General features: G+C 42.0%; 47 protein-coding genes and 1 other annotated feature (1 of these 48 only partly in view). Of the genes, 44 read left to right on the top strand and 3 right to left on the bottom strand.

The features are described from left to right. Positions 1-246: 246 nt before the first annotated feature. The 11 genes from T356_RS0117825 to prfB all read left to right on the top strand — a co-directional run bounded on the left by T356_RS0117825 (position 247) and on the right by prfB (position 12958). Complete coding sequence (locus tag T356_RS0117825; RefSeq protein WP_026515679.1) at positions 247-1974, top strand: carbohydrate-binding protein; 1728 nt, start codon at positions 247-249, stop codon at positions 1972-1974. A gap of 215 nt (positions 1975-2189) precedes the next feature. Further along, positions 2190-3143: an ABC transporter permease gene (locus T356_RS0117820; RefSeq protein WP_242846643.1), complete on the top strand. Its 954-nt coding sequence runs from the start codon at positions 2190-2192 to the stop codon at positions 3141-3143. Continuing rightward, positions 3137-3916, top strand: a complete 780-nt coding sequence (locus tag T356_RS0117815; RefSeq protein ID WP_026515677.1) for an ABC transporter ATP-binding protein — start codon at positions 3137-3139, stop codon at positions 3914-3916. Before T356_RS0117820 ends, T356_RS0117815 begins: the two co-directional genes overlap by 7 nt. A gap of 18 nt (positions 3917-3934) precedes the next feature. Beyond that, positions 3935-5005 (top strand): ABC transporter substrate-binding protein, encoded by a 1071-nt coding sequence (locus tag T356_RS0117810; protein WP_026515676.1) that lies wholly within the window; start codon positions 3935-3937, stop codon positions 5003-5005. Between the two features lie 65 nt (positions 5006-5070). Further along, positions 5071-5484: a DUF4418 family protein gene (locus T356_RS0117805; protein WP_026515675.1), complete on the top strand. Its 414-nt coding sequence runs from the start codon at positions 5071-5073 to the stop codon at positions 5482-5484. Beyond that, positions 5468-6640 carry an ABC transporter permease gene (locus T356_RS0117800; protein WP_026515674.1) on the top strand — a complete coding sequence of 391 codons (1173 nt, stop codon included), beginning with the start codon at positions 5468-5470 and terminating at the stop codon, positions 6638-6640. The genes T356_RS0117805 and T356_RS0117800 overlap by 17 nt, the downstream gene beginning before the upstream one ends. Before the next feature lie 29 nt (positions 6641-6669). Beyond that, on the top strand, positions 6670-7335 hold the full coding sequence (locus T356_RS0117795) for an ABC transporter ATP-binding protein (RefSeq protein WP_035781572.1): 666 nt from the start codon (positions 6670-6672) through the stop codon (positions 7333-7335). A gap of 139 nt (positions 7336-7474) precedes the next feature. After that, positions 7475-8110 (top strand): hypothetical protein, encoded by a 636-nt coding sequence (locus T356_RS0117790; protein WP_155839066.1) that lies wholly within the window; start codon positions 7475-7477, stop codon positions 8108-8110. 144 nt (positions 8111-8254) lie between these two features. Then, entirely contained in the window at positions 8255-8782 is a 528-nt protein-coding gene (locus tag T356_RS0117785; RefSeq protein WP_026515671.1) for a hypothetical protein, read from the top strand. A gap of 382 nt (positions 8783-9164) precedes the next feature. Beyond that, a complete protein-coding gene (gene secA, locus T356_RS0117780) occupies positions 9165-11729 on the top strand; it encodes a preprotein translocase subunit SecA (protein ID WP_026515670.1) in 2565 nt (854 codons plus the stop codon). A gap of 86 nt (positions 11730-11815) precedes the next feature. Then, positions 11816-12958, top strand: a complete 1143-nt coding sequence (gene prfB, locus T356_RS0117775) for a peptide chain release factor 2 (protein ID WP_026515669.1) — start codon at positions 11816-11818, stop codon at positions 12956-12958. A gap of 525 nt (positions 12959-13483) precedes the next feature. Here prfB and T356_RS0117770 read toward each other — a convergent pair. Beyond that, positions 13484-14566: a GGDEF domain-containing protein gene (locus T356_RS0117770; protein WP_026515668.1), complete on the bottom strand. Its 1083-nt coding sequence runs from the start codon at positions 14564-14566 to the stop codon at positions 13484-13486. An 85-nt stretch (positions 14567-14651) separates the two neighbouring features. Next, the gene (locus T356_RS19995; protein WP_051563540.1) at positions 14652-15746 is read right to left on the bottom strand and encodes a hypothetical protein; all 1095 of its coding nucleotides are present in this window, start codon (positions 15744-15746) and stop codon (positions 14652-14654) included. 151 nt (positions 15747-15897) lie between these two features. Between T356_RS19995 and T356_RS0117760 the strand changes: the two genes are divergently transcribed. The 8 genes from T356_RS0117760 to glf all read left to right on the top strand — a co-directional run bounded on the left by T356_RS0117760 (position 15898) and on the right by glf (position 24917). Beyond that, positions 15898-16920, top strand: coding sequence for a tetratricopeptide repeat-containing glycosyltransferase family 2 protein (locus tag T356_RS0117760; RefSeq protein WP_026515667.1), 1023 nt, complete (start codon positions 15898-15900; stop codon positions 16918-16920). After that, positions 16920-18011, top strand: a complete 1092-nt coding sequence (gene rfbG / locus T356_RS0117755) for a CDP-glucose 4,6-dehydratase (protein ID WP_026515666.1) — start codon at positions 16920-16922, stop codon at positions 18009-18011. Before T356_RS0117760 ends, rfbG begins: the two co-directional genes overlap by 1 nt. A gap of 16 nt (positions 18012-18027) precedes the next feature. Next, positions 18028-19407, top strand: coding sequence for a lipopolysaccharide biosynthesis protein RfbH (rfbH, locus tag T356_RS0117750; protein WP_026515665.1), 1380 nt, complete (start codon positions 18028-18030; stop codon positions 19405-19407). Between the two features lie 5 nt (positions 19408-19412). Continuing rightward, on the top strand, positions 19413-20354 hold the full coding sequence (locus T356_RS0117745; RefSeq protein ID WP_051563539.1) for an NAD-dependent epimerase/dehydratase family protein: 942 nt from the start codon (positions 19413-19415) through the stop codon (positions 20352-20354). Positions 20355-20467: 113 nt separating this feature from the next. Continuing rightward, positions 20468-22093, top strand: a complete 1626-nt coding sequence (locus T356_RS0117740; RefSeq protein WP_026515663.1) for a glycosyltransferase — start codon at positions 20468-20470, stop codon at positions 22091-22093. A gap of 41 nt (positions 22094-22134) precedes the next feature. Continuing rightward, a complete protein-coding gene (locus tag T356_RS0117735; protein ID WP_026515662.1) occupies positions 22135-22872 on the top strand; it encodes a hypothetical protein in 738 nt (245 codons plus the stop codon). A gap of 363 nt (positions 22873-23235) precedes the next feature. Further along, positions 23236-23571: a hypothetical protein gene (locus T356_RS0117730; RefSeq protein WP_026515661.1), complete on the top strand. Its 336-nt coding sequence runs from the start codon at positions 23236-23238 to the stop codon at positions 23569-23571. A gap of 152 nt (positions 23572-23723) precedes the next feature. Beyond that, on the top strand, positions 23724-24917 hold the full coding sequence (glf, locus tag T356_RS0117725; RefSeq protein WP_026515660.1) for a UDP-galactopyranose mutase: 1194 nt from the start codon (positions 23724-23726) through the stop codon (positions 24915-24917). A 100-nt stretch (positions 24918-25017) separates the two neighbouring features. Here glf and fliD read toward each other — a convergent pair whose 3' ends face one another. Beyond that, complete coding sequence (gene fliD, locus T356_RS0117720) at positions 25018-26328, bottom strand: flagellar filament capping protein FliD (protein WP_026515659.1); 1311 nt, start codon at positions 26326-26328, stop codon at positions 25018-25020. A 253-nt stretch (positions 26329-26581) separates the two neighbouring features. On the opposite strand from fliD, the gene T356_RS0117715 reads away from it, so the two are divergent. From T356_RS0117715 to T356_RS0117595, 25 genes are all read left to right on the top strand, one after another. Continuing rightward, the gene (locus tag T356_RS0117715) at positions 26582-28468 is read left to right on the top strand and encodes a hypothetical protein (RefSeq protein WP_026515658.1); all 1887 of its coding nucleotides are present in this window, start codon (positions 26582-26584) and stop codon (positions 28466-28468) included. Beyond that, positions 28461-29516 (top strand): glycosyltransferase, encoded by a 1056-nt coding sequence (locus T356_RS0117710; protein WP_026515657.1) that lies wholly within the window; start codon positions 28461-28463, stop codon positions 29514-29516. Before T356_RS0117715 ends, T356_RS0117710 begins: the two co-directional genes overlap by 8 nt. Positions 29517-29665: 149 nt before the next feature. After that, on the top strand, positions 29666-29815 hold the full coding sequence (rpmG, locus tag T356_RS0117705; RefSeq protein ID WP_026515656.1) for a 50S ribosomal protein L33: 150 nt from the start codon (positions 29666-29668) through the stop codon (positions 29813-29815). A gap of 32 nt (positions 29816-29847) precedes the next feature. Next, the gene (gene secE, locus T356_RS0117700) at positions 29848-30123 is read left to right on the top strand and encodes a preprotein translocase subunit SecE (protein ID WP_081777909.1); all 276 of its coding nucleotides are present in this window, start codon (positions 29848-29850) and stop codon (positions 30121-30123) included. Between the two features lie 12 nt (positions 30124-30135). Beyond that, positions 30136-30762 (top strand): transcription termination/antitermination protein NusG, encoded by a 627-nt coding sequence (gene nusG, locus T356_RS0117695; protein WP_081777908.1) that lies wholly within the window; start codon positions 30136-30138, stop codon positions 30760-30762. A gap of 157 nt (positions 30763-30919) precedes the next feature. Further along, a complete protein-coding gene (gene rplK / locus T356_RS0117690) occupies positions 30920-31345 on the top strand; it encodes a 50S ribosomal protein L11 (RefSeq protein WP_026515653.1) in 426 nt (141 codons plus the stop codon). A 13-nt stretch (positions 31346-31358) separates the two neighbouring features. Continuing rightward, complete coding sequence (gene rplA / locus T356_RS0117685; protein WP_026515652.1) at positions 31359-32048, top strand: 50S ribosomal protein L1; 690 nt, start codon at positions 31359-31361, stop codon at positions 32046-32048. Positions 32049-32133: 85 nt separating this feature from the next. Next, a complete protein-coding gene (locus tag T356_RS19990; protein ID WP_051563538.1) occupies positions 32134-33378 on the top strand; it encodes a CapA family protein in 1245 nt (414 codons plus the stop codon). Positions 33379-33425: 47 nt separating this feature from the next. After that, positions 33426-33562, top strand: a sequence feature (ribosomal protein L10 leader region). A 22-nt stretch (positions 33563-33584) separates the two neighbouring features. After that, complete coding sequence (gene rplJ / locus T356_RS0117675; RefSeq protein WP_026515651.1) at positions 33585-34163, top strand: 50S ribosomal protein L10; 579 nt, start codon at positions 33585-33587, stop codon at positions 34161-34163. A 67-nt stretch (positions 34164-34230) separates the two neighbouring features. Further along, positions 34231-34605 (top strand): 50S ribosomal protein L7/L12, encoded by a 375-nt coding sequence (gene rplL / locus T356_RS0117670; protein ID WP_026515650.1) that lies wholly within the window; start codon positions 34231-34233, stop codon positions 34603-34605. 280 nt (positions 34606-34885) lie between these two features. Next, positions 34886-38758, top strand: a complete 3873-nt coding sequence (gene rpoB / locus T356_RS0117665; RefSeq protein WP_026515649.1) for a DNA-directed RNA polymerase subunit beta — start codon at positions 34886-34888, stop codon at positions 38756-38758. A gap of 53 nt (positions 38759-38811) precedes the next feature. After that, a complete protein-coding gene (rpoC, locus tag T356_RS0117660) occupies positions 38812-42531 on the top strand; it encodes a DNA-directed RNA polymerase subunit beta' (protein ID WP_051563544.1) in 3720 nt (1239 codons plus the stop codon). 125 nt (positions 42532-42656) lie between these two features. Further along, positions 42657-43076 carry a 30S ribosomal protein S12 gene (gene rpsL, locus T356_RS0117655; protein WP_026515647.1) on the top strand — a complete coding sequence of 140 codons (420 nt, stop codon included), beginning with the start codon at positions 42657-42659 and terminating at the stop codon, positions 43074-43076. 192 nt (positions 43077-43268) lie between these two features. Continuing rightward, positions 43269-43739 carry a 30S ribosomal protein S7 gene (gene rpsG, locus T356_RS0117650; protein ID WP_026515646.1) on the top strand — a complete coding sequence of 157 codons (471 nt, stop codon included), beginning with the start codon at positions 43269-43271 and terminating at the stop codon, positions 43737-43739. 35 nt (positions 43740-43774) lie between these two features. After that, entirely contained in the window at positions 43775-45892 is a 2118-nt protein-coding gene (gene fusA / locus T356_RS0117645; RefSeq protein WP_026515645.1) for an elongation factor G, read from the top strand. A 101-nt stretch (positions 45893-45993) separates the two neighbouring features. Beyond that, on the top strand, positions 45994-47184 hold the full coding sequence (tuf, locus tag T356_RS0117640; protein ID WP_026515644.1) for an elongation factor Tu: 1191 nt from the start codon (positions 45994-45996) through the stop codon (positions 47182-47184). Positions 47185-47446: 262 nt separating this feature from the next. After that, a complete protein-coding gene (locus T356_RS0117635; protein WP_242834395.1) occupies positions 47447-47644 on the top strand; it encodes a hypothetical protein in 198 nt (65 codons plus the stop codon). Continuing rightward, positions 47637-48212 (top strand): zeta toxin family protein, encoded by a 576-nt coding sequence (locus T356_RS0117630; RefSeq protein ID WP_026515642.1) that lies wholly within the window; start codon positions 47637-47639, stop codon positions 48210-48212. Before T356_RS0117635 ends, T356_RS0117630 begins: the two co-directional genes overlap by 8 nt. A gap of 92 nt (positions 48213-48304) precedes the next feature. After that, a complete protein-coding gene (locus tag T356_RS21210; protein ID WP_155839065.1) occupies positions 48305-48469 on the top strand; it encodes a hypothetical protein in 165 nt (54 codons plus the stop codon). Between the two features lie 440 nt (positions 48470-48909). Next, positions 48910-49980, top strand: a complete 1071-nt coding sequence (locus T356_RS0117620) for a DUF6077 domain-containing protein (RefSeq protein ID WP_026515641.1) — start codon at positions 48910-48912, stop codon at positions 49978-49980. 9 nt (positions 49981-49989) lie between these two features. Next, complete coding sequence (locus T356_RS0117615; protein WP_026515640.1) at positions 49990-50841, top strand: hypothetical protein; 852 nt, start codon at positions 49990-49992, stop codon at positions 50839-50841. Positions 50842-50845: 4 nt separating this feature from the next. Further along, positions 50846-51058, top strand: a complete 213-nt coding sequence (locus tag T356_RS0117610) for a hypothetical protein (protein WP_026515639.1) — start codon at positions 50846-50848, stop codon at positions 51056-51058. A 102-nt stretch (positions 51059-51160) separates the two neighbouring features. After that, positions 51161-51940, top strand: a complete 780-nt coding sequence (locus T356_RS20685; RefSeq protein ID WP_051563537.1) for a hypothetical protein — start codon at positions 51161-51163, stop codon at positions 51938-51940. A 484-nt stretch (positions 51941-52424) separates the two neighbouring features. Then, positions 52425-53357, top strand: a complete 933-nt coding sequence (locus T356_RS0117600) for a UbiA prenyltransferase family protein (protein WP_026515638.1) — start codon at positions 52425-52427, stop codon at positions 53355-53357. Position 53358: 1 nt separating this feature from the next. Continuing rightward, positions 53359-54343: the 5' portion of a hypothetical protein gene (locus T356_RS0117595; protein ID WP_026515637.1), read on the top strand. The gene runs 497 nt beyond the window's last position; the window shows 985 of its 1482 coding nt (coding positions 1-985); the start codon lies at positions 53359-53361; its stop codon lies beyond the right edge, outside the window.

Here is a 54343-nt window from a genome sequence, read left to right as displayed (position 1 = left end):
TATCTGTGTTATGGTGGTGCCTTTCGGAGAGAATGGCAGAAAAACATAGATAAAAAAGGAATAATTGCAATCATTTATCTGTGTTATGTTGATGTCTCGCGGAGAAAATAGTAGAAATTCACAGATAAAGAAATGAGAAGGTACATATTTATCTGTGGGATGAAAGTTGTAGGAAAATAGTTATTTTTTTTAGAAAAATAATCAATGCATAGCAGTGGCGTTAAAGAGTACCGGGGGTATAAATATATGAAAAGGAAAGTGAATGTATTAATAAGTCTTTTTGCGGCAGCAGCCATGCTGATATCGCAGAGTATAACAATAAAGGCAACGGAACCAAGTGTTGAAAAAACTCTTTTAAACCCGTATGAAACTGTACAGACGGAGGTAATGGAAAACGGAGGAGGGTTCTACGAGGACGATATACAATATTCTCCGATTGCGGGATCTAAGATACTAAAGGCGGAGAATGTGGATTTTTCAAAGGGGCTTACCGGCATTGAAGTGACGGCAAGAACAAGATGGGGCGGTTCAGAAATTTATGTATATATAGATGATCCAAAGAGTGAGCCTATTGCAAGGATACTTATAAGGGCATATTCGTTTAATACGGTTACGGGGATTCCCGGAATAAATGTGTCCGGAGTTCATGACATATATTTCGAGGCGAATAATCCGATAGATGTTGCAACCTGGAAAGCGCTTCCCGGCAAGACATACGAAGGCAGGGATGTTCCGAAGATTGATCCTTACGAGGATAACGAAGCGGAAGTTAATTTCGGCTCATCCATTGAAGAGAGTATGCACCAAAAACATACTGTTCTTGCGGGATTTACCGAAGGCGACTATTTCCTTATGAAGGACGTTAACTTTGATAGGGGACTCAAAGGGATAACGATAGAGGCATGGTCTGAGGGCGACGGACTTATCGAAGTCAGAAAAAACTCTGTAGACGGCGAACTTATCGGAACGATAGAGTTCAGGGAGTCCAATGACGGATATAAGCCGTTTGAAGGAGAAATGACAGGCCTTGAAGGAATGCAGAATATAGTATTTGTTGGGAAAAAAGGAAGTTGCAATATAGATAGATGGCATGCGGATCCCAGAACAACCGACAGGCCGTTACCGGATCCGGGAAAGCCGATAAGTCCTTACGGATATATTGAGGCAGAGCTTGATTTTCCGAGAGAGAATGCAGAGATTGTTGAAGATAGCTGGAACAAAGTCGTCGAGATTAAGGAAAACGGATATTTCTCTGTTCAGAAAGTGAAATTTAAATATGGCATGTCCTCAATGGTGATATTTGCATCCAGTAATGAGCCGGCAGCAGTTGAGATAAGAGCTGACGGTATTGACGGGGACCTTCTGGGAGTGATCAAACTGGATAATACAAAAGGTGAATATGAGTATTATTCGACTAAAGCTCCTAATACAGAAGGAATGCATGATCTGTTCTTTGTGTGCAAAGTCGGAAGCTGCAGGATTGATAAGTGGATGGTCATGAGTAAGATGATGCCTGTTCCCGGCAATGAGCCTATATCGATAGGTGAAGAGGGTGACGATCCGGAAAAAGAGCAGCCGGAGTTGCCTGAGATTCCCGATAAACCGGAAATTCCCGAAGAGCCCGAGAAGCCGGAAATTCCCGAAGAACCTGAACAGCCTGATATTCAGGGCGACTGCAAGCTTGAACTTAAATATTCAAGAGATATCTGGGGCAGCGGTTATCAGATAAACTTCAAGATTACCAATGTATCACAAGAGCAGTCTTCCGGATGGACATTAAAGATTAAAAAGAAATATATAAATGTAGCTCAGAGCTGGTGCGTAAACGTTGAAGAAGATGGCGAATACTATGTATTTACCCCGCTTTCATGGAATTCCACACTTGCTCCCGGACAGAGCACAGAGTTTGGAATAATCGGAAACGGCGATGCAAGCGGAGGATTGGATTATTCTTTTAGTGATAACAATAACTGATTGCAAACTATAACATTCATGAATTATGCAGCTTATGCTTTGTATGATAAGATTTGAACATCATAAAGCAGCGAGCTGACCGGAAAGCCGGAGGTTTCATTAAATTGAAGCCTCCGGCTTTTTGTGCAGAGTACTTGGCGAGGTGGTTTAGAGCTTAGTACATATCCCGGTTTTTATACAGCACACAATAAATAACATTTTAGGAGGTCAAGCAATTGTTTATAAAACAACTAAAGAAAGCGGGTCCGATCATATCGGTAATAATAACCCTAATGGTTCAGATCGCGGTCCCGAATGCAGCAAAGCAGCCTGATGCAAAGGCTCCGTTTTTTACATATTTTCTGTATATTGTCGGAGTGATATTTGTGGCGCTGTATGCAGCATCTTTTTTTCATAAAGGAGTAAATGAATATCTTGAAAAAAACGCTCCGTTGTTTGCGGGGGGAGCGCAACTGCTTAACTTTATAAATCTTATATGCAGCAAATTTGCACTGCTTCCGGTTCTCTTTTTTCCGTCACTGGACAGGGTGTTCGGAGTATTTGTAAATGACAGGCAGCTGATGGTTGAATGTATAGTTTCGTCGGGAAAGCTTCTTATCATAGGCTTTGCGGTTGGCGCGATATTGGGATTTACGACCGGAATACTTATCGGATTCAACAAAAAAGTCGCATACTGGATAAATCCTCTGACAAAGATAATTGGACCGATACCGGCAACATCGTGGTCGCCGCTTGTGCTCTCACTTTTCAGCACGTCTTATCAGGCTGCGGTATTTATGATAGCGCTGTCGGTGTGGTTTCCGATAACCGTCATGACAAGTAACGGCATACAAAATGTTCAGCAGACTTTCTTTGAAGTGGCCGATACACTGGGCGCAAGCAAGCTTTACAAGATATTTAAGGTCGGCATACCTGCGGCACTTCCGAATGTGTTTCTCGGATTTTTTTATGCGACGACGGGTTCGTTTGTAACGCTTGTCACAGCGGAGATGTTTGGATGTAAGTCTGGAATCGGCTGGTATCTTAACTGGCAAAAGAGCATGATGCTGTATGCAAATGTGTACGCCGGGCTTATTCTGCTGGCAGTCCTGTGTAATCTGATAATTACTCTTTTATTCAGGATCAAAGACAGATTACTTGGATGGCAGAAGGGAGTGATCAAATGGTAGGAGAGATAAAAATTGATAATGTATCCAAGAGCTTTACCAATCCTGACGGGAGTGTCGTAAATGCTCTGAACGGAGTAAATCTTGATATTGAGCCGGGGGCGTTCATATCCCTTATAGGACCTTCGGGATGTGGAAAAACAACGCTTCTGAGGGCAATAGCGGGACTCGGACTTGCAGATCAGGGTGCGGTATACCTTGACGGCGAAGCCGTGACGGGGCCCGGATATGAAAGAGGATTTGCATTTCAGCAGGCCAATCTGTATCCGTGGTTGTCTATCGAAAAGAACATAGCATTTGGCCTTAAGGCAAGGGGAATATATAAAGAAAGCAAGGAAGATGTAAAAGAATACATAGAGATGGTAGGACTCACGGGCTTTGAGAATTCATATCCGCACCAGTTGTCAGGCGGAATGAATCAGAGAGCTTCGCTTGCAAGAGCACTTGTGGGACATCCGAAAGTTCTTTTGCTTGATGAGCCGCTTGGCGCATTGGATGCGTTTACAAGAATGAATATGCAGGATGAGATCCTGAGAATCTGGAAAGATCAGAAGATGACAATGATCATGGTCACACATGATGTTGATGAGGCGGTATATCTGTCAGACAAGGTTGTCATAATGACTCCCAGACCTGCCAAAATAGAGCAGGTACTTGATATTGAACTGGGAAGACCAAGGGCGAGAGGAGGAAATGACTTTATAAAATACAGGACGAAGATCCTGGAGATTCTGAATTATGCCGGAGAGAACAGAGAGCCGGAGTATTATTTATAAGTTTAAGGAGAAAAAGAAATGAAAAAGGTAATTGCAAGTGTCTTGGCACTGACCGTGACAGCGGCGCTACTTACAGGGTGCGGAGCCAAGTCTGAGAAAAATGAAGGAGGAGACGAACTTACAGTAAAGATACTGAATAATAAGGAAAGCTTGTGCCTTGCGCCGGTTCATATAGCTATAATAAACGGCTATTTTGATGAAGAATTCGAAGCAATCGGACAGAAATATGAAGTTGTTACTTCCAATATTGATACGATCACGGAGCAGATAACAAGCGGTGAGATCAATGCCGGCTATGGACTTACAGGTACGCTTATGCAGCCGATTTCCAACGGCCTTCAGATTTCTTTTGTTACGGGCCTTCACAGAGGATGCACAAAGTTTTATTCAAAGAACGGATCGGGTGTAAACAGCCTTGAAGATCTTAAGGGCAAGACGATAGGCGTTGCGTCATTGTCGGATTCTGCGCCGATTCAGCTTAAGAGAAAGCTCTTTAGCCTCGGATTTAACGTAAACGGAAGCGATGCTGATATTCAGTTTGTGACATATGCGATGACAGACCTGCCGACAGCGCTTGATAACGGCGCCGTAGATGCAATCGGAATACACGATCCCGTGGCATACAATGCGGAAAAGAACTATGACTTTATTAAGATCCTTGATATAGGCGAGGATGAGGTCTTTTCACAGGAATATTGCTGCCAGGCTTACGTGTCACAGGAGCTTATTGCAAAAAATCCAAAGGGTGCTGCGGCATACGCAAGAGCAATCCAGAAGGCAGCAGCATTTGTGCAGGCACTTCCCGACGAAGCCGCAAGACTTCAGGTGGAAAAGGGTTACATGCCCTCTGAGAGCAACGACGACATTGTCAGATACGGAGAAATTCTTGCAAGTCTTAACTATGAACCTTCGGTAGAACTTGGAAGAGAGACTTTCAAGGCATCATTTGACGACCTTCAGAAGACGGGAGATCTTGATCCATCACTTGATGCAGAGGAGTTTACCAAAACTGTTTTCCCCGATCTTGAGGGAGTTCCGGAGTCATTCACATATGATCCGGGAAGCAAGAAGTTTACGGAGAACAGCTGAGAATTTATGAGGGAAACGCTTTAATCGGCGTTTCCTTAATACTAAAAAAGACCGGGAGAATGATTATGAAATCAAAAGTGATTGTAAACATAGTAAGGGTGCTTATTTTTGCACTTGTGATAATTGGAATCTACACATTTGCGCATGTTTGCGGTGATATGGGGGATATGGAAGCAAAGTGCCATAAGACAAGAAGTTTTGCAGTGGTCGCAAGTATAGTACTCGGCGTTTTGGCAGCGGCACAGATATTCATAAAGAAGGAAATCGCGGAAAAACTGGCATCAATAGCGCAGGTCGTAGGAGGAATCTTCATTGCAATCCTTCCGATAGTCATAGCGCCTGTGTGCTCGATGAAGACAATGCACTGCTATGTGTATACAAGACCGTTTCTTTTATTGACGGGGATTGTCCTTACAGTGATCGCAGTTGTAGATCTGTTGATAATTTTAAGAGGAAAAAAGAATGGAACTCTTGCATAAGCTGGTTTTTAAAAGCATAAGTTCAAAATTATATCGCAGCATCGGCCTGATCCTTATCGGGCTGGTGCTGTCCTTTGCAATGGTAGTTATTTGTCTCACCGCATTTGGAATGGAGCACGGGAGCAAAAATGTTGCAGAGCGCATGGGAGCTGACATAATCGTTGCGCCGAAAGGATACGGCGAGGATATGGAAGGGATTCTTTTGACCACGAAAAAGAGCTTTTTCTACATGGATTTGGAAGTTGTGGACAGTATCAGGCAGACGGACGGCGTAGAGACTGCATCGCCCCAGACGTTTCTTATGACACTTGAGTCTTCGTGCTGCGACCAGCCGGTTCAGATAATAGGAATCGACATGGATTCTGACTTTGTCGTGACGCCATGGATCGACAAGAAGTACTTAAAGTCGCTTGAAGACGGGGCACTGATCGTCGGGAGCAAAGTCAATGTGACAGACGGTTCATTTAAGATGTTTGGAAAAGAGTACGCTGTAGCCGCATCTCTTGACGAGAGCGGATCTTCCATGGACGCATCGGTATTTGTGAGCAGAGACCGCATAGGCGAGATCATGGAAAATGCGCAGCAGGCGGGGCAGGGCGTCATTGCGGAAGTTAATTCAAAAGATGTCTCCGTAGTATGCATAAAAGTTTCGGAAAAAGAGAGCATACCTATAGTGGTTGCCAGACTTTCGAGACTTGATAATGTCGATATCATCACGACGGAGAGTGTCTCGGCAAAGCTCTTTTCGGGACTTAAAGACACGTATGTTATCTATGCTTTTGTGATAGTGCTTATCGTGCTTATCAGCATTTTTTTACTGTTCATAATTCATTACATCACTTTGAATGACAGGAAAAAAGAGGTTGAGATATTGCGCACGATAGGAATCGGAAGAAAGAAGATAAAGGCATTTCTGATGCGCGAAGTGTTGTGGACATCTGCGCCGGGAGCGCTTATTGGGACAGTGCTTGGCTTTCTTTCATTTATTGTACTTTTGCAGTTTATTGAGGCGACTACAAAGATTCCTTTTACCGCGCCGCGTCCCTTTGAAGAAGCAGCGGTTGTTGTCATAGCTTTTTTACTTACGACAATACTCGGGCCGGTATGCGCTTTTTTCAGTATAAAGAAATTGTGTCCCGAGAATGTGTATTCATAAGATAGTCGCACTTTTTGGAGATAGATAAAATGGATATTATATTGGATGAGATAACAAAAAAATATAAGCGCGACAAGCGTGAATTCACGGTTCTTGATAAAGTGAGCGTCACAATCCCGCACGGGAAGTTCACCGTGATAAGCGGCGACAGCGGTGTTGGCAAGAGCACACTACTTAATATAATTGCAGGCCTCAGCAGGCCGACGCAAGGTAAGGTGTACTACGGCGAAAAAGAAATAACGTCACTTGGCGATGATGGCTTGTCTGAATTAAGAACAGGATTTATGGGCGTTATGACGCAGAACTGTGAGCTTATTCCGTATCTTACGCTTCGTGAAAATCTGAAACTTGCCTATGATATCAGCACCGGCAATAAGGGAGATAAAAGAGCTGTTTCAGATGAGTTTGAAGAACTCTTGGGAGCTCTGGGGCTTTCTCATCTGCAAAACGAGTATCCGTCAAGTCTTTCAAGCGGCGAGATAAAACGTGCAGCGATCGCCAGAACCCTCATTCCACATCCCAAGCTCGTTATCATGGATGAACCCACAGCCAACCTCGATCGCAAAAATGTCAGAGCGGTCTTGCAACTGCTAAAGAGCTTCTCTATTGAAGGAAGCACTGTTATTATCAGTTCTCATGAGCAGGAAGCACTGGTGGAAGCGGATTTTAAATACGAATTGGAATATGCAACGTGAATAAAAAAGATAATAAAAAATAAGATTGCGGGTTGACAGAAAAAGACTGATGCTGTATAAGTGTATTAAGACGATTGGTACAGCTACAAATAAAGAGGTACCAGCAGTGAAAAAATACATTTTTAGCGAGGGAAGAGTAATGAAAAAAAGAAGTTTAGCAGCAATTATGATGGCATCTGCAATGATGCTCGCACTTATGGGATGCGGAAGCAGCACTTCCGAAACTACAACAGAAACTACACCTGAAACAACCGCAGAGCAGACAACAGAAAGTAGTGCAAATACTGAAGATGCGGATATATCAACAGAAAATGATCCTTTGCCGGAAGTGTTTATGACAAAAGCAGAACCGACTTTTGAGTATAATGGAAAGACATTTTCTTTTACAGATGATGCCAATACTGTTGTGGAGGGAATAAAGTCCGTTGCCAAGACAGTCGATGAGGCTGACAACAGCGGCGATGCCGGAAATAGTTATGATTTTGATAAGGACGCAGATGGCCTTGGGCTGACTATAGCAACATCAGTTAACGGAGAAAAAACAACTATTGATCTAATGGCGGTTACAGGTAGCGGATTTAAGACTGAAAAGGGAATAACCATTGGAAGTAAGATGGAAGATGTAAGGGCTGCTTATGGAGATCCGTATGAAATTGATAAGTTTGACAACGGAGAATTGGAAATATTCTCATGCGAAGGCTTCAATATGAGCTTTAATATAGAAAATGGTAAGGTGACAAGCATTGTGTACAGCAATCCGGATTTCCGCGGATAATTCTAAGAAGTTGATCGTTAATATTGCACACCCGAAGGACAACGGTTATAATAGTCCAAAATCAAATAATCATAAAATATTTTGCAGCTATGGATTTTCTATAGCTGCTTTTTGTTGAATAGTTTTTTATGAGAAGGTAGAAAAATGGATATTAAAGAAGAAAAAGTACCCAAAACAATAGAAGAATTAAGAGAGTGCTGTGATCATATCGAAGTTACGGTACCTGTCATGTTTCATGGCGAAGCATGTCCTCAATGTGGGATATATAAAGAGAAAAAAACAGGAGAATATGTTGTATATTTCGGAATGCCATCAGGTGGTGCATATAGCGAGAAGAATATTTTCAAAGACGAAGACCGCGCTGTTGCCGAGTTGTACAGACGCTTGAAAGAACATTATGAAGGCATTATGTCTGATCGCAGATTCAACGAAAGACTGAAAAAGTATTCGCCTGAGCAGATTATGGACAATAATATCAAACTAACCGACCCCTTCTACCAAATGGACCTCGCCAAAAAAGCCCAGGACAGAAGCGTAGAAAAAATCGACACTCCCAAAGCATCACCTTCCTCCCCAAAAGCTCCGTCCCAAACACATACTGACGAAATATCAAGCATCATATCCGATAAATCAAATAATATATTTGATACAATAAGAAATATTTTTTCATGACATATCAAATATATATTAAGGGAAATAAACGCATTCAAGTTTCTATATGTTTTTAAGGTTTCCGTAGAATTTTGCTATCGGTTCCAAACTTCGGAAATGCGCAGTTCTCGGACGAGCAGGATGATTTTCAAATTTCACCAAAGCCGGAAATGCTGACTTCTCTGAGCAACGTCGAAAGGAAGCATTTCCGGCTTTGGTGGAATTATGAAAATCACCGCGCAGCCGAACACAAGCATTTTCGAAGTTTGGAACCGATAGCAAAAAACACAGACTACCTTATATAAAGTAGAAAGTTGAATAGTTTATGCAAATCTGTTACAATGTACAACGGACTTTTGCTAAAATAAAGGGACATTATACCCTTTTTTAGGGAGAAATAAAGATGAGTATTATTAACAAAATAATAGGAACACACAGTGAGAGGGAGCTTAAGAGAATCCGTAGTACGGTTGACTCAATAGAAGCTATGAGACCTATAATGCAGGCTCTGTCAGATGAGGAACTTAGGGGCAAGACCGAAGAGTTTAAGAAGAGACTTGCAGACGGAGAAACACTTGATGATATCATGCCTGAGGCATACGCGGTTGTCCGTGAGGCAGGAAAGCGTGTGCTTGGAATGGAACACTTCAGAGTACAGCTTATCGGTGGTGTTATATTGCATCAGGGACGAATTGCAGAGATGAGAACCGGTGAAGGTAAGACACTTGTTGCTACACTTCCTTCATATCTTGATGCACTTGAAGGTAAGGGTGTAAATGTCGTTACCGTAAACGATTACCTTGCAAAGCGTGATGCTGAGTGGATGGGTAAGATTCATGAATTCCTCGGACTTACGGTTGGTGTTGTACTTAACAGCATGAACTCTGAGGAGAGAAGAGCTGCTTATGCTTGTGATATTACATATGTTACAAACAATGAGCTCGGTTTCGATTATCTTCGTGACAATATGGCTATTTATAAGGAACAGTGCGTTCTTCGCGGACTTAACTACGCGATCATCGATGAGATTGACTCAATCCTTATCGACGAAGCAAGAACACCTCTTATTATTTCAGGCCAGTCTGATAAGTCTACAAAGCTCTATGAAGCATGTGACATTCTTGCCAAGCAGATGACAAGAGGTGAAGACATGGAAGAGCTCTCCAAGATGGATGCCATTATGGGTATTGAGAGAGAAGAGACAGGTGACTTCATCGTAAATGAGAAGGATAAGATTGTTAACCTCACTGAGCAGGGTGTTGCTAAAGTTGAGAAATTCTTCCACATAGAGAATCTTGCTGATCCCGAGAATCTTGAGATCCAGCACAATATTATTCTTGCTCTCAGAGCAAATAACCTTATGCAGAGAGATCACGACTACATTGTTCAGAACGACGAAGTTCTTATCGTTGATGAGTTTACAGGTCGTGTTATGCCCGGACGTCGTTATTCAGACGGACTTCACCAGGCTATAGAAGCAAAAGAGCATGTTAAAGTTAAGAGAGAGTCTAAGACACTTGCAACCATCACATTCCAGAACTTCTTTAACAAGTTTGAGAAAAAGTGTGGTATGACAGGTACTGCTCTTACAGAAGAAAGAGAATTCCGTGATATCTACGGAATGGACGTTATAGAGATCCCTACAAACGCACCTGTTATCCGTAAAGACCTTCAGGATGCTATGTACAAGACCAAGAAAGAGAAACTTAAGGCTATCTGTGATTCCGTAGAAGAAGCACACAAGAAGGGACAGCCTGTTCTTGTAGGTACGATCACAATCGAGGCTTCGGAAGAACTCAGTAAGCTCCTCAAAAAGAGAGGTATTCCTCATCAGGTACTTAATGCCAAGTTCCATGAGATGGAAGCTGAGATCGTTGCAGAGGCAGGTAAGCACGGTGCTGTTACAATTGCCACAAACATGGCAGGTCGTGGTACCGATATTAAGCTTGACGAGGAAGCAAAGGAAGCCGGCGGACTTAAGATAATCGGAACTGAGAGACACGAGAGCAGACGTATCGACAATCAGCTTCGTGGACGTTCTGGTCGTCAGGGAGATCCCGGTGAATCAAGATTCTATCTTTCACTTGAAGATAATCTTATGAGACTCTTTGGATCGGAGAGACTTATTGCAATGTTTAATGCGCTCAGAATTCCTGAGGGACAGGAAATTGAGCATTCATCACTTTCTAAGGCAATTGAGACCGCACAGAAGAAGATTGAGTCCAACAACTACGGAATCAGAAAGAACCTTCTCGAGTACGATCAGGTAAACAATGAGCAGAGAGAGATTATTTATGCTGAGCGTAAGAAAGTTCTTAACGGAGAATCCATGAGGGATTCTATTTACAAGATGATCACTGATATTGTTGAGTCATCTGTAGAGACTGTTGTAGGTGAAGAGACCAATGCAGATAATTGGAATCTTACCGAGCTTAATGAGCTCTTGCTTCCTACAATTCCTCTTAAGAAGATCAACAGAGGACGTATAGACAATCTCACAAAGTCAGGACTTATTCAGCAGCTCAAAGAAGAAGCTGTTAAGCTCTATGAGGCAAAAGAGGCTGAGTTCCCTGAGCCTGAGACAATCAGAGAGATTGAGCGAGTTATTCTTTTGAAAGTAATCGACAGAAAGTGGATGGATCACATTGACGATATGGATCAGCTTCGTCAGGGTATCGGTCTTCAGGCATACGGACAGAGGGATCCCAAGCTCGAGTATAAGCTTGCCGGTTATGAGATGTTCGATGATATGACAAAGGGAATCAAGGAAGATGCAGTGAGACTTCTTTTCCATGTTCATATCGAAGAGAAGGTAGAGCGTGAGCAGGTTGCCAAGGTTACAGGAACAAACAAGGACGATACGGCACAGAAGGCTCCAGTTAAGAGAGTTGAAGCCAAGGTTTATCCTAATGATCCCTGCCCTTGCGGAAGTGGCAAGAAATATAAGAATTGCTGCGGCAGGGTATGAGCGATACGGTTTGGCTAAAGAAATACTGACATAGCAGTATTTTTTCAAAAAAGAAATATTACGTATCGCGAAAAGAGGAGAACATAATGGTAGTACTTGATCAAATGAAAATAGAAATTCAGAACTTGAGAGGCACTCTTGATGAGGTTACGGCGTCTCTTGATCTGAATACCAAGAAGAAGATTATAGAAGAGCTCAGCCGTGAAATGGAAGAGCCCGGATTTTGGGATGATGCCGAGAAGGCAAACAAGAAGACCAAAGATCTTAAGAACATGCAGGATCTTGTTGAAGGAATCGAGAAGCTTAACAATCAGTACGGAGATATAATCGATCTTATTGACATGCAGAATGCAGAAGGTGTCGATGATGATGACATGGCTGCAGAGATAAGAGCGGAGCTTGATGATTTTGAGACAACTCTTGAGAACATCAGGATCAGCAATCTTCTCAATCAGCCTTATGACAAATATGATGTAATTCTCAGATTAAATGCCGGTGCAGGCGGAACAGAGGCTTGCGACTGGGCAAGCATGCTCTATCGTATGTACACAAGATGGGCTGAGAGAAAAGGATTCACAACAGAAGTGCTTGACCTTCTTGATGGTGACGAAGCAGGCATAAAGTCTGTTACTTTCCAAATCTCAGGAACAAATGCTTACGGACTTCTCAAGTCCGAGCACGGTGTTCACAGACTTGTTCGTATCAGTCCTTTCAATGCACAGGCTAAGAGACAGACTTCTTTCGTATCATGCGATGTAATGCCTGATATTGAGGAAGATGTTGATATCGAGATCAATCCCGATGACCTCAGGATCGATACATATCGTTCTAGTGGTGCCGGCGGTCAGCATATCAACAAGACATCATCAGCTGTTCGTATCACTCACATTCCTACAGGCGTTGTAGTTGCCTGCCAGAATGAGCGTTCACAGTTCCAGAACAAGGACAAGGCTATGCAGATGCTGAAAGCAAAGCTCTTTATCATGAAGCAGGAAGAGAATCAGGCCAAGCTTGACGGAATCCGCGGAGAGGTAAAAGACAATGCATGGGGCAGCCAGATCCGTTCATATGTCCTTCAGCCTTACACAATGGTAAATGACACACGTACAGGCTTTAAGGCATCAAACGCCGACGGCGTACTCGACGGCGAACTCGATCCTTTCATCAACGCCTACCTCAAGTGGCTCGCAACCGGCGGAAAGCCTGTGGGGGATACATCTGAGGAGTAAGAATTTACACATCTATAGAATACAAAATCATAGTATATAAGAGTTTCAGGGACGCTTTCGCTCCCCTCGCTTCGTAGCGGTACTAATGCCACAAAAGACGTGGCATAAGTACCGACGAGCTCAGAGGCCCATTCAACTCTTATATACTATGATTTTTTACGTTGTAGAAGGGGCGAATGGCTTGCAGCATTCGCGTCTCCCTCCGCCCGGATGTTTCTATTGATACTGCATAAGTGATGCGAAAATGTATCTTAATCCGAGCTGAGAAATGTATGCTTGGCTGGGTGCGTGACGATGTATGTAGCTTGTTGTATTGTGGGTATGCGTAGTCAGTAATCGAAAGGGCAGAGGTATATTATATTTGCGAATTTGTGCTACGTAAATGAGCCCAAGTAATCGTGAGTGCCTATGCACGAACGATTACTGCTTTTGGGGCTCATTGGAGTGCTTAGCACAATCTGAGCAAATATAATATACCTCTGCCCTTTCGATTACGTCCCCCATCCACAACCTACCGCTTACACACTACACCACCACCACACTGTTGCGCCCGGAGTTTTTGGCTTTGGTGAGAGCATTGTTGACGTTCTGGATGGTCTTGGAGAAGTCGCCTGTGTACTTGGAGACGCCGACGGATATGGTGAACGGTACCGGGGAGTCCTCGGCTTTTTCGATGTCCTGACGGAACTGCTCCATACGTGCACAGGCGTTGTTAATGTCGCATTTTCTAAAGATCACGATAAACTCCTCACCGCCAAAGCGGATAACATAGTCGTCAGAATGAGTTTCTTTGGAGAGCTTCTGGCCCATGTAGAGAAGAGTAAGGTCGCCCGTGTAGTGACCGTGATCGTCATTTAGTTTTTTGAAATTATCGATGTCCAGCATCGCTATTGCAATGGGCTCTTCCATATTTATGAGAGCATTTTTAGTCACTATTTTTTCCAGGAGATGTCTGTTGTAAACCTGAGTGAGAGGATCAGTGATCATCGCAAGTTCAAGCTTTTGCTGAAGTCTGTAATGATCGAGATAAACAAGCGTCCATAGGCAGTGTGAAAAGATAACTGCAAGACTGCACGGAACTGCTAGGATCATTATGGTTGATAAGTTTTCGTAGTGAATAATAAAGTGAGAGATTATAATCTCCAGAATGAAAAAAGCATATGAAATAATGATTCCTCTTACCCTCGCGACAAAACCTACAATAAGGAAAATGAGATTCATTATGATGAAAAATTCTCCGGCAAGCTTTTTTACACCAAGAGAATAGACTGTCCATATCGTTGCGATGACAAGTGAATGAACAAGCAGAAAATCAGCGGTCAATATGACTATTCTGCTGTTATAAAAATGAAGGATTATAAGAAACATCACAAAGATACCCAATACCGAAATTCTCGGTATGAGTGTGGGCATTATGGTGCCGTTGATCAGATAATCCGGAACCACATAAAATGCCGAAAGTATAGTTCCGACTACCAGGCATACCCATACATACTCCTGGTAGTAGTCGCACTTTGACTGATAGAAGTCCGCTAAATCGTCTTTGGTCATAGTGCGATAATCCTTGTATCGATTGATTGACGTTTTGACGTTTGCGAATATTCTCATTCTCGTATCTCCTAATTACATTTTACTAGGAAATTGTTCAGAGATAAAGAAAAAAATTAAATTTTTATAAAAATTGATACTTTACTCAGAAGATCGGCTCTACGTCTGTTATTTCATTATCTTCAACTTTGAAAGACCAGACAGCATGGTCTTTTAGACGGTGCTCGGTGAGGAAATACGTGTCATCAACGGATGAAATGTAGTAAGGAGTTCCTCCACCCATGAAATACTGCGAATAAATATCTTCATAGTCGCCTGATGCAAGGTTTTCAAGAGATTTTGTGCGTACAATGGTCGCAACATCCTGATTTCCTGTCTTATCTGTTGAAACGGAAATATAGTAGTAATCCTGAATCCTGGTTATCTGAACCATTCCCGCGAGCTCGTCGGGGACGTTGTATGTATTTTTTGCTTCCAGTGTCTCAAGGTCGCATTGCAGGACAGTGGCCTCGACACCTTTGTCAGAAACTCCCGAAACAAGATATATATCACCGTCAATTATAGAGAATGAGCGTATATAGATGCCATCGAGGGATTCGATTTCTCTTTTGTCCGTGAGATAGACACGGTTAGTCTTTGCGTCCGTTCTAAAGCAAAAAAGCTCTCCTGTCATTGAGCTCCAAACATAGAAGGTGTCTGTGTTGCGGTCATATACCGTATAATGCGGACGGATTCCGATGTCATAAAAACTCTGGGTGTGGATAAACTTGTCATCAACCTTTTCAAAGATAAGAATTCGGTTGTTGTCGGTGTCATCTATCATATAGACATTGCCGTCACTTGCGATTGTATGCGGCCTTGTGGCGTCGGATGTCATGATATCCCATTCATTTAAAGGAGTGTCCAGCGAATCGGAGTAGATAACCCTGTTGTGATAACAGTCAACGATGAACCAGGTGTCTGCGATCTTTGTGACATATGTCGGGACGCTGAGTCTTGAGTCGAAGTTTTTGACAGGTGTATATTCTGAGGCTGCTTTGGTAAGATTTTCTGCAGCATCTGTAAGTGATGATTCCTCTATGTAATCTTTTGTATCATAAGGAACCGGCTTGCTAAAAGCCTGCTGACTGTTGACCTGAGTGGATTCTTCGGAATTTGCACAACCGAAACAAGCACCCGCAAATATGACTATTAAATTGATAATAAGAGCGTTTTTTATATTAAAAATCTTTTGAAACATTTATCTTTCCGTCCAATCAAGTAATTACCTAACGATTGTACAATAATACACTTTTGCGGGCAATAAAATGTAGAAAGAGATATTGTTTTAAGGTAAAATTACTTAGTGGAGAAAAGAGCTTTACAAGATATGTAAAAAGTGGAGGGGGAATATGATAACAATCAGTCTTTGCATGATAGTTAAGAATGAAGAAGAAAATCTTGGCAGATGTCTTAAGAGTCTTCAGGGGATTGTAGACGAGATGATTGTTGTTGATACGGGCTCCGAGGATAAGACGGTAGAGATTGCCAGAGAGTTTGGTGCCAAAGTATATGATTTTAAGTGGACGGGAGATTTCAGTGAGGCGAGAAATTATTCTTTTTCCCTTGCGTCCTGTGACTACATATATGCTGCGGATGCCGATGAGGAGCTGGATGAGGATAACAGACAGAGATTTATCCAGCTGAAAAAAGATATTGAGGAACTTGATATAGATATTGTTCAGATGTATTATTGCAATCAGTTGTCATTTAGAACGGTCTATAATTATGACAGGGAACTAAGGCCAAAGCTCTTTAGGAGAGTCAGGAGCTTTAGATGGGAAGATCCGATCCATGAGCAGGTTGTTATAGAGCCGGTTATCTGCAACAGCGAGGTTGAGATAATACACAGGCCCAAAGAAAGCCACGCGCAGCGCGATCTGGCTTCGTTCAGAAGAGCTGTGGAGAGCGGAAGGCGCATTTCGAAGAGACTTCACGGAATGTACGCAAGAGAGCTGTTTATGGGCGGGGATGATGATGATTTCCTGAAAGCCAAGAGATTTTTTGCGGAAGCGGTAAAAGACAGCACCAGAAGCGTTGATGAAGTCAAGGATGCGAGCTGTGTACTTGCGCATATTGCGGTTCTTGAGAATGACGCGGAGTCACTTCTTAAGTATTCGCTCAAGGATGCGGCGACAGAGATGTGCAGCGAGATGTGCTGTGAGCTTGGCGATTATTATTACGGAAAAGAGGACTATGACGAAGCTATAGTCTGGTATTATAATGCGGCATATGAGTGTTCCAGCATACTGGATATCAAGAAGAGCAAGGAATTCCCGAGGCTTGCCCTTGCGAAGTGTTATAAGGCGCTTGGCAATGAGGAGCAGGCTGAGGATTACGAGAAAGAAGCCGCAGAGATAGAGAAAGGTGAATGATGTTAGATTTTTACAAAGGTAAAAGAGTGCTCATAACAGGCCATACCGGATTTAAGGGAAGCTGGCTTTCCAAGATCATGATCATGGCCGGAGCCGATGTTTACGGATACTCTCTTGCACCTTCTGAGGGAAAAGAGAATCTGTATGAAATTTCCGGAATCGCGAACGAGATGGATTCGCATATCGGTGATATCAGAAATTTTGAGGAATTAAAAGAGTATTTTGATAAGGTTAAGCCCGAGATTGTTTTTCATCTTGCGGCGCAGCCTATTGTAAGGGATTCATATAAGGATCCGCGTTATACCTATGAGACAAACGTCATGGGAACTGTAAATGTGTGCGAGTGCGTAAGGAACTGCGCGAGTGTGAAGTCTTTTTTGAACGTTACCACGGACAAAGTATACGAGAACAATGAGTGGGTATGGGGATACCGTGAGGATGAGAAGCTTGACGGATTCGATCCCTATTCAAACAGTAAGTCGTGTTCTGAGCTTGTTACACATTCATATATCAATTCGTTTTTTAACGAGATGGGAATTGCGGTGTCGACTGCGAGAGCGGGAAATGTTATCGGCGGAGGAGATTTTGCCAATGACAGACTTATTCCCGATTGCGTGAGAGCTGCGGAAGCGGGAAGTGAGATAGTTCTTAGAAATCCCGACTCCACAAGGCCGTTCCAGCATGTGCTCGAAGCGCTGTCGGCATATATCCTTCTTGCGCAGAAGCAGTATGAAGATAAGAGCTTTGCGGGATATTACAATGTCGGACCGAATGATGATGACGCGGTGACTGCAAGAAAACTTGCAGAAGCATTTGCGGATTCGTGGAACAAGCTTGCAAAGGACAATGCAGGAAATCAGGAATTTAGGGGACATGCCATAAATATTGTGATAAAGCCTGACGGAGGCCCTCACGAGGCAAGTTTTTTAAAACTTGACTGTTCCAAGATAAAGAGTAGACTTAAGTGGTCGCCAAGATGGACGATCGAAGATGCGGTGGCAAAGACCGCAGAGTGGACATGCGCATATTTTAAGGGCGAAGCCGTTAAGTGCATGATGGATCAGATAAACGAGTATTACAAACAGGTATAGGAGAAAAGAGTAAGAGATGAGTAATAGCGAACAGCATGCAAGGGAGCAGATTTTAAACCTTGTTGCGGATTATTATAACCGTTTTTTGAAAAAAGATAATGAAAGCTTTACCGAGGGAGATAGAATTCCTTATTCGGGAAGAGTTTTTGATGAGAAGGAAGTTATAAATCTTGTGGATTCTTCACTTGATTTCTGGCTTACTGCGGGAAGATATACGGATGAATTCGAGAAGAGATTTGCGGAGCTTTTAAATGTCAGATTTGCAAGTCTTGTAAACAGCGGATCATCGGCAAATCTTATCGCGTTTATGGCACTTACTGCGCCGGAACTCGGTGACAGACAGATAAAAAGAGGCGACGAAGTTATCACAGTTGCCTGCGGATTCCCCACAACGGTAGCACCTATCATGCAGTACGGTGCAGTGCCTGTATTTGTTGACGTTACCGTACCTCAGTACAATATTGACGTTACAATGCTTGAAGAGGCACTCAGCCCCAAGACAAAAGCTGTAATGATTGCACATACACTTGGAAATCCTTTTGATCTTAAGGCGGTAAGAGAGTTCTGCGACAAGCACGGTTTGTGGCTTGTTGAGGATAACTGCGATGCTCTGGGTTCAGAGTATACGATCGACGGAAAGACAGCATTTACGGGAACATGGGGCGATATAGGAACATCAAGTTTCTATCCTCCGCACCACATTACAATGGGTGAAGGCGGTTGTGTATATACAAACAACGCTCTTCTTCACAAGCTTGTAAGAAGTTACAGAGACTGGGGACGCGATTGTATCTGTCCTCCCGGAAAAGATAATTTCTGCGGCCACAGATTTGACGGCAAATTTGGTCAGCTTCCCGTTGGATACGATCACAAATATGTTTACAGCCATCTTGGATATAATCTCAAGGCTACCGATATGCAGGCGGCAGTCGGATGTGCACAGCTCGATAAGCTCATCGGTTTTGCCGATGCAAGAAGAAAGAACTGGAAGCTTCTCTATGAGAAACTTGAGTGTCTCAAAGATGTTCTTATCCTTCCTGAACCTGCTGAGAACAGTAATCCTTCATGGTTTGGATTTATCATGGGCGTAAAAGAGGGAGCTAAGGACGGAAACGGCAACGAACTTACAAGAAATGCCATAACCAAGGCTCTTGAAGATAATAATATTCAGACAAGGCTTCTCTTTAGCGGAAATGTCACAAAACATCCTTGCTTTGATGAGTTTGTATGCAAGAAGAATGCTGAAGATGCCGGAGATTACAGAGTTATCGGCGATCTGTCCGTGACGGATTATGTTATGAACAATGCGTTCTGGATTGGAGTTTATCCGGGACTTAACGATGACAAGATCGAGTTCATGGCAAACGTTATCAAGAAAGCATGCGGGAAAGCGTAATAAATATGAACAATAATGGTAAGATTGCCATAGTAACAGGTGCCTTTGGATTTGCGGGAGCTAATCTGACAGAGCACCTGTTAGATTATGGGTACAAAGTATATGCGGTAGGAAGAAAAGGCTCATCTCACAATGACAGATTTGCGGAGAGTGAGTATTTAAGAAAGGTGCTCGTTGATATGGAGGATTATGACAAGATCTGTGAACATATCGACGACAGTGATCTTTGCGGTGCGAAGGCTATTGCTCTTTTTCATTTGTCATGGGGAGGGCAGAGGGATGATTTTGACACTCAGAGGCGAAATATAGACGGTTCACTTCTTTTGCTTGATTCTGCCCGGAGTATAAAAGAAAAATGCCTTAAAAGCAAAAATATGGACGTTTCGGTAAGGGCTGTAGGAATAGGATCCCAGGCTGAGTACGGAGTGAAAGATGAACTTATAACGGAAGACCTTTCGCTGGAACCTTTTTCTGCTTACGGAAGCTGCAAGGCGGCAACTTATTATCTAATGCAGTCCAAAGCAAGGATTCTCGGGATTGACTTTGTGTGGGGGAGGATATTTAGTCTTATCGGCAAATATGAGCCCTCAGGCAGGATGCTTCCCGATGTTGCCCGGAAACTTTCACAGGGCGAATCTGTCAGCCTGAGTTCGTGCGAGCAATTTTGGGATTACCTTGATGCGGGAGATGCTGCCGACGCGATAATAGCTCTTTTTGAAAGAGGAAGATCCGGTGAAGCTTATAATATCGCTAACGGGGCTTATGACAGATTAAAAAGTTTTGTGGTAAGAGTAGCGAAGTGTGTCGGCGCGGATGAAAACCTTATAAACTACGGCGGAAGGGCAAATCCATTTGTCTCACTTGCGGTCTCATGTGACAAGATTAAGAAAGATACCGGATGGGAACCCAAGGTCAGCTTTGAAGAGTCTGTCAGATTTTATCGATAGACTAATTATTTAACGACGGAATCACGCTTGACATTATTTTGGGCAAAAGATACCATTAGAAGTAGTATAAGGTGATCCGTAGTGGCCAAAAAAGTAGCAGGAGTGGGGAAAACATGTATGAAAAGCTGACGGAACTTATAACAACAGGAGATTATAAGGAAGCATTATACGAATTTCAGGAAGAATATTTACATATCGGTGAAAGGGAACCAAAGGACGCTGCAAAGCTGTGTCTTTTGGAGGCTTCTTTGTGGGAAGCCCTTGCTGACTCGACATCGGAATATGATGCAATAGCTCGAGGAATTGCCTATGACGGGGGTAATTACGAGCTTTTTTATATGCTTGGATTGTACTATGCGGACATAAATGTCAATCAGTCGTATCTGGCTTTTGAAGCGGCTTTGTCGTACTGCACGGATGAAAATGACATTGAAGTCATAAAGAGTGCGATTGAGAAAATTAAAGAAAATCCTGCGCTCAGAGTGAAGAAGCTAAGTATCATGATCTTGTCTCACAATGATCGTGAACTCTTAAAGAGATGTATTGACTCTGTTGAGAAATATGTTCCTGAGGGATCATATGAGATTGTTGTTGTAGATAATGCATCTACAGAGGACGGGGTGATCGATTATCTCAAAGAAAAAGCAAAGAGTGTGGATTACAGATTTAAGTTAATACTGAATGATGAAAATTCGGGATTTCCCAAAGGGTGCAATATAGGAACGCAGTGTTGCGACAAGAATAATGATATCTTTTATCTCAACAATGATGCGATTCTTACGCAGAATGCCGTATTTTTCATGAGGATGGGATTATATGACAACAGATCTGTCGGTGCTGTCTCTGCAATGTCAAACAGCGCTTCACTTCAGGAGGTACGTCCCGAGGATCTGTCTGTTTATGCCGGTGAGAAGCTGGAAGAATTGTGGCACAGGAGACTTGGACCTGACAGAAGTGTCGAGGTGTTTGAAAACTATGCAAGAGAACGGGCATTTCCTATGAAGAAGGCATATATCAAGAGATTCAGACTGACGGGATTTGCACTCATGCTCTCGAGGGATGCGATCAGATGTATATCTCGGGAAGGCAAAGTGTTTGATGAGCGCTTTTCTCCGGGATATTTCGAGGATGACGATCTTGGCATAAGACTTGCAAGAGCTGGATATGAACAGTATGTCTGCAAGAATGCTTTTATTTATCACAATGGTGGAACGGGCTTTGAAGGTAACAATAATGTCATGTCGGAAAGCAGAAGCAAATTTGTGGATAAATGGGGATTCGATGTTTGGAGTTATTCGCTTCCGTGGTTTGAAGCTTGCAATACTGTCATGAAGCTTTACGATACGAGAAAAGAAGGACTTAGAATACTTGATTTTACCTGTGGTTTTGGTGCAAATGCATCTTACATAAAGAGCAGTTGCCCGGATACTTTCATAGCCGGCGTGTGCGGTAATTCTTTTGAAGCGGGAATTTCCGGGCTTATTGCGGATGATGTTGCTTACGGTGATATCAATACTATGAAGCTTCCGTGGGCGGACAGATCTTTTGATATTGTCATAGCTGAGAGAAAGCATGTCAGTGTCGGACAGATCATGAGATATCTTAAATCCGACGGGCTGTTCCTTAGTGAGAAAGAGGCCGGAGAAGCCGAAGAAAACAACGATCTGATAGATATCATCAAGTCCAATGCGGTCGCAGGATTTGATTCCGAAAAGTTAGGCAGTCTGCTCGAAGAGTAGAATCTGTTTGAAAAAATATGGATGTAATGAGGTGAACGAGCATGAATTGCCCAAATTGTAAAAGAGTATTGCCGGATAATATAAATCATAGGATTAATTTTTGTCCGTTGTGTGGAAATAAGCTTTTTGAGGACGGAAAAGATTATCTTATCCAGATTTCATGCGTGGGACAAAGGACTCCTGACGGAAATGTCATGATGGTATTTCTTGATGAGACACAGATGTTTGAGGTCAAGGCGGGAGAGACTATCTGCTTTGCGGTTAAGGCGGGATTCCACATGCTGAAGTTCAGGCAGAAAATTCGAAGCAAAAATATTTCGCTTCTGGTTAATTCGGGATATTCGATAAAAGCTACGTACAATACTATTTCGGGACTTATTGAGACCAATATTATAAAATTCGAGGAAGAAGATGAGGATTCAGAGCGAAGAATAAATGAGGCTGATCTTACGGCGCCTTCAATGGTTTCTGAGGCGGGTGCGAGAGGATTTGATTCGCTTCTTGGTGTAGACGAGCCGGAATACAGGGTTAAAGCAACGGAGGGACTTAAAGAGGGGATACTCAGCATTTATACCGAGCGACTTGAATTTAAGGGAAAGACCGATCTGGCAAAGGAAGTTGTTGATTTTAGAAATGTTATCTCGGTAAAAAAGAAAATGGGTACAATTGATATATTGTGTGACGGAAATGTTCACAAAATTTACAGTATTCCGAAAGATATTTACAACGAAGTTATGTCTTTTTTAAATAATAGAATCGAAGAACTCCGAGAAGTATAGGCTTTTTTGGGAAAATACAACTTAAAAACGTATTAAAATTTACAACATACAGTACTTGCATACTGTATGTTTTTTCGTATATAATATTCTAAACTTTAGAGGTAATCGAAGTTTGATGGGGCGAGTGAACGGAAAAAAGTCGCATATTTTAACAATGAATTGTGATAAAAGTGTGAAAACTTCCGCAAAAAAATGTTACTTCCTATAATTTCGTTAAATTGCCGAAAAAGTGTAGTTATTCTTAAGAAAATTTTATCAGAAAATTTTCTTAAAAACGAATGACGAAATTACGTCTATGTGGTAGACTAGGGGATGCAAAAGAAAAGAGATGCAAAAGAGAAAAGATTTAGGAGGTTATGCAACATGACAAAAGCTGAGATTTTGAAGAAAGAAATTCTTCTGCAGTATAAGAGCGTAAGGCAGTTTGCTATAGATATGTCTATACCATACAGCACATTGGTTACAGCACTCGATAGAGGAATTGAGGGAATGGCTTACGGAACAGTTATCAAAATGTGTGATCGTTTGAACCTCAATCCTGTTGATTTTTCTACACTTGAGCAGGGTGCAGACCTTGGAAAGAAGATCGTAGAGAATCGTGTAATGCAGCAGTATGTTAAGCTTAATAAAGCAGGACGTAAGAAAATCCTCGATATGATGGGTGATTTTTCACAGTTAGACAAGTATCAGGCTGACTAAGCGAATCTTAAACAAGAAATTAATAAGCGGGACAGAGAATCGTTAGACTCTTTGTTCCGCTTATTTTTGATTATAGAGGCTGTATAAGGTATAATGGGTGGATACGAGAGAAAGGATGGCATGAAGTATAGAATTTTTCATGCGGTGAGGTTATGAAATACGATTATTTGGTTGTGGGTGCAGGATTGTTTGGTGCGGTGTTTGCACATGAGATGGCTGCAAAAGGAAAAGATGTGCTTGTAATAGACAGAAGAGAGCACATCGGAGGAAATATCTACACAGAGAATAAACTTGGAATAAATGTGCATAAATACGGAGCGCATATATTCCATACATCGGATAAAGAAGTCTGGGAATATGTTAACAGGTTTGCCGAGTTTAATAATTACATTAACAGCCCGGTTGCCGTATATGGGGATGAGCTCTATAATCTTCCCTTTAACATGAATACTTTCAGTAAGATGTGGAATATCAAGACTCCCGAAGAGGCTAAGAATATTATTGATGAACAGTCTAAGAAGGAAATTGATAGGATAAACAAGGAAAAAGGCACTGATACTTTTTCTGCTGACAATCTCGAAGAACAGGCACTTAGCCTTGCGGGGAGAGATATTTATGAGAAGCTTGTAAAGGGCTACACTGAGAAGCAGTGGGGAAGAGACTGTAAGGAACTTCCTGCATTTATCATAAGACGTCTTCCGATGAGATTTATTTATGACAATAATTATTTCAATGACAGATACCAGGGTATTCCTATCGGCGGATACACGGAGCTTGTTTCCAAACTTCTTCTTTTGAGTGATGATTCTGAAAAAGTTAGCGGCTCAATAACCGTAAAGACTTCTGTTGATTATTATGACTTTGTGAATATGAGCGGAAATGTTCCGGCAGAGCCTTATACTTCCGTAAACGGAGACAGTTTCGACAAGATTCTCTTTACGGGAATGATAGATGAGTTCTTTGGCTATAAGCTTGGAACGCTCGAATACAGATCTCTGCGATTTGAGACAGAGGAGCTTCCCGATGTTGACAATTATCAGGGAAATGCGGTTGTAAATTATACCGAGCGTGAGATTCCGTTTACCAGAATTATTGAGCATAAGCATTTTGAATATGGAACAGGAAAGGGTACCGTCATAACAAGAGAGTATCCCGCTGATTGGAAACATGGTGATGAGCCGTATTATCCGATGAATGATGACAAGAATAATGAGCTCTTTAAGAAATATACTGAGCTTTCAAAGGAATTCCCGAACATCCTCTTTGGAGGAAGACTTGGTCAGTACAAGTACTACAATATGGATCAGGTTATAAGGGAAGCACTTAATCTGAGTGCTAAGATGTAATGTTTACAAAGCGTTCTACACAAAGAAGCAGCCCGTCGATTTGGCGAGCTGCTTCTCTATGTGATGAAATCGTACGCCGGAACACCGGCGCAGATGGTTCTCAACAGTAATTGTTGAACATCATACCTGAATATTCGCTTGTAATATATGGCGATGATACGTTTTCTTTGCTGTCGGGATTCTTGTAATTTACGACAGGCCTGTCTACATACTTCATCGGATTTACCGATATCTCTTTTGCCAGCACGAGAAGTGAATTTGCAAACTGTTTGATTGGCTCGAGTGAGTCGATATCGTTTGTTTTGGTAACGGCTTCTTTGAGTACATCGGTATCTACTGAGATTGCTCCGTCGCTTTCAAGCTTTATTCCGAGAGCTTCAGTTTCTTTGAGGTTCTGTCTGGCAATTGCTATCGCTTCGGATTTTAGCTTGTCACCCTTGAACTTTTCATCGTGAATCTCGGATGTGTCTTTTACAAAGCTGTTGTAGTTGTCAACGAGCGATGTTATATGTTTCATAAGCGCGTCGTTGTCTTTTTTGACTCCGACATGTATGGAATTTCCGGGCTCTGTGACATCACTTAAGTGAATGTCAAATTTGGATCCGACTGTGAAGTGATTGGATATAGCAGTCTTTTCCTCTCCGTTTAGTGAAAAGTGTGCGTTGCAAGCCGGTGCGGAAACCATGTCGAGTCCCAGAGCTGCAACGGCGCCTTTTGTAAGTTCTCCGTCATTTTCATATATCTCAAATTGACTGAGTTCGCCGGGGCGAAGTCCGGTATGCTTTGATGAGATCTGAAGAGCGGCACGGTTATTTGTTCCTTCCGCCAATTCGGCTGAAAGTCCGATATCCGCTTTGTTTATGAGTTTCTCGAGTTTCTGAAGTACATCTATATTCTTGTCGGCAGAGTAGATGCTGAACTGGAATTCAAATTCCTGTTCGCCGACTTTGACGTCAAATGCGTAGTTGGCAGGAGGCAGTATGCTTGATGAATCCTTGGAAAGCATAAGTCCTGTGTTAACCTGCTGCGAAGCAAGCTGTGATACTTCAATCTCGAAACCGGCATTTCCGATATCTTCACTCGGAGTATTGCCAATATATGAAGCAATAACTTTGTCTTCATCCGTGGTAAAAGCAGAGGTGTGATTGAGAGAAGATTTATCTTCCTGATCGCTCAGATTAAATATATTACTCTGAAGCTGTCTTGCACGCTCTTTTATATCTATTGCGTCCGCACGAACGTTATCATCATTTGTAAGCAGATACAGAGGGGAGTTCTTGTTTATTTTTGCGATTGACTTATACACATCCCTCAGCTCATCCTTTCGATGTGCGTCGGCCTGTGTAACATCTTTTGACACGTGGTCCTGTATGAAATGGTTATAAACACCATTTAGAGATATTCCTGCCATTTTATGCCCCTCCTTTCTTCCTTGATATACGTGCGATATAACGATTCTGCCAATCCTTTGACATCAGACGCACTAGGGCATACTTAGCCACCTTTAGTTACTTCCATTTTATATGTTATCAATCAAATGTCAATCTTTTTACGGTGAAAAAATCCTAAAAAAAGATGATTTAATGAAATATTAATATTATAATTACTTTGTTTTTCTTTTTGGCAAAAGTAAACTAGCAAAAGAATAGATTGGAAAACAAATTATGTGGTCTGTTGATCTTATCGGATTTGTTCTATGTGTGACAGCCGTTCTTCTTATGGCTGCGGATTTTTCATACAGGTACAAAGAGAATATCGGAAGTACTATCCCGGTGGCGTATGCGGCATTGGGCCTGTTTATGTACGCCTTTGCCATTACGGGCTTTTTGAGATGCGTGTTTATTGCGGCATTTCTGTATATAGCGATCAATCTTTTTTATATGGTCAAAAAAAGTGATCTGCGCGCGGAGAGATTGGCTTATTTGTGGAAAAGTCTGGTTTCGCCGGAAGTTATATGCCTTATGGCGGCGGCTGTGATAATAGGTTTTCTTACGTCAGAGCTTGCTTTTTCATGGTGGGATGATATCAATTTCTGGTCCCAGGATGCAAAGCAGATTTTTTATCTGAACGGTTTTGCCGGAAAATACGGGAACGTGTCGCCTGAGTTTGGGGACTATCCGCCGGCGGGTTCTTTATATAAATGTCTGTTTTTATTTGCGGGACTTGGGAAATATAGAGAAAATCTGCAATTCTTAGGTTATTTTGTCACGAATCTTATATTTATGCTGCCACTTTTTGAAATGGTCAGAAAGGCGGCGGATAAGTTTACGGGCGGCAAAAAGACTGCACTTACGATTGCTTATTTTGTGGCAATGCTTCTTTTTCCCGGGATATTCAACGGGATAATCTACTACGGAACTCCGGCTGATGTGACTATGGGAATCGTGTACGGAGCGCTGCTTCTGACATTGTGGTGCGGAAATGAAGCGGATGAGAATTTTTATTACGTGAAGATATTTTTGTATGCGGCGATTCTTCTTTTGACCAAGTCGGTGGGAGCCGAGTGGGCTGCATTTGCGTTTGTATTCGGACTTCTTTTTGGAAAAAAGAATATGAGAAAGTATGTGATGGCTGCTGGGGCGAGCTTTTTGGTTTACGGATCGTGGCTCTGTTTCTGCCTTATAAACAGAAGAGTGGCGAAACTCACGGGGGCGGGAATAAAATTTGCTACTTCGGGAAATTACGTTGCTCCTGCCAATACTGCTGATAAAGCGGGATTTTTTATGAAAGGGTTCTGGCTTTTGCCTATGCACGGCGACAGAAATATGACTTTTGATGTTTCGGCGGGTGCTATGCTGATCGCGATGGCGCTGTTCCTGGTATTTCTTCGCTATAAAAAGATAAAGAGTTCCGGGGAAGTTATGAAGCTTGCGATATTTATCGCATCGACGGCGCTTCTTGCTTATGGGATAATCTTTTTGGCACATATATCGATCTTTCAGACGGAGGATCAGTACCTTGATGCTTATGCTATGTCTCTTTCGATAGCACGTTACGGATGTCCGTTTATGCTTGGCGGTGCGTATCTTTTGATTGGTGTGCTGTATAATGAAGCGGACAGATTTAAGTCATCCAATGTTTTGGCATTAGCATTTCTTGCTTTTGTCCTTATGGTATCTGATTACAAGGGAGCTCTTTTTTATACAAACGGATACAGGGATGTTGCGGAAGAGAACAGGGTGTACATAGAAGATATGATAGGAAATGCAGGAAGACTTCTGGTGAATACCGTGTTGCAGGATAAAGAGCTGTGGAACAAGAGGGTTCTTGTTATGCGTGACGGCCACACTTATCACTGGGTGCATGATGCTTATATCAACAAAGAAGCATCACCGGTTGCTCTTGTGTACGATGGATTTTTGGCTGAATCGGATGATATAGCTTCGATAAGTGCCAAACTTATTGCAAGTCACGCTTCATATTTGTACATTGAAGACGATGATGAAGTTTCCAAAGAACTTTTTGAGCCTCTTTTTAAAGACGGAACCGAGTTTGAAAGCGGCAAGATATACAGAATATTAAAAAGCGAAGGAGGAGTAACGCTTGAGTAAAGGTGCTGTTCCGATTGTTATTCCGGCATATGAACCGGGCGAAGAACTTATAAGGCTGGTAAAAGAGCTTATTGAAGCTGATGCAGAACCTGTAATCGTGGTTGATGACGGCTCCGATCCCGCAAAGTACGGCAATATATTCGATGAAGCCAGAAATCTCGGGGCTGTAATTTTGAGAAATGCCGTAAATATGGGAAAAGGCAGGGCACTCAAGGCTGCATTTAACCACTGTATAAATGAATATGATAACCTTGTGGGCGTTGTTACCGCCGATTCTGACGGGCAACACTCGGTAAAAGACATATGCAGGTGTGGAGAGGTTCTTGCAAATAATATCAAGGCGCTTATTCTTGGGGTGAGAGATTTTGAAAAGCCGGGGATACCTGCCAGAAGTGTGTTTGGGAACAAGACGACAAGTCGTGTCATGAGTCTTTTGCTGGGGCTTAATATAAGCGATACCCAGACGGGACTTCGCGGGATAGGCGTTGACTTTATGAAATATCTTTTGACCGAAAAAGGGGAGCGTTTTGAGTTTGAGACAAATATGCTCATAGCCACAAAGGAAAAGGATATCAAGATCATAGAAGTTCCCGTGGACACCATATATCTTGAGGGAAACAAATCGAGCCATTTCAATCCGCTTATAGATTCATTCAGGATTTATGCGGTGTTCCTTAAGTTTGTGCTCTCATCACTTTCATCAAGCCTTCTGGATATGTTGCTGTTTGGGTTTTTCTGCGCAATATTTGTGAGATTCCCTGTGAAGTCAGGTTATATCATGGTTTCTACGATCCTTGCGAGAGTTATTTCGGCAACCTATAATTTCTTCATTAATTATGAAATTGTTTTTTCGGGCGGAAAAGATCGTTCGAAAGCAGCCGTATCTTATTTTGCGCTTGCGGTAGTAATAATGCTGCTCAGCGGATTTTTTGTAACGCTGGGGCACGGTATTTTGCCAATGCTCCCGGAGGTTTGTGTTAAGATAATTGTGGACTGCGTCCTTTTTCTTCTCAGTTTTTATGCACAGAGAGAGTTTGTATATAAATGAAAAAATTCGTTGACGAAGGTATGCCTGTATGATATATTAGGTAGGCGACAAAAGATTTATGTCTTTTTTTTATGCTTAAAAATGTGGTTATTAGAGTCTTTTGCAGACTCATTTAATTAACAACGACTATTACGCCCGGAGGTGAGATAATGCGTACAAGAATTACATTGGCTTGCACAGAGTGCAAAAATCGTAACTATGACACAACAAAGGATAAGAAGACACATCCTGATCGTGTTGAGATGAAGAAATATTGCCCTTTCTGCAAAGCTCATACTTTACATAAAGAGACAAAGTAATTTCATCCTTGTATAGGAGGTAGACTGCGGGTATGGAAGAGACCAAGGTAGTAGAGAACAAGTCCAAAGCTTCAAAGAAGGATTCTTCATCAAAAAAGAAGTCAGGCAACTCAATCTTCACTAGAGCTAAAGCGTTTTTTGAAGGCGTTAAAGCAGAGGTTGGTAAGATTATCTGGCTTACAAAAGATGTTATTGTTAAGCAGACAACCGCAGTTGTGGTTGCTTCTGTTATTTGCTGCGCTTTGATAGCTGTATTGGACTATGCGTTTGGAGAAGGCATTAATTTCTTAATGTCTGTATCTAAATAATAAGGAGATAATATGTCAGAAGAAATGGAAAAGTCTTTTGAATCTGATGAGGTATTATCAGATTCAACCGCTTCCGCAGAAAATGAGGCAGCGGCTGAAACACAGAGTACTGATACAAACGAAAACGCTCATTGGTATGTTGTGCACACATACTCAGGATACGAGAAGAAAGTTAAGGATAATCTTGAGAGTGCCATCATTAACAGACATCTTGAGAATCAGATCTTTGAAGTAAGAATTCCTCTTCAGGATGTGGTTGAGGTCAAGAACGGCGTTCGTAAGAATGTTCAGAGAAAGATGTTTCCCGGATATGTCCTTGTAAACATGGATATGAATGATGAGACATGGTATGTAGTCCGCAATACGCGTGGTGTTACCGGTTTCGTAGGACCCGGAAGCAAGCCTGTTCCTCTTACAGATGCTGAGATTAAGCCTCTCGGAATCAAGACAGACACAGTTTCTGTTGATTTCGGTGTAGGTGATGAGATTGCTGTTGTTGCCGGAGTTTGGAAGGATACAGCCGGTGTTGTTCAGAGAATGGATTTTGGTAAGCAGACAGCTACCATTAACGTAGATCTCTTTGGACGTGAGACACCTGTCGAGATCAGCTTTGCTGAAGTAAGAAGAATTGACAGCTAATGATGCGCAAATGATTTGCGAAGTAGTTCATTAAAGTTTTTGATATTTAAGCGCGAGAGCGTTTGGATATACAGCCCGTTTCAGGGCAGGTCACTGGAGTGGGAGCATCGTTCCCCGGGAATGGTGCGCCGACCACATATTTTCAGGAGGTGCCACAATGGCAAAGAAAGTCGAAGGATACATTAAGTTACAGATCCAGGCTGGTAAAGCAACACCAGCACCACCGGTTGGACCCGCACTTGGTCAGCACGGTGTAAACATCGTTGAATTCACAAAGCAGTTCAACGCACAGACAGCAGATAAGGGTGACGTTATCATCCCTGTTGTTATCACAGTATATGCAGACAGAAGTTTCACATTCATCACAAAGACTCCACCTGCTGCAGTTCTTCTTAAGAAAGCTGCTAAGATCCAGAAGGGTTCAGGAGTTCCTAACAAGACTAAGGTTGCAACCGTTTCTAAGGAAGATATCAGAAAGATTGCAGAGACAAAGATGCCTGACCTTAATGCTGTTGACATCGAGGCTGCTATGAGCATGATCGCCGGAACAGCACGTAGTATGGGAATCGTAGTAGAAGACTGATGGAGGATGAGAGATGAAACACGGAAAGAAATACTTAGAAGCTGCTAAGCTTATTGATAAGACACAGCAGTATGAAGCCGCTGATGCTATAGCTCTTGTTAAGAAGTCAGCTACTGCTAAATTCGATGAAACTGTAGAAGTTCATATTAAGACAGGTTGCGACAGCCGTCACGCTGATCAGCAGATCAGAGGAGCTGTTGTACTTCCTAACGGAACAGGTAAGACAGTTAAAGTTCTTGTATTCGCTAAGGGCACAAAGCTTGACGAAGCTCAGGCTGCTGGTGCAGATTTCGTTGGTGGCGAGGAGCTTATTCCTAAGATCCAGAACGAAGGATGGCTTGATTTCGACGTTGTAGTTGCTACACCTGACATGATGGGTGTTGTAGGACGTCTCGGTAAGGTTCTCGGACCTAAAGGTCTCATGCCTAACCCTAAGGCAGGCACAGTTACTATGGATGTAACTAAGGCTGTTAATGATATCAAAGCCGGTAAGATCGAGTACAGGCTTGACAAGGCTAACATCATTCATGTTCCCGTTGGAAAGGCTTCTTTCTCAGAGGAACAGCTTGAGCAGAACTTCAACGCACTTATGGATGCAATCGCAAAGGCTAAGCCTTCATCTGTAAAGGGTCAGTACCTCAAGAGCATCACTCTTGCAACAACAATGGGCCCCGGCGTAAAAGTTGTAGCAAACAAGTATTGATAAATACTGATAAATACTTAAGGAACGAACCGAACGGTTCGTTCCTTTTTTGTCCTTCTCTACATATTGTGCTATACTCTTTTTTATGAGACAACATTTTGATAGAAGCACTACACCTTTTAAAACTGCATTATATTTTTTTGTTGTTACATTTTTGGTTGTTGTATTTGGTGGGATTTTTGTTATAGGAATACTTGCCATTTTTGATGAAAAAGGAGATTCGACGGATAATCTTTTCGGAGGTTGGGAGAGTATACCCGAAGCCGGCTATGCAGAAAATGTTGCAATTACAGATGACGAAAATGCAAGAAATAATGCAACTGTTTCCGAAGAGGATAAAGAATATACATATTCCATCAAGACCAAAGATAAAGATTATGTGACGATCGGTTTTGCGGGAGATATTCTTTTCGATGACAACTATGCGGTTGGAGAGGCTTTTAAGAGACACGGAGATTCCGTGAAAGGTGTTTTTGGAAAAAGACTTCTTTCGAAGATGAAAAATGTTGATATAATGCTCGTCAATAATGAGTTCCCTTATTCTTTAGGCGGAGCACCGACACCCAACAAGACTTATACATTCAGGGCAAGACCCGAAACGGCAAAGATTCTTGGAGAAATGGGTGTTGATATGGTATCGCTTGCAAATAACCATGCGTATGATTATGGCGAGCAGGCTCTTTTGGACTCATTCGATGTACTCGACAAAGCCGGAGTTGTCTATGGTGGTGCAGGAAAAAACATCGATGAAGCTTCACATCCCATTTATTATTTAACTGAAAATGGAATGAAGATCGCTGTTATATGTGCAACTCAGATTGAAAGGCTCGATAATCCCGATACAAAAGGTGCGACTGAGACAGCGCCGGGAGTTTTCAGATGTCTTGATGATTCTCTTTTGCTTGACAGGATCAAAGAGGCCAGAGAGAAAAATGCATTTGTTGTAGTATTTATACATTGGGGAACGGAGAGTACCACAGATATTGATTATCTTCAAAGAGATCAGGCAATTGAGATCGCGGATGCGGGAGCGAATCTGATAATCGGTTCCCATCCTCATGTTCTGCAGAAAATAGATTACGTAAATGGAGTTCCCGTTGTTTACAGTCTTGGGAATTATATTTTTACTTCAAAGACTCAGGATACGGGAATGGTGATAGCGACTCTTCATAAGAACGGAAGCGTAAATCTTCAGTTTGTTCCCGGAATTCAACAGTCCTGCACGGTCTTTGAAGCAGACGGAAGTGAGAAAAAGAGGATCATTGATTCTATGAGCAATATGTCTCCGGGAATAAAGATAGATGACAAGGGATATATAAGTCCCAAATAAGTAGTTGACAATAACTTTATCGTATGGTATCTTATATGAGGTTTTTCGTGTGATGCGAAGACTTGCCGAAGACAGCAGGTGTTCCTGTTTTGGAACATAATGATGAATAAGCGCCTGCCGAGGAAAAGTTATAGTTTCAGACTTTTCAACTCTCGATGTCTTCGAGAGTTTTTTTTCGGAGTTTATTCTAATAAGGAGGTAAAAAAATGGCAAAGGTTGAACTTAAAAAGCCTGTAGTTGAAGAAATCGCAGAGAAGATTAAAGACGCTCAGGCAGTTGTTCTTGTAGATCACCGTGGACTTACAGTTGCGCAGGATACAGAGCTTCGTAAGAAACTTCGTGAAGAAGGCGTAACTTACAAGGTTTATAAGAACACAATGATGAACTTCGCGTTCAAGGGAACAGATTTCGAGCAGCTTGGAGATCTTCTTAACGGACCTAGTGCTATGGCTGTATCTGCTACAGATCCTGCAGCTCCTGCACGTGTCCTTTATCAGTTTGCTAAGCAGGCTAAGGCTCTTGAGATTAAGGGTGGTGTTATAGAAGGAAAGTTCTATGACGCAGCAGCTATGACTGAAATCGCTGAGATCCCTTCAAAGGATGTTCTTCTTTCAAAGTTGCTTGGCTCTATGCAGTCACCTATTACAAACTTCGCTCGCGTTATCAAACAGATCGCAGAGAAGAATGGCGAAGGAGCTCCTGCAACAGAGGAAGCTGCTCCGGCTGAAACAGCTGAAGCACCCGCAGCAGAAGAAGCTGCAGCTGAAGCACCTGCGGCAGAGTAATCTGTGCATTGCTTCGTAAAAAACGATACATATAATTTTATGAATAAAACTATACGGAGGTATAAAAATGGCAAAGTTGTCTACAGCAGAAATTATTGATGCTATCAAAGAGTTAACAGTTCTTGAATTAAATGATCTTGTAAAGGCTTGCGAGGAAGAGTTTGGTGTATCTGCAGCAGCTGGAGTAGTAGTTGCAGCAGCAGGCGCTGGCGCAGCAGGTGCTGAAGAGAAGACTGAGTTCAACGTTGAGCTTACAGAGGTTGGTGCTAACAAGGTTAAGGTTATCAAGGTTGTTCGTGAGATCACAGGTCTTGGACTTAAGGAAGCAAAGGATCTCGTAGAGGGCGCTCCTAAGGTAATCAAAGAGAACGTTTCTAAGGCTGAAGCTGATGATATCAAGGCTAAGGTTGAGGCTGAAGGTGCTAAGGTTACTCTTAAGTAATTTAATCTTCATACTGAATTATGAGGCGGATTGCATAAGCAATCCGTCTTTTTTCATCTGAACCCAAAAAGTTATGCAGGGATTCTTTGTTCCTCTCTGCATGAAATCTAAAATTTCATGGAAACAAATATTAAATTTTGCTTGACATGAAGTTTCTATAGAAGTACAATGGATGATGCACTATTATGGTGTAGTGTGTCTTACTGTGCATTTTTATACAGTCTTGCACGTAAGAGTCTTTATCAATATCAAAAAAACTTAAAGAACGGGGTGAATGTCAATGGAAAAAAACAGATTACATCCTACCGGCTCTGGTAAGAACATACGAATGAGCTTCCAGCGCCAGAAGGAAGTCCTGGAGATGCCGAACCTGATTGAAGTTCAGAAGAATTCCTATCAGTGGTTTCTCGACGAAGGCTTGAAAGAAGTCTTTGACGATATCTCTCCTATTGAGGACTACAGTGGCAAACTCAGTCTGGAATTTGTTGATTTCAAGCTTTGTGAGGATGAGATTGACAAAAATAAGAATACGATTGAGAAGTGCAAGGAGAGAGATGCAACATTTGCTGCACCTTTAAAGGTAAAGGTTCGCCTTCACAACAAGGAAAAGAACGAATTTACGGAACATGAAATATTTATGGGCGACCTTCCTCTTATGACTGCGACGGGCACGTTCGTTATTAACGGAGCCGAGCGAGTTATAGTCAGTCAGTTGGTACGTTCCCCCGGTATCTACTATGATATCACATACGATAAGGTTGGAAAGGAACTTATAGCATGTACTGTTATTCCTAACAGGGGTGCATGGCTTGAGTATGAAACAGACTCCAACGACGTATTCTACGCAAGAGTTGACAGAACCAGAAAGGTTCCCGTTACAGTTCTTATCAGAGCTCTCGGAATAGGTACAAATGAAGAAATTCTCGAACTCTTTGGCGATGAGCCCAAGATTCAGGGAAGCTTTTCAAAGGACGCTTCATCAGATTATCAGAGCGGCCTTCTTGAGCTGTACAGAAAAATTCGTCCCGGTGAGCCTCTTTCGGTAGAGAGCGCAGAGAGTCTTATCAATGCAATGTTCTTCGATTCAAGAAGATACGACCTTGCTAAGGTAGGAAGATATAAGTTTAATAAGAAACTTCATTTCAAGAACAGAATTAATGGTCATGTGCTTGCACAGGACGTTGTTGACGAGCTTACAGGTGAGATGATCGCATCTGCAGGTACTAAGGTTGACCGCGCACTTGCAACAGAGATCCAGAACAGTGCTATTCCTTATGTATACCTTCAGGAGGAAGAGCGCAATGTTAAGGTTCTTTCAAACATGATGGTTGATATTACACATTTCATTGAGTGCGATCCCGCAGAACTCGGAATCAATGAGGATGTTTATTATCCTGTACTTAAAGAGATCCTTGATGAGTACACAGCAAAGAACGACCCCGAAGGTCTTGCTGAGACAATCAAGAAGCGTGTACATGAGCTTATTCCCAAGCATGTTACAAGAGAAGATATCATTGCTTCCATCAACTATAACATCAACCTTGAGTATGGTATCGGTAATGACGACGATATCGATCACTTGGGTAACAGACGTATCCGCTGCGTAGGTGAGCTTCTTCAGAATCAGTATCGTATCGGTCTTTCAAGACTTGAGAGAGTTGTTCGTGAGAGAATGACAACTCATGATACAGAGGAAGTATCTCCTCAGATCCTTATCAATATTAAGCCTGTACAGGCAGCTGTTAAGGAGTTCTTTGGTTCATCACAGCTTTCACAGTTCATGGACCAGAACAACCCTCTTGGTGAGCTTACTCACAAGAGACGTCTTTCAGCTTTGGGACCCGGTGGTCTTTCAAGAGACAGAGCCGGATTCGAGGTTCGAGACGTACACTATACACACTATGGACGTATGTGCCCTATCGAGACACCTGAAGGACCTAACATCGGTCTTATTAACTCACTCGCAAGTTATGCAAGAGTTAATGATTATGGTTTCGTAGAGGCTCCATACCGTAAGGTTGACCAGTCCGATCCGGAAAATCCCAGAGTTACGGACGAGGTTGAATACCTTACAGCAGATGAAGAAGATAATTATCATGTAGCTCAGGCTAATACACCTCTTGACGAGAACGGATGCTTCAAGAACAACACAGTTTCCGGTCGTTACAGAGAGGAGACTTCAGCATATCCCAAGACTGCATTTGAGTATATGGACGTGTCTCCCAGAATGGTATTCTCTGTAGCTACAGCACTTATTCCTTTCCTTGAGAACGACGATGCTAACCGTGCCCTTATGGGATCAAACATGCAGCGTCAGGCAGTGCCGCTTCTTACTACAGAAGCTCCTGCAGTAGGTACAGGAATGGAGCGTAAGGCAGCTGTTGACTCAGGTGTCTGCGTAGTTGCAAGAAAAGCGGGAACTATTGATTTTGTTGACAGTAAGCTTATTCAGATGACATATGATGATGGAGAAAAAGAAGAATTCCATCTTATTAAGTTCCAGAGATCTAACCAGAGTAACTGCTACAATCAGAGACCTATCGTATTCAAGGGTGACCACGTAGAAGCAGGACAGGTTATTGCCGATGGTCCTTCAACTTCACAGGGAGAACTTGGTCTTGGTAAGAACCCTCTCATCGGATTCATGACATGGGAAGGTTACAACTACGAGGATGCTGTTCTTCTTTCAGAGAGACTTGTACGTGATGATGTATTTACATCTGTTCACATTGAAGAATACGAAGCAGAAGCTCGTGAGACAAAGCTTGGACCTGAAGAGATCACAAGAGACGTTCCCGGTGTCGGTGATGACGCACTCAAGGATCTTGATGATCGCGGAATTATCCGCATCGGTGCAGAGGTTCGTGCAGGTGACATTCTTGTTGGTAAGGTTACACCTAAGGGTGAGACAGAACTTACAGCAGAAGAGAGACTCCTTAGAGCAATCTTTGGTGAGAAGGCAAGAGAAGTAAGAGATACATCTCTTAAGGTTCCTCACGGTGAGTACGGTATCATCGTTGATGCAAAAGTATTCACAAGAGAGAACGGAGACGAGCTTTCACCCGGTGTTAACCAGGCGGTTCGTATCTATATAGCACAGAAGAGAAAGATTTCCGTAGGTGATAAGATGGCCGGACGTCACGGTAACAAGGGTGTCGTTTCCCGCGTACTTCCTATTGAGGATATGCCTTATCTTCCTAACGGCAGACCTCTTGACATCGTGCTTAACCCTCTCGGCGTTCCTTCCCGTATGAATATCGGACAGGTCCTCGAGATTCACCTTTCACTTGCTGCTAAGGCACTTGGATTTAATATTGCTACACCTATTTTCGATGGTGCTAACGAGATAGATATCCAGAATACACTTGAGATGGCTAACGATTACGTTAACAGCTCATGGGAAGATTTTGAAGCTAAGTATAAAGACCTTGTTGTTCCTGAAATCATGGATTACTTATATGAGAACAGGGATCACAGAGAACTCTGGAAGGGTGTTCCTATCAGATCGGACGGAAAGGTTCAGCTCCGTGACGGTAGAACAGGTCAGAAGTTTGACAGCCCGACAACAATCGGTCACATGCATTACCTTAAGCTCCACCATCTGGTTGACGATAAGATCCATGCTCGTTCAACCGGCCCTTACTCACTTGTTACACAGCAGCCTCTCGGTGGTAAAGCGCAGTTCGGTGGACAGCGTTTCGGAGAGATGGAGGTTTGGGCACTGGAAGCATACGGTGCTGCATACACATTGCAGGAGATTCTTACAGTTAAGTCTGATGATGTTGTAGGACGTGTTAAGACATATGAAGCTATCATCAAGGGTGACAATATACCTGAACCCGGAGTACCTGAGTCATTTAAGGTTCTTTTGAAAGAGCTTCAGTCACTCGGACTTGACATCAAAGTTCTTCGCGAAGACAACACAGAAGTTGAAATCAAAGAGAGCGTTGATTATACAGATTCTGATTATCGCACAGAGATTGAAGGCGATAACGCAGGTCGTGACTATGGACAGGAATCATTTGAGGCAAACGGTTATACACAGCAGCGTTTCGATGAAAGTGGTGAACTTGTATCGGAAGTAGAAGATTCCGGAAACTTTGATTCAGATGACAATTATGACGATTTTGACGACGCATCTGATGACGAGTGATTTGCAGTAACTAATAAAGCAAAGAAAAGAGGTTACGAATGTCTGATTCAACAATGAATAAAGCAATAAATGAGGCTTCAAGTGGAAGAACAACCCAGCAGCAGACCTATCAGCCGATGACTTTCGACTCAATTAAGATCGGTCTTGCTTCTCCTGAGAAGATCAGAAGCTGGGCACATAGAATTGATAACGATCCCAAGAGCGGAGAAGTTACCAAGCCTGAAACAATTAACTACAGAACATTAAAGCCTGAAAGAGACGGTTTGTTCTGCGAAAGAATTTTTGGACCTACCAAGGACTGGGAATGTCATTGTGGTAAGTACAAGAAAATTAGATATAAGGGTGTTGTCTGCGACCGTTGTGGCGTAGAGATCACAAAGAGCAGCGTACGTCGTGAGAGAATGGGATACATCGAGCTTGCAGCTCCTGTATCACATATCTGGTACTTCAAGGGTATTCCCAGCAGAATGGGACTTATCCTTGACCTTTCACCCCGTGTGCTTGAGAAGGTGCTGTATTTTGCATCTTATATAGTACTTGATCCCGGCGAAACAACACTTGATTACAAGCAGGTACTTTCAGAGAAAGAATATCAGGACGCAAGAGAAGAGTGGGGACCTAAGTTCCGCGCAGGAATGGGCGCCGAGGCTATTAAAGAGCTTCTCCTTGATATCGATCTTGAGAAGGAATATCAGGAGCTTAAGGAAGGTCTTGATACTTCAAGCGGACAGAAGAGAACAAGAATCATCAAGCGTCTCGAGGTTGTAGAAGCCTTCAGAGAGTCAGGAAACCTTCCTGCATGGATGATCATGGATTGCATCCCTGTAATCCCTCCGGATCTTCGTCCTATGGTACAGCTTGACGGTGGACGTTTTGCAACATCAGATCTTAACGATCTTTACAGAAGAATTATTAACAGAAACAACAGACTTAAGAGACTTCTTGATCTCGGCGCACCTGATATCATTGTTCGCAACGAGAAGAGAATGCTTCAGGAAGCTGTTGATGCCCTCATCGATAACGGTAGAAGAGGAAGACCTGTTACAGGACCCGGAAACAGAGCACTTAAGTCACTTTCAGATATGCTTAAGGGTAAGTCCGGAAGATTCCGTCAGAACCTCCTTGGTAAGCGTGTTGACTATTCAGGACGTTCAGTTATCGTAGTAGGACCCGAGCTTAAGATTTATCAGTGTGGACTTCCCAAGGAAATGGCTATCGAGCTCTTTAAGCCTTTCGTTATGAAGGAGCTTGTTTCCAGAGGAATTTCACAGAATATAAAGAATGCCAAGAAGCTTGTTGAGAGACTCGATGAGCAGGTATGGGATGTTCTTGAGGATGTTATCAAAGAGCACCCTGTTATGCTTAACCGTGCTCCCACACTTCACAGACTTGGTATTCAGGCTTTCGAGCCTATCCTTGTAGAAGGTAAGGCTATTAAGCTTCATCCTCTTGTATGTACACCTTTCAACGCCGACTTCGACGGAGACCAGATGGCTGTACACCTTCCTCTTTCAGTAGAGGCACAGGCAGAGTGTAGATTCCTTATGCTCTCACCTAATAACTTGCTTAAGCCTTCAGATGGTGGCCCTGTAAACGTTCCTACACAGGATATGGTACTTGGTATCTACTATCTTACACAGGAAAGACCCGGTGCTATGGGGGAAGGCAAGTTCTTCAAGAGCGTAGACGAGGCTATTCTTGCATATGAGAACGGTTACTGCACATTGCAGACCAGAATCAAGATCAGAATGGAAAGAAATAAGCCTGACGGAACAGTTGAAAGCGGAATCGTAGAGTCAACTCTCGGAAGATTCCTCTTCAATGAGATTATTCCTCAGGATCTTGGATTTGTAGACAGAAGTGTTCCTGAGAACACATTTAAGCTTGAAGTAGACTTCATGGTTGGTAAGAAACAGCTTAAGCAGATTGTTACCGCTATGATCAATACTCACGGAACATTTGCAACAGCTGAGGTTCTTGATAATATCAAGGCTACAGGTTATCACTACTCGACAAGAGCAGCTATGACCGTTTCAATCGCTGATATGACAGTGCCTCCGCAGAAGCAGCAGATGCTTGATGAAGCACAGGCTACAGTTGATAAGATCGCAGCAAACTATCGCCGTGGTCTCATCACTGACGAAGAGCGTTATCGTGCAGTTGTTGATACTTGGATGGAGACCGATAAAGAACTTACAGATGTGCTTCTTGCAGGTCTTGATAAGTACAACAACATCTACATGATGGCTGACTCAGGTGCCCGTGGTAGTAACCAGCAGATCAAGCAGCTTGCAGGTATGCGTGGACTTATGGCTGATACAACAGGTCGTACTATCGAGCTTCCTATCAAGTCTAACTTCCGTGAAGGACTTGACGTTTTGGAATACTTTATGTCAGCTCACGGTGCTCGTAAGGGTCTGTCAGATACAGCTCTTAGAACAGCCGATTCAGGATACCTTACACGTCGAATGGTTGACGTATCACAGGAACTTATTATTCGTGACATTGACTGCTGTGCTGATAAGGATGTTATCCCCGGAATGACAGTTAAGGCATTCATGGATGGTAAGGAAACAATTGAGCCTTTGAAGGACAGAATCACAGGAAGATATTCATGTGAGACCATCAAGGACAAGGACGGAAACGTAATCGTTAAGAAGAATCATATGATTACTCCTTCTCGTGCCGCTAAGATCCTTTCAGTAGGTGTTAATGCTAAGGGACAGCCTGTTGAGGCAGTTAAGATCCGTACAATTCTTACTTGCCGTTCACACAACGGAATCTGTGCTAAGTGCTACGGTGCTAACATGGCAACAGGAGAGGCTGTACAGGTCGGTGAGGCAGTTGGTATCATCGCTGCTCAGTCAATCGGTGAGCCCGGTACACAGCTTACAATGAGAACATTCCATACCGGTGGTGTTGCCGGTGGCGATATCACACAGGGTCTTCCCCGTGTAGAGGAGTTGTTCGAAGCAAGAAAGCCTAAGGGACTTGCAATTATCTCAGAGCTTGACGGAAGAGCTGAGATCAGAGATACAAAGAAGAAGCGTGAAGTTATCGTAACAAATGATGAGACAGGCGAATCAAAGGCTTACCTCATTCCTTACGGATCACGTATCAAGGTTCAGGACGGAACAACAATTGAAGCCGGTGACGAACTTACAGAAGGTTCAGTTAACCCTCATGATCTTCTTAAGATCAAGGGAATCCGTGCAGTTCAGGATTACCTCTTGAGAGAAGTTCAGAGAGTTTACCGCTTACAGGGTGTTGATATCTGTGATAAGCATATCGAAGTTATCGTTCGTCAGATGCTTAAGAAAGTAAGAATCGACGAGAGCGGAGATACAGATTTCCTTCCCGGAACACTTGTAGATGTGCTTGACTTTGAAGATAGTAATGAAGAACTTATTTCTGAAGGAAAGAGACCTGCAGAAGGTAAGCAGGTAATCCTTGGTATTACCAAGGCAGCTCTTGCAACAAACTCATTCCTTTCAGCAGCTTCCTTCCAGGAAACAACTAAGGTTCTTACAGATGCTGCCATCAAAGGAAAGGTTGATCCGCTTATCGGACTTAAAGAGAACGTTATTATCGGTAAGTTGATTCCCGCAGGTACAGGTATGAAGAGATATAGAAATACACCTCTTAATACCGATGCAAACTTCTCAGATCCCGAAAAGCTCATTCTTAAGAAAAAGAAGAGAGATTTAGGTGATGAAGTTATTGTCGACGAGGATGATTTCGATGAGGAAGTTTCAGTTTCTGAAGACGAATAATAAAAAAGTTGACATAATTTTGATTTATACTTATACTTTATAATTGCGTGTACTTTCAAAGGGGTGATTTTTTACCCCTTTGTTGTATGCATATATGTTTTACATCAAAACAGGAGGTGAAAGGAATGCCAACATTTAACCAGTTAGTTAGAAAGGGTCGTCAGACATCTGTTAAGAAGTCTACAGCACCTGCGTTGCAGAAGGGTTTTAACTCTCTTCATAAGAAAGCAACTGCAACAGCTTCTCCTCAGAAGCGTGGTGTTTGCACAGCAGTTAAGACAGCAACCCCTAAGAAGCCTAACTCTGCTCTGAGAAAAATCGCCAGAGTACGTCTTTCTAACGGTATCGAGGTAACAAGCTACATTCCCGGAGAAGGTCACAACCTTCAGGAGCATAGCGTAGTTCTCATCCGTGGTGGAAGAGTTAAGGATCTGCCTGGTACAAGGTATCACATCATCAGAGGTACTCTTGATACTGCAGGCGTAGCCGACAGAAAACAGGCTCGTTCTAAGTATGGCGCTAAGAGACCTAAGGCTGCCAAGTAATTTATTAATTGATCTAATTTTTTAAGTGTTGGGATTCTATTCTGTATAGATATAGTAGTAACACGCCTGTATTACGGGCAGTATTATTGTTCTAAAGTTAGAAAACCGCACGTACACTAAATTAGTGAGTACCGATGATTTATAGTAAGCAGTGAATTTTATTCACTAGCGATTCTAAAGGAGGGAAGAACCGTGCCGCGTAAAGGACATATTGTAAAACGTGACGTATTAGCAGATCCTTTATACGATAACAAGGTAGTAACAAAGCTTGTTAATCAGGTTATGCTTGATGGTAAGAAGGGTGTTGCTCAGAAGATCGTATATGGTGCATTTGCACAGGTAGAAGAGAAGGGTGGAAAGCCTGCTCTTGAAATTTTCGAGGGAGCTATGAATAACATCATGCCTGCTCTCGAAGTTAAAGCTAGACGTATTGGTGGTGCTACTTACCAGGTTCCTATCGAGGTTAGACCTGATAGACGTCAGGCGCTTGCACTTCGTTGGCTTGTAACATTCTCACGTGCAAGAGGCGAGAAGACTATGGTAGACAGACTCGCTTCAGAGATTATGGATGCATACAATAACACTGGTGCAGCTGTAAAGAGAAAAGAAGACATGCACAAGATGGCAGAAGCAAACAAGGCATTCTCACATTACAGATTCTAATCTGGTGAGATTTAGATTTTTAGGAGGAAGAACCTTTGGCTGATAGACAATACCCATTGGAGAGAACCAGGAACATTGGTATCATGGCGCATATCGACGCAGGTAAGACTACACTCACAGAGCGTATTCTTTACTATACCGGTGTAAATTATAAAATTGGTGAGACCTATGAAGGTACTGCTACTATGGACTGGATGGAACAGGAGCAGGAAAGAGGTATCACTATCACATCAGCAGCTACAACTTGCCACTGGACACTTCAGGAAAACGGAAAGGCTAAGCCCGGAGCTCTTGAGCACCGTATCAATATCATTGATACTCCCGGTCACGTAGACTTCACCGTTGAGGTTGAGCGTTCACTTAGAGTACTTGATGGCGCTGTAGGCGTATTCAGTGCTAAGGAAGGCGTTGAGCCTCAGTCTGAGAACGTATGGCGTCAGGCTGATGGATTTAATGTTCCTCGTATGGCATTCATCAACAAGATGGATATCATCGGAGCAAACTACTACGGAGCTGTTGAGCAGATTCGTAACAGACTTAAGAAAAATGCTATTATGATTGAGATTCCTATCGGAGCTGAGGATCAGTTCCAGGGTGTTATCGACCTTTTCGAGATGCAGGCATACATCTACAATGACGATAAGGGTGAGGATATCACAATCGGTGAGATTCCTGATGACCTTAAGGATGATGCTGAGCTTTATCACAGCGAACTCGTTGAGAAGATCTGTGATCTTGATGAGGATCTTATGATGGAGTACCTTGAGGGTAACGAGCCTTCTATGGAAGCTCTTAAGGCTGCACTTCGTAAGGCTACTTGCGAATGTAAAGCTTTCCCTGTATGCTGTGGTTCTGCACACAGAAACAGAGGTATTCAGAAACTTATTGACGCAGTTATCGAATTCATGCCTTCACCTGTTGATATCCCTGCTTGTAAGGGTACAGACATGGATGGTAATGAGATTGAGATCGAGTCAACAGACGATGGCCCGTTTGCAGCTCTTGCATTTAAGATTGTCAGCGATCCTTTCGTAGGAAAGCTTGCATTCTTCCGTGTATATCGTGGTACTGCAAATTCAGGTTCATACGTACTTAACAGCTCAAAAGATAACAAGGAACGTCTTGGACGTATTCTTCAGATGCACGCTAACAAGAGATCTGACCTTGATAAGGTATACTCTGGTGATATCGCTGCTGCAGTTGGACTTAAGAACACTGTAACAGGTGACACACTTTGCGATGAGAAGAATCCTGTTATCCTTGAGTCTATGGAATTCCCTGATCCCGTTATCGAGCTTGCTATCGAGCCTAAGACTAAGGCCGGTCAGCAGAAGCTTGATGAGGCTCTTCAGAAGCTTGCTGAAGAAGATCCTACATTCAGAGCTCATACAAACTCTGAGACAGGTCAGACAATTATTGCCGGAATGGGTGAGCTTCACCTTGATATTATCGTAGACAGACTTCTTCGTGAGTATAAGGTTGAGGCTAACGTTGGTGCTCCTCAGGTTGCTTACAGAGAAGCTCTTACAAAGGCAGTTGATATTGAGTCTAAGTATGCTAAGCAGTCCGGTGGACGTGGTCAGTACGGACACTGTAAGGTTCGTTTCGAGCCCATGGATGCTAACGGAGATAACCTTTACCAGTTTGATAGCGAAGTTGTCGGCGGTGCTATTCCTAAGGAATTCATCCAGCCTATCAGCGAAGGTATCGAAGAGGCTATGAAGGCCGGAACACTTGGTGGATATCCTGTTGTTGGTGTACATGCTACTGTATACGACGGATCATATCACGAAGTCGATTCATCAGAAATGGCATTCCACATTGCCGGATCAATGGCATTCAAGGATGCTATGGCTAAGGGATCACCTGTACTTCTTGAGCCTATCATGAAAGTTGAAGTTACAATGCCTGAAGAGTACATGGGAGATGTTATCGGTGACGTTAACTCTCGTCGTGGACGTGTAGAAGGAATGGATGATCTTGGTGGCGGAAAGATCGTAAGAGCATATGTTCCTCTTGCTGAGATGTTCGGATACGCTACAGATCTTCGTTCAAGAACACAGGGCCGTGGTAACTACTCAATGTTCTTTGAGAAATATGAGCCTGTTCCTAAGAACGTTCAGGAGAAAGTTCTTTCGAATAAGGGAAAATAAATATTGATTAAACGCCAAAGTTTGGCTATAATCGATATAGTATGTGAAATTATGTATGTAAATGTTACTCTTAACATTTAACCTAAGGAGGATATTTAGAAATGGCAAAAGCTAAATTTGACAGAAGCAAACCGCACGTTAACATCGGTACAATCGGACACGTTGACCATGGTAAGACAACACTTACAGCTGCAATCACAGCAGTACTTGCTGATAGAGGATTCAGCCCTGCAGTAGCATTCGATCAGATCGATAAGGCTCCTGAAGAGAAAGAGCGTGGAATCACAATCAACTCAGCTCACATCGAGTATGAGACAGAGAAGAGACACTATGCTCACGTTGACTGCCCTGGCCACGCTGACTATGTAAAGAACATGATCACTGGTGCAGCTCAGATGGATGGTTCAATCCTTGTTGTTGCTGCTACTGACGGTGTTATGGCTCAGACAAAGGAGCATGTTCTTCTTGCTCGTCAGGTAGGTGTTCCTTACATCATCGTATTCATGAACAAGTGCGATATGGTTGATGATGAAGAGCTTCTTGACCTCGTTGAGATGGAGATCAGAGACCTTCTTACAGAGTATGAGTTCCCTGGCGATGATACACCTATCATCCGTGGTTCAGCTCTTAAGGCTCTTGAGGATCCTAAGAGCGAGTGGGGTGACAAGATCATCGAGCTCATGAACACAGTTGATGAGTACATCCCTGAACCTACTCGTGAGACAGATAAGCCTTTCCTTATGCCTGTTGAGGACGTATTCACAATCACAGGACGTGGAACAGTTGCTACTGGTAGAGTAGAGAGAGGTGCCCTTAACCTCAACGACGAAATCGAAATCGTTGGTATCAAGGAAGAGACATCTAAGTCTGTTGTAACAGGTATCGAGATGTTCCGTAAGACAATGGATTACTGCGAAGCTGGTGACAACGTAGGTCTTCTTCTTCGTGGTGTAGACCGTGAAGGTATCCAGAGAGGTCAGGTTATCACAAAGCCCGGCACAGTAACTTGCCACACAAAGTTCACTGCTGAGGTTTACGTTCTTACAAAGGACGAGGGTGGCCGTCATACACCTTTCTTCACAAACTACAGACCTCAGTTCTACTTCAGAACAACTGACGTTACAGGTGTCTGCAACCTTCCCGATGGTGTTGAGATGTGCATGCCTGGTGACCACGTAACAATGTCAATCGAGCTTATTCACCCTATCGCTATGGAGCAGGGTCTTAAGTTCGCTATCCGTGAGGGTGGACGTACAGTTGGATCAGGTAAGGTTGCTACAATCGTTGAGTAATTATTATCAGATCGCATGATCACTGAACTTATAAAGGGTTTCAAGCCTTGTGCTTGAAACCCTTTTTTGTGCATAAAATTCTCGAAATAATGATTGCTGGTACCAAAACGGTGCCATAAAACTCAATGCCTGTAAAAATACAAAAAAGCTTATAAACAGAAGTGTGACAGTTGTGATATTTGATAAGATACAAAAATGAGTATTTGTAGTATTATGTTGGTAAGAGGCATGATGCAATACAGATAAAGTTAAGGAGTAGCCTATGCAGGAAATAAAAGAAAAAAATGAATTAGATTATACCTGTGGAATTTCGGATGATGAATTAACTGAAAGATTTAAGGAATCCATACGTATAGACGAGGAGATAAGAAAAATTAAAGGGCTTCCTACGTCAGGTTATGATGCCGAAGCGAAACGAGCATATATACTCTACCCTGATGGGAGGAAAGAGTATGTCTGATGTAGAGAAGAATTTAAAGCCAGAGGTAATTGTTTTTGCTGGACCTAATGGCAGTGGAAAATCAACAATTACAAAAATGGCCAAAACAGTTGGCGTATATATTAATGCAGATGATATCAAAAGATCTAGTTTGTGTAGTGATCTTGAAGCAGCTCAAAAGGCAGAGGAACTCCGAGAGCAAGCTATAAATGAGAAAAGAGATTTTACATTTGAAACTGTTCTTTCTACAGACAGAAATCTTAATCTTTTGAGGCGTGCTAAGGAGAATGGTTACTTTATTAGATGCATTTATGTTCTTACTGCATCTCCAGATATTAATGTAGCACGTGTCAAGATTAGGGAGGCTTCAGGTGGTCATGGTGTGCCTGAGGAAAAGGTCAGATCCAGGTATTATAAGGCCCTATCTTTAGTTCCACAGTTGGTTGATGTTTGCGATATACTGCATGTTTATGACAATACGGACACACCATTTCGAATTTTTAAAAAGCGAAAAGATGTGTGTTTTCAATGGGAAAACGACTATTGGAGCAACGAGAACATTGCTATATTAACCGGGATACATAATTGATATCAGTATAGAAGCGTCAACAGCTTGTTGACAAATTGATAGATATATAGAATCGTCCCCAAGCTGAGGACGATTTCAGAAAAGAGAATTCTATGGCAAATATTAGATCTGTTCAGGATTATAAGGACTTTCTTAAAGATAACAGAGAACTTTTGCATAAAAACGCTGTAAGAATCGAAGATCTTTCTCCGGATGATGATTGGATTCTTGATGAGGAGTGGGATAGAATATATGAGCAAGAGTTTTTAAACATATGAAAGTATAATAGCCTTTGTTAAGCTAGGTGTTTGTGATATACTTTTTTACAACGAACGAAAACCTTCGAGGTTTTCAGCGGAAGCGGTGCCAGCATCAATCCCCTTACATCAGATTTTCAATCTGACTGTTGCATCTTCGATGAGGGAAAATAGACAATTCCAAGAATGATAAATTGATCTGCGAGATAAGATTTGAGTGCGGTAATAATACTGCACTCTTTTCTATTGTAGTGTTATGACATTTATTCTTTATGAAAAATTCTGAATGGATACTATTGGGAAGTAATGTTGATGATTTTCAGCAGGCTGATATAATTATTTCGAGGGGAAATGCATTAGGGAAGGTATGAAAAGAAGAAACGTTATTGTGGGATTTCAATCTGACATGTGCGTTTTGTCTGCATGTGCTTTTCAAAAAATACAACTAAAGGAATGTAATAATGTTAATGACAATATGGTCTATAGTCAGACTTGTTATTTTTATGTTCACAGTACCTATGTGCATAGGACAACTGTTCAAATTTATTTTGAAAAAAGAACTTAGAACCCCGGGAATTACTTTTTTACTTGGATTTTTTGTCTACTCAGGGATTATTCAGATAATATCCATCTTATGTATTATGACAATTGCAAGTAAGCCTCATGCTTTTGAAACTTGTTTCAAGTGGTGTCTTTTTGTGGTACTGCTTTTTTCTGTAGCAGGTATTTTCAGATTTGATAAGACTATGTTTAAAAAGCCTGATATAAAGGGACTTAGTATAGATACCAAGATCTTTTATGGAATATTCTTTGCACTTGTAGTGTTCCAAATGGTAATGGCGATTGTAACCAGAATATTTGACGGAGACAATTCGTATTATGTCACTCAGTCTGTAATCGCACAAAAAATGGGAGCAATGTATACTGTAGATCCTAATAAAGGCGGAAGCATTATGCTTGATGGGAGGCATGCGCTTGCGGCTATTCCAATGTGGATAGCGTTTATAGCAAAAGCTGCAACTGTACATTCTACAATCGTTGCGTATACTGCTTGGCCGATTCTGATCATTCCGTTGGCATATTTTATTTATCACGAGATAGCTAAAGTGCTTTTTGCGGATAATACCGCGATGAGACCGATTTTTATGATCATGGTCAATATGCTTATGATCTTTGGAAATATATCGATCTATACTCCCGCAACATTCTTTTTGATGAGAACCTGGCAGGGAAAGTCCATGCTTACAAGTATCGCCTTTCCAACTATCATGTTGATATTTTTATGGATGTTTAAGGAAACAGCCGGAGAAGAGAAGAGACTTTTGCAGAGAACTTCTTTCTGGGTGTTGCTTACTCTGGTGAATATGTTTTCAGGAATGTGTACAGAAATGGGAGTTGTGTTCGGAGCGGGACTGGTTTTACTACTTACACTTGTACTCTTGTATTCCTCAAAGCGAGTGACAGTTCTTTTAGGAGCATTTTGCAGTATTATTCCAAATCTTGTTTATGTTATGCTTTATAAGCTTATGTGAGGATGATATATGTACGGAATTTTTAGGGAATGCTGGGTCGACCTTAAGAGATATGGTGGACTTGGAAACGGAAGTATCTGGATAATAGTTTGGCTTCTTCTATTGATATCATCGATTTATCTTATAGTAAAAGAATCTGATGTAAGAAAGAAAATTATATTTGGAGTAATGCCGCTTGTTGTAGTTGCAGGATTTCTTTTTCCGATAACAAAGAAGCTGTTCGTGAAAGTGGCAGGAATTGACAATGCCAATACGTATTACAGAGTTTTATGGATCATTCCAATGTATGTTACAATTGCATACGCGTTTACCAAGCTTATTGCAAGTTTAAATAGTACGGTTAAAAAGCGTACTGCAGTTGGTGTCGCAGCTGTGGTTATTATAATCACAGGTTCATGTGTATATGCAAATGAACATGTATATATGGCGGAAAACATATATCATCTACCGCAAAATGTGATAGACATATGTGACAAGATAAAGCCCACAGAGGACGAAGGAATAGTAAGGGCTGTTTTTTCTCCGGAACTGGTCTACTTTGTAAGACAATATGATCCTAATATACTGATGCCTTTCGGAAGGGATTATGTCGATCATGATTATTACACCGGAGTTTTCAAAGTTATGAAGGAAGAAGAAATTGAAACCCAAGAGCTTTTGTATTATACAAGAGTGGATCTGGACAGATATATAATTCTTCCCGCGGACAAAAAACTGGATGAAGACATAACAATGTATGATGCGAAGCTCGTAGGCACTATAGACGGATATAATATCTTTGAGGATATCCTGATAAGCGAGAACCGGGAAGAAGAAAGAGATGATTACGTTAATGCAAGAATGAACGTGTATGGAGAATAATACGATGGCTTATGAAGATCCTCAAATAGTTCAGGAATGGCTCGATTCACTTGGTGAACTGGATGTAAAAGTGAAAAAGATGTTCGGTTGCTATTGTTTAAATGGATGCGACCGATGCGCAGAAGTGTTATGCAAGCTAAAACTTGCGCACATCGGCGCGCAAAGAGTTGCAAAGCAAATCTTTGTTATGCATAAAAAAATTAATAAGCTCAGATAAAATGCCGATACATTTTATGTAAAAAAATAAATACAACAAGAATACAGGATATTGGAACAAAAACATGAATAAACTTTACAATCATCAACGGGGGTATTGGATATGTTTTTAATGAATGTAAATGGTATTTTTAGGGAAAAAGTTGGTAAAGCAGAGTATTATTCAAATGAAAACAGAGGAGGTAGTCCTCATACCAATAAGGATAAATTGGATATAGATAGGGATACCATCGAAATATCAAATGAAGCTTATGCTGCACAGCAAGATAATCAAATGACTGCTACTTCGGGAAAAGACATATTGAGAATATCAAAGGGAGATAAAGAGAATACATTTATAATTCACTTTGCAGATTCAGCAATGGTGAGTAGAGCGGTTTCACGAGGTTATATTACTGTTAATGGGATTAGAATAGAATTATCGGATGAGGTTAAGGAAAATCTGATAGAAACTGATAAACAGGCTGAAGCAGATAGAATGGCAGCTTTTAACGACTATGTTATGCAACATGAACTAGCTGTAGCTCAACAGCAAAGAGAAGCTTGGAAAAAAGCTGCAGAGGAATCGGCGGATGCTTTTGAAATTGCAGCGAAAATATCGAGTGGCAGACCTATAACAAGTAGTGAGGCACAAAAACTCATGAAATTTGATCCGCAATTATATGCAATGGCAATGAGTGTATTGGCAATGTCAAAAAATCAAGAAAAACAGGAAAGTATAGGGAGTGATTATAGCACCTATAATCCTCAAAGGAACGTAGAAGGTGTTGAATGGTCTCAATTTGAATGGAAAACATATGAAACCCGAATTACGGTATCGCTTCAAGATAAAGCAGTAGGAGATGTTTCTGAAGGCGAGATTATATTGAACGCCGGTGAATAAAAAGTGGTTTGTATTATGGAGCTTGCATAATGAAGCTTTGGTACCTGTTTGGAACCCTTTTTTGCCATCTAAAAATAACTATAAGAAGTAATTTTTATCAAGTTTTATAACGGTAATATATTGTCCAACGCCGAAAGCCGTGTTATAATGCGGTTATTGAGTTTGCAACATTATCAGGCCGCAAGGTTTAAGCTTTTATGATATGGATCACGTCGTACTATCTATATGATGTTCGAGTGATCTGAATTATGAAAAGAAATTTATATATGTAGCAGAATACAAAAAAAGGTTTTAGAACCTCCTTTTTTTGTATTCTGCTTTTTTGTTGAATAGGAAATTTCTCTGAAATTCCCTATTCAATAAAAAACGCTCCGCAGGGATGCGCAGCTCGCGGTAAGGAATATATTGCTTACGCAATCCGCTCGCGCGCTAGCATTTCGCGAGCGAAATGCTCTTTTGTTGGACAGAAAATTTGGAGTGTGTAATGAAGAAGTACATTAAAATTGCAAGAATCGATCATTGGATCAAACAGCTTTTTATTATGCCGGGAGTTGTTCTGGCAATGCTTATTACTCATAAAAAGATCGGAGATGTAAGTTTATATAATTTTATAGCCGGATTCATAGGCACATGTTTCATTGCCAGTGCAAATTATGTAATAAACGAATGGCTTGATGCCCCATATGATAAGTATCATCCCACTAAGAAGAACAGACCTGTAGTTACGGAGAATATGAAAGTAAAATGGGTTATTTTGGAATATATTCTTTTGTCCATAATAGGACTTGGGATTTCTTTTTCTGTGAATAAGCTATTTTTCATAGTTGCATTCGTCCTTCTTATTATGGGAGTGTTATATAATGTAAAACCTTTCAGAACAAAGGATATTCCCTTTGTGGACGTTATTTCCGAGTCGGCTAACAATATGCTCAGATTGATGATGGGATGGTTTATTGTATGCTGTGATTCAATCTCACCGTCGAGTGTTCTTATCGGATATTGGATGGCGGGAGCATTTCTTATGGCAACGAAGAGATTTGCCGAGTTTCGTATGATAGGAGATAAGTCGGTTGCAGGTCTTTATAGGCGTTCTTTTAAGTTTTATACAGAAAAGAGTCTTTTGGCATCTGCGCTTTTCTATGCACTTATCGCAACATTCTCGCTTGGAGTCTTTATGATCAAGTATAGAATTGAGTACATTCTCGTTACACCGGTCATGTTCCTTTTATTTGCTTATTATCTTGCTATGTCACTTGATCCCGACTCAGCAGTACAAAGACCCGAGAAACTGTATAAGGAAAAAAGGCTCATGCTTTTAGTGGTGCTGTTTATTATATCTATAGCTATAAGCACTCTTGTTGATATGCAATTTTTACATGAACTGACGTCAAATGCGCTTATCAAGATTGAGGTGTGATATGAATAAATACGGCTTAATAATATGGAGCTTTGTATGTGCGGCAGTGATCTTGTTATTTACAACAAGATCGTCCGTACTGTTTTTGTGCAATAACTGGGATGATGCCAACAGCTATTTTTCGATGGGAAAAGGAATGATGAACGGCCTTGTGATCTATAGAGACCTTTACGATCAAAAAGGACCGTATCTTTACCTGCTTTATGGAATCGCTTATCTGATATCGCATAAGACATTTTTCGGTGTGTTTTTGTTTGAGATAGGCGCGGCAATGATTTTTCTTTTTGCCACGGGAAAATATATCGAACGAAAGAGCAGCAGGATCGTTGCATATGTCCTGATGCCCGTAGTTGGTGCTGCGGCGTATGCATCATGGAGTTTCTACTTTGGAGGGGCGGCAGAAGAGTTTTGCCTTCCTATGCTTGCGATAGCGGTATATTATCTGGATGTTATCCTTCACGACGAGCCGGATGATGACGTATACAGGCGCATCTTTACGGTAGTGGGAGTTTGCACGGGAATTGTTATGCAGATAAAGTATACCCTTGCAGGATTCTTTTTTGCATGGATACTTGTTTCTATGATATGGATGGCAGGGAAAAAGAGCTTTTATTTTTGTGCAAAAATGTTCGGAAGATTCATTGTTTTTGCGATCATTCCTTCATTGCCGTGGATGATCTATTTCATTTTGACGGGAAGTTTGGATGACTGGTTTCGCTGCTATATTTATAATAATATCTTCCATTACAGCCACGTTTCATCGGAAGAATACAACCTTTTTACCAAGTTTTATGAGATAAGCAAGACACTTTACTGGCTTATCAGGGACAGCTATTCTTATTCTGCCCTGATAATCGCGGGCTTTGGGCTTCAGATCGTTATGGAAAAGGGAATCATCAGAAGAATATCGTCGGCGCTGATATTTGCCTGCACATATGTGGTCATTTTTATCGGTGGAAATAAGTTGCCATATTATTCTATTCCGC

The sequence above is a fragment of the Butyrivibrio sp. LB2008 genome, from assembly GCF_000621565.1.
In the GTDB taxonomy this organism is placed as follows: domain Bacteria; phylum Bacillota; class Clostridia; order Lachnospirales; family Lachnospiraceae; genus Butyrivibrio.
This window is presented reverse-complemented; position numbering and strand designations above follow the sequence as displayed.

Coding starts and splice junctions, on each gene's coding strand:
- glf (WP_026515660.1), top strand. CDS start 23,724: ATGAAATACGATTATTTGGTTGTGGGTGCAGGATTGTTTGGTGCGGTG.
- nusG (WP_081777908.1), top strand. CDS start 30,136: ATGTCAGAAGAAATGGAAAAGTCTTTTGAATCTGATGAGGTATTATCA.
- rpmG (WP_026515656.1), top strand. CDS start 29,666: ATGCGTACAAGAATTACATTGGCTTGCACAGAGTGCAAAAATCGTAAC.
- T356_RS0117615 (WP_026515640.1), top strand. CDS start 49,990: ATGTACGGAATTTTTAGGGAATGCTGGGTCGACCTTAAGAGATATGGT.
- T356_RS0117815 (WP_026515677.1), top strand. CDS start 3,137: ATGGTAGGAGAGATAAAAATTGATAATGTATCCAAGAGCTTTACCAAT.
- secE (WP_081777909.1), top strand. CDS start 29,848: ATGGAAGAGACCAAGGTAGTAGAGAACAAGTCCAAAGCTTCAAAGAAG.
- T356_RS0117745 (WP_051563539.1), top strand. CDS start 19,413: ATGAACAATAATGGTAAGATTGCCATAGTAACAGGTGCCTTTGGATTT.
- T356_RS0117800 (WP_026515674.1), top strand. CDS start 5,468: ATGGAACTCTTGCATAAGCTGGTTTTTAAAAGCATAAGTTCAAAATTA.
- rpoB (WP_026515649.1), top strand. CDS start 34,886: ATGGAAAAAAACAGATTACATCCTACCGGCTCTGGTAAGAACATACGA.
- T356_RS21210 (WP_155839065.1), top strand. CDS start 48,305: ATGGCAAATATTAGATCTGTTCAGGATTATAAGGACTTTCTTAAAGAT.
- secA (WP_026515670.1), top strand. CDS start 9,165: ATGAGTATTATTAACAAAATAATAGGAACACACAGTGAGAGGGAGCTT.
- T356_RS0117630 (WP_026515642.1), top strand. CDS start 47,637: ATGTCTGATGTAGAGAAGAATTTAAAGCCAGAGGTAATTGTTTTTGCT.
- T356_RS19995 (WP_051563540.1), bottom strand. CDS start 15,746: ATGTTTCAAAAGATTTTTAATATAAAAAACGCTCTTATTATCAATTTA.
- T356_RS0117795 (WP_035781572.1), top strand. CDS start 6,670: ATGGATATTATATTGGATGAGATAACAAAAAAATATAAGCGCGACAAG.
- T356_RS0117610 (WP_026515639.1), top strand. CDS start 50,846: ATGGCTTATGAAGATCCTCAAATAGTTCAGGAATGGCTCGATTCACTT.
- rplK (WP_026515653.1), top strand. CDS start 30,920: ATGGCAAAGAAAGTCGAAGGATACATTAAGTTACAGATCCAGGCTGGT.
- T356_RS0117770 (WP_026515668.1), bottom strand. CDS start 14,566: ATGAGAATATTCGCAAACGTCAAAACGTCAATCAATCGATACAAGGAT.
- rplL (WP_026515650.1), top strand. CDS start 34,231: ATGGCAAAGTTGTCTACAGCAGAAATTATTGATGCTATCAAAGAGTTA.
- rfbG (WP_026515666.1), top strand. CDS start 16,920: ATGTTAGATTTTTACAAAGGTAAAAGAGTGCTCATAACAGGCCATACC.
- T356_RS0117810 (WP_026515676.1), top strand. CDS start 3,935: ATGAAAAAGGTAATTGCAAGTGTCTTGGCACTGACCGTGACAGCGGCG.
- T356_RS0117635 (WP_242834395.1), top strand. CDS start 47,447: ATGCAGGAAATAAAAGAAAAAAATGAATTAGATTATACCTGTGGAATT.
- rpoC (WP_051563544.1), top strand. CDS start 38,812: ATGAATAAAGCAATAAATGAGGCTTCAAGTGGAAGAACAACCCAGCAG.
- rplJ (WP_026515651.1), top strand. CDS start 33,585: ATGGCAAAGGTTGAACTTAAAAAGCCTGTAGTTGAAGAAATCGCAGAG.
- rplA (WP_026515652.1), top strand. CDS start 31,359: ATGAAACACGGAAAGAAATACTTAGAAGCTGCTAAGCTTATTGATAAG.
- T356_RS0117760 (WP_026515667.1), top strand. CDS start 15,898: ATGATAACAATCAGTCTTTGCATGATAGTTAAGAATGAAGAAGAAAAT.
- T356_RS20685 (WP_051563537.1), top strand. CDS start 51,161: ATGTTTTTAATGAATGTAAATGGTATTTTTAGGGAAAAAGTTGGTAAA.
- T356_RS0117715 (WP_026515658.1), top strand. CDS start 26,582: ATGTGGTCTGTTGATCTTATCGGATTTGTTCTATGTGTGACAGCCGTT.
- T356_RS0117735 (WP_026515662.1), top strand. CDS start 22,135: ATGAATTGCCCAAATTGTAAAAGAGTATTGCCGGATAATATAAATCAT.
- T356_RS0117805 (WP_026515675.1), top strand. CDS start 5,071: ATGAAATCAAAAGTGATTGTAAACATAGTAAGGGTGCTTATTTTTGCA.
- T356_RS19990 (WP_051563538.1), top strand. CDS start 32,134: ATGAGACAACATTTTGATAGAAGCACTACACCTTTTAAAACTGCATTA.
- fliD (WP_026515659.1), bottom strand. CDS start 26,328: ATGGCAGGAATATCTCTAAATGGTGTTTATAACCATTTCATACAGGAC.
- prfB (WP_026515669.1), top strand. CDS start 11,816: ATGGTAGTACTTGATCAAATGAAAATAGAAATTCAGAACTTGAGAGGC.
- T356_RS0117730 (WP_026515661.1), top strand. CDS start 23,236: ATGACAAAAGCTGAGATTTTGAAGAAAGAAATTCTTCTGCAGTATAAG.
- T356_RS0117740 (WP_026515663.1), top strand. CDS start 20,468: ATGTATGAAAAGCTGACGGAACTTATAACAACAGGAGATTATAAGGAA.
- T356_RS0117785 (WP_026515671.1), top strand. CDS start 8,255: ATGGATATTAAAGAAGAAAAAGTACCCAAAACAATAGAAGAATTAAGA.
- rfbH (WP_026515665.1), top strand. CDS start 18,028: ATGAGTAATAGCGAACAGCATGCAAGGGAGCAGATTTTAAACCTTGTT.
- rpsL (WP_026515647.1), top strand. CDS start 42,657: ATGCCAACATTTAACCAGTTAGTTAGAAAGGGTCGTCAGACATCTGTT.
- T356_RS0117600 (WP_026515638.1), top strand. CDS start 52,425: ATGAAGAAGTACATTAAAATTGCAAGAATCGATCATTGGATCAAACAG.
- T356_RS0117790 (WP_155839066.1), top strand. CDS start 7,475: ATGAAAAAAAGAAGTTTAGCAGCAATTATGATGGCATCTGCAATGATG.
- T356_RS0117620 (WP_026515641.1), top strand. CDS start 48,910: ATGTTAATGACAATATGGTCTATAGTCAGACTTGTTATTTTTATGTTC.
- T356_RS0117825 (WP_026515679.1), top strand. CDS start 247: ATGAAAAGGAAAGTGAATGTATTAATAAGTCTTTTTGCGGCAGCAGCC.
- tuf (WP_026515644.1), top strand. CDS start 45,994: ATGGCAAAAGCTAAATTTGACAGAAGCAAACCGCACGTTAACATCGGT.